The organism is Helicobacter bilis (genome assembly GCF_001999985.1).
In the GTDB taxonomy this organism is placed as follows: Bacteria; Campylobacterota; Campylobacteria; order Campylobacterales; family Helicobacteraceae; genus Helicobacter_A; species Helicobacter_A rappini.
Genome location: NZ_CP019645.1, coordinates 749,729 through 805,909, shown reverse-complemented (window position 1 = coordinate 805,909; position 56,181 = coordinate 749,729). Strand labels below are relative to the sequence as shown.

Here is a 56,181-nt window from a genome sequence, read left to right as displayed (position 1 = left end):
TGAGATAAATAAGCAAACACAAAAGCTAGATACATTTATACAAGATAATGAGAACGCATTAAATGAGTTGCAAGAGAAAATAAAAGCAGTAGAGAATAAGGCGACAACAGGGCGACCGCAAGATGATGGGATAGATAATAAGACTCTAGCATGGAGCTAGTTTAGAATGCGTGTTGCTTTTTGCGACTTTTTGTTGATTCTGCGTGAAAGTCTGCGGTCATGTATGTATAATACACTCCCTTGACTTTCACTTGAAAACCGCAAAAATTCACTAAAAATCAATCACGCACGAGACTTGGCACTTGCACACTAGGCAAAATCGCCTCAAAATACTTCACGCTTAAGAGTCTCTAATTTGCAAGTTTGCAAAGTTGCAAACCCTAGAATCTAACCTTTATGCAAGTAAAGATGTTTCGGCTTGCCTCAACATGACAAGGAAAAAAGTAACATAACAAAGCAAACAAACCAGCTTTTTAAGGTTTGTTATGCGAACAAAAAAAGCAACTAAGTATGCGGCAGTATTTTGAGGCGATGTCCAAAAGACAACGCAAGAATATTTAAAAAGGATTAAGAATGAAAACAATAACCCAACTCACAGAAATCTTTAACGCCGACAAAGATGCTAACACAAAATCCCTACTTGAATACAAAGAAGCAGTAAAATACTATCACGGACAACAACTCCCACAAGAAGCCCTAGCAACTCTAGCAGAGAGAAGACAAGCCCCAATCATTGAAAACATTTATAAAATGATTGTCAATAAGATTTTAGGCTATAAAATACAAAGCACACAGGAGGTAAGAGTTTTTGGCAGGACAGAGACCACAAGGCAAAAAGCAGATTTATTACAAGAAATTATACGAAGTTTTAATCAAAGTAAGGTTTATGATAGAGAAATACATTTAAGGGATAGGGATCTATTATTTGGTATGGGTGTTTTAGAATTATGGGTTACAAAAGACAGAGATAAGAATAATAAAATTACATTGAAACACATACCAACTGAAAGCTTTATCGTAGATAAGTTTAGCACTGATTTAAATGCACTTGATTCTACACGCTTTCATAAGATTTTAAATATAAATGAAGCACAGAGTCTAGCCCTAGACATAAAAGTAGATTTTGAAATAGATAAAAACGATAAAAGGGCGATGATTATTGAAAGCTGGATAAAAGAGGGCGGGGTATGGAATAGGTATTTATGGCATACAACAGGGCATATTTATAAATACGAAGAAAAGCCTTTTAAAAATGGGGCACACCCTTTTGTAGTCTCAAAGTTTCAACAAGACCATAATTTTATATGGTATGGAATCTTTAGAGATTTAAAACCGATACAAGATTATATAAACATAGCAGAAAACAGAATGGCAAATATGCTAGGCGGAAGTGTAAAAGCCTTTGTAGAAGAGAGTGCAATAATTGATCTAGAAGACTTTAGCGACAAAATTGCTGATGATAATGTCGTTATAAGAGTGAGAGATCAAGCCCTAAGAGAGAATAAAATACACTTCATCGAGCATAACGCACAGATAACACAACTCACACAAAAGACAAATGAAAAAAGAAATCTAGCCAAAATCTTAAGCGGTTTAAATGAAGAAGCACTAGGCATGGCGACAAATAGACAAAGTGGGGTAGCAATAGCACAAAGAAGAGATGCAGGGCTTATGGGCTTACAAAACTATGTAATGCAGAGTGATATAAGCGATAGAATCTTATATGAGAAATTTATCGATTTAGTGCAGTATTATTACACAAAACCACAACTTTTTAGAATCACAGATGAAAAGAATATTACACGATATTTTGAGATAAATACAAATGAAAGTAATACGATAGAAGTGGGCGAATATGATTTAATCTATACCACACAATTAAAACAGAGTGGCAGGGAAGAGAGATTTGCACACTGGGCAGAGATTATAAAGACTATTTCACAGATGAGACCAGATATTGTAACAAGTTTATTGCCTATCATGCTAAAAGATACTGATTCAAGTGTAGTTACTGATGTGCAAGAAGTATTAGCACAAAGCGAACAAACACAGCAACAAAACGCACAGCAAGAAGCACAAAAAGCACAACAACAAGAGCAAATCCAACTAGCACAATTACAAGCACAAATAAGAGAGCTAGAAGCAAAAGCCTTAAAGCTTGAAGCACAGGCACAACTTACAATGCAATTAGCACAAGCACAGAATAAAGAAATGCAACAAATGCAGGATTCAGATCATGTTGCCCCGCAAGGTGAAACATCTCATTTGAATGGAAATAAAGATGTTTTTACTTCGTCTCAACATGACAAGGGAGTCTCAACAAGCGATAAAGCAAACAAAGAATTAAATAAAGCAAAAAAGCAATTACAACTCAGCACAAGTGATATGAGATAAAATATATAAAACACATTTAAAGTATTAAAAAGTATTGATTTATTATATAAAATGTGTTATAATTCTAGCATAACAAGCAATTGTTAAATCTATTTGAAAGGCTAGAATATGTGAAAAAGAAACGCAAAAATAAGCTTAAGAAAAAGCTTAAGCTATGGATTTTAGTTTTTGAGGTTATATCACTAATAACTACAATCATTTCAGGCTTAAAAGTGTTATTAGGATAAACAACAAGCCCCTTAAGGAGAGGGGCAGAGACATTTTATAAGAAAGGTGTAAAGAATGGATAATATTATGTTGATTTTAGTTGCTTTGTTTATGATAGCACAGAATGTCTTATATTTTTTACTCAAAAAAGACTTACAAAACCAAATAAAAGAACTAGAAAAAAAGATAAAGGATTAAAACATGCTAGAAAATATTACAGAAATAGCGGAATTAGTGGTTATTGTATCGCTAGTTATACAAAGTTTTTTATTAAACAAACGCATAAAAGAGTTAGAAAAACGCTTAAAGGATTAAAATATGAATCTAGTCAAACAGACTGCCAAAGAGTTGGGATTAACCTATAAAGAATTAAGCAAAGAGTTAGGTTATAGTGAAAGTGCGTTAAATGCAGCCGCAAGGAAAGATGAGTTAAGCGAACCGCTAAAAAAAGCCATTGAACTTTACTTAGAAAACCTTAAACTAAAAGAAAAAATAAAGCTTACAGAAGCGTTTAAACAGAATTTAAAAGACTTTTTAGAATCTTAGTTTATATGTAGATTAAAGCAAGGTTTGTTATTTGATGAAAATGAGTTTAGCGAATATGAAACTTGCTTTTGTGGAAAATAGATTTTGAAAGGATAAACAATGATTAAAACTCAAACATTTTATATCAATAGAAAAAACAAGCAGACTTATTATGTCCATGATGTTGCAACTTATAAATCAGGCGACACTGATTTTACATGCGTTATATATTTTGCTTGTAATCTTGGCAACAATAAAAGCAGGGAATATTATGTAAGAAGTATTGATGACTTTAAGGCTAAGTTTTATAAAAAGCGTGAAAGTAAAAAAATATATTCCAAGTTTCTCATAAGAAAGGATAAAGAATGAAAGCTAAATTATTAGCTTTAAGTTTATCTGCAATATATGCTTTATTTTTGATAGGTTGTGAAAGACAAACAGATGAGCAAAAAGGCTAGGTTTAATATGTATAAATGGGTTTGTGTTTAGAGAAACATATAAAAGCAGGATATTAGGCACAGGAACTACAACATTAGAGCCATTAAATATAACATGTGAAAATGGCAAGGTGGAAGTAAATTAATTTAAGAAAAAGGCTTAGATGTTTTTACTTTGCCTCAACATGACAAAGTCTCTAACGAGAGACAAAGCTGCTTTTTTATTATGAATCATTAAAAAGATTTGAATCTTTTAGCATGTTTTCAATGATTCTATACTTTTTTGCCAACTCGTAATTTTCTAACCATGAAGTAACCCATAAGGGAATGGGCCTTGTCGTGTCATTCCAATTATTTATGGTGCTATATGAAAGATCACACAGCCTTGCAAACTCTTTTTTACTTAAATTAAGCGTATGTAACTTGCTTGTAAAATCATCTTTTGTCATTTTTTGCCTTTTCTTTGTTGTATTGAATGAAACGAAAGGGGCAACATGCAACACCTCCTTTCTGTTACTATCTAGCATTGTAACAAAAAGTAAATTTTTATAATTTTTTTTTAATACGCTACATTAATAAAAATGCAAAATATCAAAATTAAGATTATAATAACTTTGTTCATGCGACCTCCTTTCTGGCTCTTGCTAGAAAAGAGAAATTTACCGCTTAAGTTGGTAGCTTAAGCGGTAATACAATTATACTACAAAAATACAATTAAATTAAGCTTTTTTATATCTTTTTTGTTGTTTTATATTTGGTTTTGCTTTTGTCATAGACGAAATAAAAACATCTTTTTTATTTGCAAAGCTAGAGATGTTTCGCATTCGCTCAACATGACAAGAAACAAACAAAACAGGCAAAGCAAACCAGCTTTTTAAGATTGCGTTATGGCTTTTGTAATTTTTTCTACATTTTGGCTAGGAGTTATCTAAGCGATAATGACTAGTCAAAATGTAGAAAATTTGCGAAATGAAAACCCGCGATAAAAGCTAAGAAGAAAAACAAAACAACCCCCTTTATTTTATTTACTTTATATTTTACTATTGCATAAAGTGTAAATAAGTGGGCGGCAATGCGTTCTTTAACCCCAAAAAACCTTAATAAAAATGAATTGATTGCATTGTAACCTTGTAAAACTTAACATGATTTCTTTTTTTTTGTCTCGTTTGAGGCGTTAGCTGAAGTGTCTTTACTTGCAAAAGGGTTAGATGTTTCCAGCTTACGCCTCAACATGACAAGGAAAGGCGGCCCCCGCTTTTTATAGGCATTCCTTAACTTTTTTGCTTCATTCATTGCCGCCCACTTATTTACACTTTTTGAATTTCTACATTTTGGCTAGGAGTTATCTAGATAACTCCTAGCCAAAATGTAGAAAACTTTATTTTATTAAAAAGGATAACAAATGGCAGAATTAAACATCGCAGAAAGCAAAACTCTCAAATGGGAAGGCGGCTATTGTAATGTAGCAGGCGATAGGGGTGGCGAAACTATCTTTGGTATTGCTAGAAATATGCATCCAAAATTGAGTTTATGGGGTATCATGGATACTTATAAAAGAAATTATGAGAGTTTCGGAAAAGCTAATTATAAAGAGTTGGAGAATCTATGTTTGGGCAATGCGGAATTTAAAAAAGAAATGGATAACTTTTATCGTAAAGAATTTTGGGATAAGATAAAGGGCGATCTTATAGAGAGACAAGAAGTAGCAAATGCTTTGTATGATTTTGCAGTCAATAGTGGTGTAAGTCGAGCTGTAAAAAGTTTGCAAGAAGTTTTAGGTGTAGTAGTTGATGGAAACTTAGGAAATAAAACACTACAAGCAATAAATGAAAAAGAAGGTAAAGAATTATGTAATAAGCTATGCGATAAAAGAAAGGCATTTTTTGAAGCGATTGCAAAAAAGGGACAGAATGCAAAGTTTTTAAATGGATGGCTTAATCGTGTTAAAGATTTTTATGCTTAGTTTATCTTTGTTTTTATTGCTTTGTAATATAGCTATTATGATATATGCAAGTAGCAATGTAAAGTGTAGCCATACACTACCTTATGAAAGCTTTAATTTTAAAGGTTGCAAGGCTAATTAGTTTTTATTTATACCATTACATAACTATCTTATTTTATTTTAATATCGTTTTATTTACCCCACTTTAATTGTAAAAAGGATAATAGCTTAATGCAAAAAGAAAAATTACTTAAAGAACTTGCATTACGGACACTTGCAAAAAGAGATTTAAAAACCTTTTTGCTTTTAAAATGGGAACGATTTAACCAGAAGCCTTTTATTGATAGTTGGCATTATGATTATTTATGTAAGGCTTTAATGCAAACCCTGCCACAATCAAATAATCAAATACAAAGGCTTATGCTAAACATGCCGCCTAGCTATGGTAAAACAGAGATTATTGCAAGGACTTTTCCTGCATGGGCTTTAGGGAATGATAGAAGCAGAAAATACATTTATATCAGTTATAGTGATACTTTGTGTAAAAAGATTATTAATGAAATAAGGGCTTTATTAAAATCTAAATTTTGGTTAAGTATATTTAAAGAGCCGCCGAGATTCTTAAGAGAATCAAGCCAAGAAGTGATATTAGAAGAAGGCGGGGGATTATTTGTAACGACAATTAGGGGTGCAATAACAGGTTTTCATGCACACCAAATCTTAATCGATGATCCTATAAAAGTCAGTGATATGAGTTATAAGGTAGAAAGAGATAAGGTAAATGATACTTTACGAAATATCGTTACAAGATTGCAGGATAATAAAAGCAATATTACAATACTTATGCAGAGGTTAGGGGACGAGGATTTATGCGGCTTTTTACTCAATCCTAAAGAGTTTGACAATGAGAGTATAAAAGCATGGAAGCATATAAAGCTAGTAGCATTGAATAAAGAAAAAGAGATTTATGCACTTGATGATTTTACTTATGAGAGAGAAGCAAACGAACCGCTATTTACAAAAAAGCATGATATAGAAGCTTTGCATTCCTTGCGTTTGCAGTTGGGTGAAGATGAGTTTGAGACACAATATCAGCAAGAGCCCCAAGCAAGTGAAGCAGGGTATTTTGAAAGCATATATTTTAAAGAGATTCCAAGCTATGAAATAAGTGAAACTAAGGATTATATATTTGTAGATTCTGCCCTATCGTTAAATGAGAGTGCGGATAATAGGGCGATTGTTGTTGTTGGATTGGAAAACTATCAAAATAGCACGAGATATATTATTAAAAATTGTTTGTTTGGAATATGGAATGAGGAAGAGACTATAAAATTTTTAATTGAAACAATGTTGCAGTTTAATAAAGCAGGTGTTTATATCGAATCAGATGGCGGCGGCATAACGCTAAATCGCTTACTACAAAGAGAAATAGTCTTAATCAATGAAAGGTTAAAAAGGCAGGATAAAGCAATAATCAGTAATGACATAAATGTATATGTAGCCAGTAGAAAGGTGGCAAAAGTAGAGAAAATAAAGGCATTAAGAAGCTATTATAATACAGGCTTTTTAGTCTTTTTACATGGTGCAAGTGGGATAAATCAAATAAAAAAGGAATTGCTAAGTTTTAACCCAGAAAAGCCTTTTAGAAAAGATGATTGCATAGACTGCATTGCAAGTTGCATAGCACATAAAGATTGTTTGCCCCCTGCTTTGAAAACGGATAGGGCGTTAAGTTTAAATAGGCATGCGGTGAAGAAAGGGTGGCGGATATAGCTTTTATCCTTTCTTTTTAAAAGCTTTCATCTTGTGGTAACATTTCAATGATTTACCCTTTTTTATAGCAGTCATTACGCATTTAGGTAACTCCTGCTATAAAAAAGGGTAAAAGCATTAAAAGCCCACCATCAATCTTGGAAAGCTTGGTTTGCCTTGCGGCTCAACATGACAATCAGTCTAACTTTTTGTTTGTTTTTATAAGCTTTTTAAAAGCCTTTTTTAAAATATCAGTGATAAAACATAATATTTGAAAGATTATAAAAGAAATAGACAAAAATAAGAAAGAAGTACCAAACGCAAACATTACGCCCCAGATGAAGTCATACATTATGTATCCTTTATGTAAAAAAAATTGTATAATTGTAATTATTTTAGTGATTAAATTTTAGGGGGAAGAAATGGAAACTTTAATAAGTGTTTTTAGCGTGTCAAGTGTTGATTTTGTAAAGGGTTTTTTGATGGGATTATGTCTTAGTGCGATAGCTTGTTTTTATTTTTGCAAGTGGTTTGTAAAATATATAAATAGACAAAGTGAGCTATTATTAAATAGTCATAAAGATATGTATAAAGAACAAATACAAGAACTAAAAGACTTGCTAGAGAGACAAAAATCAATCTATGAAACACAAAGGCATATACAAGCTACAAATGATGTAGTAGCGAGTGCGGGGTTATTGAAGTTATAATACTTTTAGATAAAGGCTAAAATACAGCTTATTCTTTATCTAGTTTTTCAATGCTTGTTATTAATGTGTCTAAAATCTTAGATTTTTCATAATAATAAAGCCATGATTTTACCCAATCGGGGATTTTTTCTGCCCTTTTCCAATTCACTACGCTTTCATACTGCATATTTACAAGTTTTGCAAACTCTTTTTTACTTAAATTCACTTCTTTTAATCTTTTGTCAAATTCTGCATAAATCATATATAACCTTTTTATAACATGTTAAAAACAAACCTCCTTTCTGTTATACCTAGCATGTAACAATTTGTAATAAAAATTAAAATTTGTTAATACATTGGACTAACAAAAAGCACAAATAGCAAGAAAGCTATTATAATGAGTTTGTTTTTAAACATTTCGTTTTTCCTCCTTTCTTTAGCCTCGCTAGGAAAGGTAAAAAACTCCCGCTTAAGCTACCAACTCAAGCGGTAATAAAATTATACTACAAAAATACAATTAAATCAAGTTAAAATAAATTAATTATTTATTATTTATAGTGAAAAAGACATAAAATGCACGATGAAAAGATAAAAAGAGAAGTAGAAATTTTTTATAAATCAAATCATACGAACGCTGCAGAGACTTCAAGGAAGTTTAATTTGCCTTATACTACGATTAAAAAGTGGATTGAAAAAGAGGGCTGGGAGAGTGGCTCTGCGATAAAAGATATTGAAACAACAAGTAAAGAAGTTGTTACAGAGAGTTTTAATCTAGTTACAAAAACCGCACAAAATCGCTTAAAAAATGAGATTATACAAAACTTAGGGGAAAGTGCGTATAATGTAGATAGTGTTATTTTAAATTCGCTGATGAATGAGGCAAGTGAAAGTTTATTAATACAAGCAATGAGTTTAAATCATATTAATAAAAGTTTAGCACTGAATGCAAGTATCGCAAAGAATGCGTTAATGGAACTAAGTATAAATGATGATGGAAGTATGCAAAGCAAAATGGCGATTATTGCATGTAGTGAAAAGGTGAGTAAGATTTTTAATGAGTTAAAGACTTCATTGTATGGAAAAGAGATAACGATTACACAGAATGCAAAGAGTGATTTAAGTGAGATGAGTGATGGGGAATTGCTGGAGTTGATAAATAAAGCGGATTTGAGTGAGTAGGCGACAATCTAAAAAAGAATTTACTACATTTACCCTAAATCTTTTAAAATCTTTATTGCTTCTTTTATCTGTTTTAATTCCTGTTTTAATTCGTAATTTTCTATGATTAAGTTAAGAAAAATTTCCGCATTTTTGGGCGTTTTGGCTTTCCATTTTGAAAAAGCTGTATAATGCAATCCCATTAATTCTGCTAATTGATTTTGCGTTATACCTAAAATCTTGCAAACTTCTTTAACTTTATCCATTTATTAGCCTTTAGAAATTTTCTATAATTATAACATAAAAATATATAAAAAAGCTTGATTTAATTGTAGATTTGTAGTATAATTTTATTACCGCTTGAGTTGGTAGCTTAAGCGGGAGTTTTTTACCTTTCCAAACCTGCATTAATAGGGCAAGGCTAAAGAAAGGAGGAAACTTATATGATAAACAAGCTTATTATAATAGCATTCTTGCTATTTGCGCTTTTTGTTAGTCCAATGTATTAACAAATTTTAATTTTTATTACAAATTGTTACATGCTAGGTATAACAGAAAGGAGGTTTGTTTTTATCATGTTGGCTGTTTTGTTTTTGGCTCTTTGTTTGGTATGGTTTTCTTTTTTTATTGCTTTTTCTTGTGTAACTCTTTTAATCTTTTTGTCATGTTGAGGCGTTAGCAAAACTCTTTATTGTTTATGTGTTAGATGTTTCGTGCCTTGCACTCAACGAGACAAATCTGCCTGTTTGCTTGGGCTTCTCTTGTTGGCACATTTGCGATTTTCATGTAAATTAGCACAAAGAAAGCACACAAAATTAGAGGCGTTGGATTTTAAGGACACACACGCACGAACGCAAAGGCACGCACATTAAAAATAATCACGCACGAACACACCAAAAGCCGCACGCACAAAATAAGGGGAAATTGCGTTTTTATTATGTTTTTGTTTTATAAAAGTAGCTTATAATATAAAATTGTTTGATGGATTTTAAGACAAAAAAGCCAAAGCGTGTTTATATGCGGGAAAAAAGTGTAACGAGAAAATTACATTTTTAGCTTTTTTATGATAGAATGAGAGCATTTTTTAAGCTTTGAATGCTAGAGTTTTGTTGGCTCTTTTTATAGAGTTTTTAAGGCTTTGTTAGTCGTTAGGCTTGAAAAAATATTGCAAATTTTATAAAAAGGTCTTGACAAAAAGGTTTTTTATGTGTAGCATTGCATTTTAGATTTAATGCTGGAGTTGAGTGTTGGCATTAAATAGGCTAATGGCTTTTTTATTTCTTTCGTTTGCTTGGGTGTTTAGATTCCCATTTTCATAATACTCTTTTGTTATGCCATCTACTTTGCCATTTTTATATGGTGTTTCTCTCCAAAGTTTCCCATTTAAATCATATTTTTTTTCTACACAACCGCTTATTTTATCCGCTTCGGTTTTACATTCTTTTAGTATAGGTGTATCTACACTATGAAATGATAGAAAACCCATTAACACACTTTTTAGTAACATATTTGTCCTTTTAAATTGAGATAAAGATTCTGTATTTTACAAAAACTATTTTAGATTAAAACCATAAAGATTCTAAGATTAGAATCTAGGAAGTGTTAAGATAGCTTTAAATCATAAATTATTTAGAATCACTCTCTTTAAGGCATATTTCTTTTAAATAGACAATTGCTTTTTCAATGTCGTTCATATTAATCTCGTCTATTTCTTTGTCTGTTAAGACTTTATCATTAAAGCATTTGCCGCTTGTAATCCTGCCATTCTCGGCTTTAACTAAGGCTAGTAGTTTTCCATCTTCTGTGTAGTATTTTAAATCTCCATGTAGTTCATCGTTTTTATATGATACTTCAATTACAAGATTCCCATTGTCATAATACCGCCTTGCTATGCCCTCTATTTTGTCATTTTTAAATGGTATTTCTATATTAAGATTCCCATTCTCATAATATTGCTTTGCTATGCCTTCTATTTTGTCATTTTTATATGGTGTTTCTCTCCAAAGATTCCCATTCTTATAATACACTTTGGCTATGCCTTCTATTTTTCCATTTTTGTATGGTGTTTCTACTCCTAGATTCCCATTCTCATAATACGACTTTTCTATACCTTCTCTTTTGCCATTTTTATATGGTGTTTCACTTGCTAACTTCCCTTTCTCATAATACTCTTTTGCTATGCCATCTACTTTGCCATTTTTATATGGTATTTCTTCTTTTAGATTCCCATTTTGATAATACCACTTTTCTATACCTTCTGTTTCACCATTTTTATATGGTATTTCTTTCCAAAGATTCCCACTCTCATTATACCATTTTACTATACCATCGTATTTGCCATTTTTATATGGTATTTCACTCCAAAGATTCCCACTCTCATAATACCCTTTTGCTATGCCTTCTCTTTTGTCATTCTTATATGGTGTTTCAAACTCTAGATTCCCATTCTTATAATATTCTCTTTCTGCACAGCCACTCATTTTGTCTGTTTCATTTTTGCATTCTTTTAGTGTATCTGCATGTAAGATAGCAAGTGAAAGAAAACCTATAAACACACTTTTTAGTAACATAATTGTCCTTTTAAATAAGATAAAGATTCTGTATTTTACAAAAAATTCTTTTAGACTAAAGCCATAAAGATTCTAAGGTTAGAATCTAGCAAGTGTTAAGACTTTAAAATCATAAATTATTTAGAATCACTTTCTTCAAGGCATATTTTTTGTAAATAGTTAATTGCTTCTGTAGCGTCGTCTCTAGGCATTTCTTTTAATTCTTTGTCTGTTAAGACCTTATTACTAAGGCATTTGCCGCTTGTAATCCTGCCATTCTCGGCTTTAACTAAGGCTAGTAGTTTTCCATCTTCTGTGTAGTATTTTAAATTGCCATGTGCTTCATCATTTTTATGTGGTCTTTCACTTGCTAGATTCCCACTCTCATAATACCATTTTTCTATGCCCTCTATTTTGCCATTTTTATATGGTGTTTCACTCGCTAGATTCCCATTCTCAAAATACGACTTTGCCATGCCTTCTCTTTCGCCATTTTGATATGGTGTTTCTACTCCTAGATTCCCATTTGAATAATATTCTTTTTCTATACCTTCTTTTTCACCATTTTTATATGGTATTTCAATCTTTAGATTCCCATTTTCATCATACCGCTTTTCTATACCTTCTCTTTCACCATTTTTATATGGCACTTTTCTCGAAAGATTCCCATTCTTATAATACACTTTTGCTATGCCTTCTGCTTTGTCATTTTTATATGGTGTTTCACCCATAAGTTTGCCACTTTCATAATATGTTTTTGCTATACCATTTGCTTCATTATTTTTGTATGGTGTCTCACGCCTAAAATTCCCATTTGAATAATATTCTCTCTCTACACAACCGCTTATTTTGTCTTCATCGCTTTTGCATTCTTTTAGTGTATCTGCATATAAAGTAGAATTAGAATCACTTTTAAGGCATATTTTTTGCAAATAGTTAATTGCTTTTTCAATGTCGTTAATATCAATCTCGTCTATTTCTTTGTCTGTCAAGACTTTATCATTAAAGCATTTACCGCTTGTAATCTTGCCATTCTCAGCTTTAACTAAGGCTAGTAGCTTTTTATCTTCTGTGTAATATGTCATATCTCCATGAAAATAGTAGTTTAAATATGATATTTCTGCCATAAGATTCCCATTCCAATAATACCATTTTTCTATGCCTTCTCTTTTGTCATTTTTAAATGGTGTTTCAGCCCGAAGCTCCCCGCTCTCATAATACTCTTTTGCTATGCCTTCTGCTTTGTCATTTTTAAATGGTGTTTCTCTCTCTAGCTTCCCATTTTCATAATACTCTTTTTCTACACAACCGCTTATTTTATCCGCTTCGGTTTTGCACTCTTTTAGTGTATCTGCATGTAAAATAGAAAATGAGAGAAAACCTATAAACACACTTTTTAGTAACATAATTGTCCTTTTAAATTAAGATAAAGATTCTGTATTTTACAAAAACTCTTTTAGATTAAAGTCATAAAGATTCTAAGATTAGAATCTAGCAAGTGTTAAGACTTTAAAATTATAAATTATTTAGAATCACTTTTAAGGCATATTTCTTGTAGATAAATAATTTTTTCGTCAATGTTGCCGATTCTGCGAAACTCTTTTAATTCTTTGTCTGTTAAGACTTTATTGTTAAAACATTTACCGCTTATAAATTTGTCATTTTGTGCGTTTATTGTAGCAAGTAGCTTTTTATCTTCTGTGTAGTATTTTAAATCTCCATGTAGTTCATCGTTTTTATATGATACTTCAATTACAAGATTCCCATTTTCATAATACCACTTCGCTATGCCATTTATTTTGTTGTCTTTATATGGTGTTTCTGCCATAAGATTCCCATTGATATAATACGCTTTTTCTATACCTTCTTGTTTGTCATTTTTAAATGGTGTTTCACTCTGTAGCTGCCCATTTTCATCATACTCTTTTACTACACAACCGCTTATTTTATCCGCTTCGGTTTTGCATTCTTTTAGTGTATCTGCATGTAAGATAGAAAATGAAAGAAAACCCATAAAAACACTTTTTAGTAACATATTTGCCCTTTTAAATAAGATAAAGATTCTGTATTTTACAAAAACTCTTTTAGATTAAAGCCATAAAGATTCTAAGGTTAGAATCTAGCCTTTTCTAAATGAATATAAGTCTTTACAAAAACACATTAAGTTTTCATACAAAAATCAATCAATAGGCTTTATCTTTTCTAACATAGTATCTGCTATTGCTTGGATATTAAAGGGATAGTGAATCTGTGTTATATTGCTAAATTGTGTGCGATTAAAGGTAGTTTGCCTTTTTGCAAGCTGCCTTGTATGCAGGGCTATTAGATTTTTTAACTCGCATTCTTTCATCTCATTTCGTAATAGCATAAGGCATTCTCTCAAACCTATGGATTTAAAGGGCTGGATTGTCTCGCCATAAGATTCTAAGAGACTTTTTGCTTCGTTTAGAATGCCGCTTTCAATCATATTTTGCGTTCGTATCTCTATGTTTTTATGCAATATATCTTTTGGCACGATAAGGCTATAAATGTCTATTGGCATAGGAAATGGCACTGGTGGATTTTGTATGAAAAATTGAGTTGGCGGCATATTTGTTTGAAAAAAAATCTCTAATGCCTTTGTGATTCTATAAGTATCATTGCTGTTAATCTTTGCAGCATAGGTAGAATCAATGCTTTTTAGGAAGCTATATTGTGTGCTTAGGGGCTGATTAGTTAGGGCTAGAAACTCTGCCTTTTTCATATTGCTTTTAAATGTATCAAGTGGGCTTAAGCCTTGTATGATTGCCTTGAGATAAAAGCTACTGCCGCCGACTATTAAGAGATTTTTTCTCTCTTTTTTGCATTGCTCTATGCTCTCGCATAAAAGCGATTGAAAGAGGCTTGCTGATACATGCTCTTTGGGGGATAGGACATTGATGGCAAAGTGCTTGACCAATGAGAGTTCATCGCTTGTAGGTTTAGCTGATGCGATGTCAATCTCTTTATAAATGCAGAGTGAATCTAGTGAAAATATATAGGCATTTAATAGTGGGGCAAGCTTTAAAGACAAGGCACTTTTACCACTGCAAGTAGCCCCCAAAATAGCAAATATTCTTGGATAATCCATAATAAACCTTTAGTAATATAGAAAACTATAAGATAAAATCGCTGATATTTCTATGCTTTAGAATCTTTAGCACATAAAATCGGGGCAAGAGTTGTGATAATCTCTTGCAACAATTCCTTAGAATCAATATCAATCATATACCATTCCTTTGCACCCGGATAGGGTTTTGCTTTTTGGCAATGCTCTAAAAGAGATTCTAAACATATATATTGCTTTACAAATACACACTCATCACAAAGCAGGAAAAGTGCTTTGGGCTTTTGCATAGATTTAGAATCTTGTATATACACGCAGTATTCCCCAAACATTTTTCTCGCACTAAAAGTGTAAGATTCTACTCCGCCTTTAGAATCTTCGCTTAAACTAGCCATATACTCGCATAAACGCTCTAGCACATAGTCTTTATACTCTTTTGAAGTTGCCATATTTGCCCTTTAATTTTGCTAGGTAGATTCTAGCATTTTTTAGCAAAGGGCGTTTGACTACACTACTGCCACTGCGTTTGTAAAATAATCTTTACTTCATCGCTATTAAGAAATGAGCCTTTTTATCCCATAGTCCTTAATATTGATTTTGCCTGTGAGTATCAAGCGTGGGCTTTGGCTTGAAGGGCTTTCAAGGCTAGATTCTAGCACAAGCGGCAAGCTTACATTATGCAGCGTGAGTGTGCCTTTGACTTTGCCTTTGATTGTATCACCACTATCGCTTCAAGGCTCATAAGATTGCAGGATAAACTTACTTTCTGGGAACTTCGCAGAATCTAGAAAGTCCTCTTCTTGCAAATGCTCATCGCGTTTGGTGCTATCTGTAAAGATAGATTCTATTCTCACTTCTCCGCTAAGTGCGGTGATAGCTTTGTCTGTAAGCGTGAGTTTGCCGCTAAAATCCCTGAAATGCCCTTTGATTGTTTTGACACCAAACTTTTTGACTTCAAAGCCGATGTGGCTTTGGGGACTAAGTGTAAAATCCTTGCTGTATGCAAAACATAGACTTAAAAAACTAAGGCTTAATGCCATTAAAACGAACTTTTTCATTATTTTTGCTCCTTTTGTATTTGTGATTCTAATCCTGTGAAAGCCTTGCGTAGTAGGGCTTGAAGCGTGCTAATCTCATCTGTGCTAAGGCAAGGGGATAGCAAATCTGTATGCACATCTAGCATCATTTGGTAGGTTTGCTTGGCACATTCCCTGCCTTTTTGTGTAAGTGTGATGAGATTCTCACGGCGATTGTTTGGGTTTTGTTTGCGTTTTACAAGCTTGGCAGATTCTAGCTCATCAATATGCAAACGCACATAGTTTTTATCGCTTTGGATAAAGCTACATAGGCTTATTTGCGTGTGTGGCTCATCATAGCACACCCATAGAATCCCAGCCTTTTTGTGGCTTAGCCCAAGTGGTAAAACTCGCTTATCAAACTCCCTAGAGAGATACTCTCTAAGTCCTGTGGCAAGGAAGCCAATGCAGTTGTAAATATCACATTGTGGCATTTTTCTCCTTTCAATATAATTTTTAATGATAGTAATTTTTAGTTACTATCATTAAAAATGAATTATAATTATCATTTGGTAAATGTGTGGAAAAAGATTGTGAAAAATGCAGAAAAATAAGTGGGCGATAGAATGAGAATTTCTTAAAGGGTGGCAATTTGGTGGGATTTATAATGATATGTGAATAAAGTTACTTTATGAGATTTGTGAATTTAAAATGAGTTTGGGCTTAGATTCCACAGCGGGATAGGAATCTAAGCATTTTTTGGAATCTTAAGCCCTAAAGCCCCATACTCTCAATGATAGATTTTACCGCATCTTCGCCCATAAAAAATTCTGCGATTTTTGCCAAAAGAATGATGATAGTAATAAGTGGCGTGATATAACGCATAAGGTAATACCACGCATTAAAGCCAAGCTTCCCAAAGAAGTGGGCAGTGTAAGATTCTAGCTTTTCTTTTGGCACAACCCAGCCGATAAAAATCACCGCCAAAAGCCCACCGATAGACATAATAAAGTTTGCTGAAAGAAACTCAATAATATCCATAAGCGACTTTCCGCCAATAGCCAGATAATCCGCAGCAGGTGTGCAAATAGAGCAGACAATCACCATTCCAAGAGCGATGATAGCAAGTGTAATGCTCCAAGTCGCTTTTGCCCTGCTCCAGCCATAAGTCTCACTCATATACATTACAGCAGGTTCAAGCAGTGAGATAGTAGAAGTGATCCCAGCAAAGCTAAAGGCGACAAGAAACAAAAAGGCGATAATATTGCCTAAGATTCCAAGATGAGAGAACATCACAGGCAGAGTTACAAAGATAAGCCCAGCTCCTTTATTGACAACGCCTTCATACTCAAACTAAACCAAGCTTTGCTACAAACTTAATGAAGCTACAAGACACAAAGCTACTAGCATACAATAAGCCTACTGAAAATAACGCAGTAGAAGTGGATAGGTTTAGTAATGTGCTGGGGGAAATGCAGTCCAAAAACAACATTGTAAGCATTAATGCAGATGAAGCTTTGCAGAGACTCTATTCAATTCAAGGTGCAAAAATACCACAAGAATTAGACATAAAATCATTTATGAATACACTTGATAGTATCGTAAATAAAGACAACTTTATAGCACATTTACAAAAGAAGCATGATTCACAAAATAGACTTGCATATTTAAATCTTGTTGAGCCTACGCTGAATAAATGGGATTTAAAGCTTACAAGTGGTGATAGAACCGACTTAATTAAGGTATTTAATGATGGAAAAAACTTTTTTATATTATTAATAACAGCAGAGAACAATAAAAGACTGATAACATTTTTACCAAAAGCACGAGAGGATTATATAGCAAATAAGATAAAAAATGCCGACCATATCCAAACTTTCATCAGCCGAGCGAGTAAAGAAAACGAATGGACTCGCAATGCAAATCCTACCACAAAACAGGAAATAAGTAAAGAGATAGAATCTAAGGATATACAAAAGACAGAAAAAAGTTAAGTGCAGAAGAATCAAGGAAACAGGCAAAAGAATACACAAATCTAATAGATGATTTCTTATATCAATATGACCTTAAAGACGACCTATGGTTTTTGAAATATGCAAAACTTCAAAACGCACATAATAGAGACGAAGTAGCGGCGGCACTTAAAAATTAGCATGAAGTTAGAGACAATGTATCAACAACATACGATGATTATGTAGCTGCAACAGAAAAAGTCAAAAACTCTCTCAATCGTGCCGCTTTAGACATTATTGATGATTTTAAAGCTTGTGATGAAGCACTTGAGGCAATAGAAAAAATACAAACTAAATTGCTTGATGACTATCCATTCAATCAAAAAAGAGATACAATACAAAAAGATAATGGCATAACACCACATACAAAGGATACACATGCAAACACAAAACAAAACTCAAACACAACAAACCACACAGAAAAAGAAACAAGCACAAAAGAAAGCCACACAGACAATAAACACGAAGCTACTCAAAGAGAGAATGGAGCTGACACTGAGTGGATTACTACACGCACGAGCAATAATCCACAAGAAAATAAGGACACAGAGACAACTCTCAAAAGAGACAATGGAATTAGCGATGAGTATTCACCAAGCTCAAAAGAGATGGCACAAAGCGGGAATGAAAAAGCTAATGAAAAAGGAAATTTACGAGATGACTCTAGCCATAGCAGCAGCGACATTGAAGCCAATGTTAATATTAGCAGAGATACACAAGGACATAATGCTGGAATCAGACTTGATGAGACTGACAACAAGCGATATAAGCATGATGGAAACGATGATAGGGATAACTCAAGGACTAGAATACACAGAAATGTATCTCTAAAGAAAAAAGGCAGTGTTAAGAAAGATACACAAACAGAAACTACACAAGAGATACCACAAAATAAAATCAAAGAATATAGCGATGAATACGAAAACAATCTATTTGCTTTAAGGGCAGAACAAAAAAAGATACTTGCAGAGAGAGAAAAACTAGAAAATGGGCATCCACAATTAGAAACACCTACAAACACACAGACAAATAAAGATGTTTCGCTTAACGCTCAACATGACAAGGAAATATCAAAGACTATACCGACAGAATCCAACTTCACTTATGCAACACAGGAAACAAAGGGCATAAGGGATTTAAGGAATGATTTAAAGGAAACTTTGAAGCCTATTTTAAATAAGGAAATTATCAACAAAGAAACAGGGCTAAAAGGCGTAATAACAGAAACAGAACGCAACAAAATATCAAGCAAAAAGGCAGTGGATAAAAGCGTTGCAAATGGCTTTACCATAGATGAGCATTACAGGGTGGGACAAGACCTAAAAAACCTTTATGAAAATGCTACAAAAAGAGAATCGCATAATGATTACAAAAATAGAGATAATATTATTCAAGTGCATAGATTTACAAAAGATATAAATGTCAATGGTAAGGAAGCGATAGCAAAAATTACATTATTTGAAAAAAAAGGAAGGCAATAATAAAATTTATACTTTAGAGTTAGAAAACTTAGAGAATCCTACTTCCTTAAGTTCGCCGCACATGCAAACAGAAGTAGCGGTAAAAGCTCAAGTAACCCGTGATGGTGTGCGTCCAAACGCTAATATTGCTAAAACCGATAGCGACATTATACCACAAAAACCAAAACCAAAACCAAAAGAAAAACAAAGTCCAAAAGAATTAGAAAATATAGAAAGTGATAGCAATCCAGCAGGTATTCTAAACCCTGAAGAGTTAGCAACACTGAATAAAGAATTTAAACTAGGGGAAATACAAGACTTAAAAGGACAAAAAGCCCTATATGATGCAAATATAGAATCTCTTAGTTTGCTTGATGATATACTAAAGAGTGGCAGAGTAGCAACTGATGATGAAAAAAGGATTTTAAGTAATTTTAGAGGCTTTGGTAAGGCAAGTAATGAATTATATCAAGTGATAAAAGAAAAAGGTGAGAGACTAGATAGCCTTAATAAGCTTTTAGAGAGTTTGAGTGAATCTGTTGGGGCAAAAAAAGGATATAACGGCATGATTGACTTTTATCTCGGTAAAGATTTAAATGAAGCTTTAAGCATTTCTACAAGACTAGATGTAAGAGATGCTGCATATACAGATAAAAACTATATGCAAAGATTTCATAATGGCTACAATAAGCTTATAAGTGATGAATATATAAAAGAATTACAAGGGCAGATACAAAAAGCAAAAGATACAAGAGAGAAAGCAAAAAAGGCTTATGAAAAAGAGATTGCCAACAAAGAGAGTGTAGCGGAGCTTAGAAATAGCTTGAATGAAATGCTAGTAAGACAAGCAGAATTGCATAGCTTTTTAGGCAGGGCAAGTGATTCTAAAATAGAGAGACTAAAAGCTATATATGGTGATGACTTTGAAGATATTGTAAGGGGGAAGTTTGATAAAAAGGAAGTAAAAATGAAAAATAAACAGCATAAAATTCCAACAAAAAGTAAAGTAGAAAAGGATTTAAGCACAGATGAGATAAAACAGATTATAAACACATGGGATTTAAATAACCCAAAGAAAAGCGATAAACTCATAATATCAAAGGTAGATGAAGCTGAACTAGAATTACTTGCTAAAGATTTTGATTTTAAGGGTAATTATGCGGTTGCAAGAGAAATAGATTCAGAATATTTAGCTCATGCTTTAAATAGGCATGAATGAAAATGTTTTGCAGGAAATAGAAATCAATCAACTACAAAAATTATTGCAAAATAAACAAGACACACAAATACAAACAATACAACAATCACTCAAAGAAAAAATGAGTGCAAGTGAATTAGAAGCGTTAAGAAGCTTTAGTATTTCACTTGCAAGAACAGGTATGTTTCTAATTCCACAGAATCAAAAGACTTTTGTTTGCCATGTAGAAAAGCTAGTGGCACAAAAGAAAGATTTACAAAGCATGATAGCGTATAGCAAAGAGAATAATTGCTTGTGGATTTGCGATGATAATGATGATAGTGTAGGTATGCAATGCTTGGAAAGATTATGGAATTGTGTAGAAACAACTTTGCAAGAAAAAGAACAAGAAGTTATAGAGCATGTATCAACAAAACACAGAAATTTATTATTGCAATTTATGAATTACAGAAAAGAAAAAGGCAGGGCAATGAATGAGTTTAGTTTAAAGCGTTTATGCTTTGTATTTAATGAGTTAGAGCAAAAAGGAATAAGTGTTATAAATTGCGTAAATCAAAGCATTGAGCGTGGTTATAATTGGGTATTTAAGCCTACACATAGAAACAGATTTTTTAACAGAAAAGCTAAGAAAGTGGCTTAGAGAAAGGATAGAAAATGTTTGGTTTTAATCGTAATCGTGTGGAATATGAATATTGTGAGTTAATAGACTCTGATTTAGACAAACTTTATCAAAAGGAACACAACGGGCTTAAAATCCGCCTTATGTGTGTTTTTATGCCAAAGCAGTTTTAAAGGCGAGTTAGTAGAGTTTGGAACAATGGAAGCAAATAAAATTAGCTTTATATCAAACCACAAAAGCTTTAAAAAGCATAATGACATACAAGCCTTGCTAAAACATGTAAAAGAACAAGAGCCTATGACATGCTATTTTGAAAAGTGCATAAATGCTAAAAATTGCGTATTGTTAGACAACAAGAAAGGGGCGTAACATGCTACAACAACACATCAAAACACTAGAGAGAGCAAAGGGCGGAGTCTTGCGAGTTATTGACAGCTTACAAGAGCCTATAACAGAATTTTACGAAGTTACACTACTTCAACAAGAACAAGGGGTATTATATACGCTTGTTAGTGTAGGAAGCGTGGAAACAGCAACCAAGAATCTAACCGAAGCCGAGCAAACCGCTTTAATCTTAATGCGTGAAACAGGGCTAAAACATGCGATTATTAAGAACGCCAACGAGAAGCACCGAGTCGGACTCGACCATAAACAAGGGCTTGTTAAGTGGTAAGCCCACGCTAAAAAATCGGCGGAAAAGAATTATTTGTTATAGTTGCCTTGCTACGCAAGGCAGAGATTAAAAAGTGTTTTTTAATTATTATTAAAGAGTTAAATTAATAGTAATTAAAAATAAATAAATGTTTAAAAAGGAAAGGATAAACATATGCAAAAATTGACAAAAAGGCAACAAGAAAACGAAATTATAAAAGCATTTAAAGAAAGAATGCAAGAGAGTGTAAAGAGTTTTAAAAATCCCGTTATGCGAGAAATATACCTAGATAATATTTTATTGCAAACCGACTCAATAAGGCTACATAAAAAGGGAATGATGAGTAAATATGTTTATACAAACTTTATAAGCATATTAAACGAGCTTAAAGAAGCAAATTAAAAGGAAAGGATTAACAGATGAGTATATGCCACAAAGAAAGATTAGACAAAAAAGCAAGAGACAGGTTAATTAAAGACATAGAGTATTTTATAAAAGAAAGAAAAAAGTTAAGTAGCTTTTATAAAGGTATAAAGGAGGTTATCTTTGAAAAAAGCAAGTTAAGAACCTACTATGATTATAAGGCAGGACTATTTTACTTTACATATAAAGGAGAAACAATAAAAGACAAAGATAACTTTAAATGGCATTCAATAAATGATTTTGGATATTTTTACCATGATACAGCTATCCAAATAATAGATTTTTTGCAAAATATGAAAACAACAAGAAAGGATTAAAACATGCAAATTTTTATACCAACAGCAATTCTTAAATGTAAAGTAAGCAAAAACGAATTTAGCAAGATGAAAGCCTTACATATCACAAAAGAATATGTAATTTTTACAGATAGCAAAGTGCTAATTAAAGTGTATTGTAATAATAGCCAATTAGAATGCAACGAATTAAACCTCGATTTTTACAGCCTTAAAAACTTAATCAAAGTAGGCAGTAAAAAAAGTGGAGAAATATCCTTTAATGCCAACATAAAAGAACATGAAGTAGAAATCATGTATAAAAGCGATAAAGGAATTATAAGCGGTAAAGTAGAAAGATTTAAAGAATATGTAGATTATAAAAACATATATGATAAATTCCAATACGCATATAAAGCCAAATTATCAAGTGAATTTAGCAAACTTGCATTATTTGATAACTTTGCAAAAAAGGTTATTGAGTTTAAAGACAATCTCATAACAGCAAAAATAGGTAATGCAAGAATTGCAAAGCAAAAAGAGAATATAGACAGCACCGAGCTTAAAGGGGTAACAATCGCATTGCAAAAAAACAGCAATTCTATGATAACACTAGACACAAAGAAAGAAGCAACATGGTATTTTAAAAATGACACAATGCCTTATAGGATTATACAGCACGACTTAGAAAATACCATTGATATAGTAGAAATGCCAATTATTAAATAATACAAGTTTAAAGAGAAAGGATACAACATGAAAGTAGAAAACATTGCAAAGACTTATAACACATTGACAAAGTATATAAGAGACACAATTTTTTGCAACAATGGAGAAAATAGGATAATGTATAAAGTAAAAAACAAATTTTATTTTATAAGCGAAAAAGACAATACTTGCAAATGTGTTTGTGAAGTAGATTCTAGCTTTTTAGAATGTATGGATACAGACTTAAAAGAAAATGTTATTTTTTCTTATTGTAGTCATAGTGATTATGATATAGAAAAACAATTAGAAAAACTACAAGAAAATAAAGAGAAACATGTATTTGCAATATTTGATTCTATCGTAGCAGAGATAGACAGACAAGACTTATTAGAAAGTAGCTTTTTTAATTTTTGCATTCATCAAATTGAAAAAGAAAATAATATTGTTTATAGTGAAAGTGAAACAGATTCTAGCATAGATACAAATATGCAAGAAACACAAGAAACAGACACAGAGTCAACAGAAACAGACTTTAATGCAGAAAACACAGAATCTAGCATTAAAGACAATGAAACACAATTAGATAATGAAATGCTAGAAAAACAAATACAAGCGGAGCAAGACAGACAAAGGCTTAAAAGTTTTAATGAGTATAAAGAGTTTATGGAATTAACAGATAAAATAGAGAATGTTAATCATATAATAAAACAACTACAAAATTATCTCACAAGGCTTGAAAATGGAGAGTATTACAAAAAGGAAATTAAAGAAAGAACAGATGAGCTAAATTTTAGAAAAAAAGTAGTCAAAAGGGCTAAAAGAGAAAACGCACAAAAGCAAACAGAAAAATCAAAAGAGATACTAGAATATTGGAAAGAACAACTAAAAATTGAAAAAAAGTCAATAAAAGGTTGGACTAGCAAGGAAGCAATGCAAGAGTATATTAAAAATGAGATACAAAGCACACAAAAACATTTAATGCAGTATAAGCATAAAAAGCAAAATTGTATAGAAAGAATGCAAGAATTATCATGCAATAAAGCAGCAATGAATTATATGCTTGAAATTCTAAGGACAAAAACACCATTAAGGCATACATTTGCACCATTACCATTATACACAGAAAGGCTAAAAGAACAAGGCTATAAAGAATATGAGCTAAGAAACACCACCATATATTTTAGCGAAAAAGAAAATAGCGAATATGTAATAATAGATAATTGCTTAAATATAGAATGTTTTGATTTTAATGGCATAGAAATAATATTAGAGGGCAATGAAAAAGTAGATATAAACTTGCTTGAAAATATTAAAGAATATATGCGTAAAAATATCATAGACATAGATAAAGCAGAGTTTGAAGCAAACACAGAAAACAAATATATAAACGAAATGCAATCTATTATCAAAGAAGCTAATATCACAGATAAAGACACAATAGAAAAGCTTATGTGCTTAAAAGATGATATAAGCAGACATGTTAAAAAGAAATCATTGCTAGTTTTTAGCATGAAAGATATATCTTTATCACATAAACAGCATAAAAGCTTTGCAGATTACAAGCATATAAATAGCTTTAATAGTGTAATTGAAAAAAGGGTTATAAAAGCAATCATTGCAAAGGAGAGAAGCCCACCATTGCATAGGAGGGCGTAGGGGAATCCCCACATGCCACCCGCCCTAGTTTTTTAGTTTAGTCCAACATACACCTTTTTAAACACAAAGTCCTTTTAGGGCTTTGGTATCTATTAATAAGCGTTTTTATGTGTTTTGAAATTGATAGTATGATTAATTAATATGCTAATAAATGCTTTTTATGCGTTTTAATAGCTAAATTTTAGTTTTTATTATTCTTTAAATTAATGTTTAATATAATTAAATATGAGATAATATACAACATATTAAATGATAATTAATATATAAATAAGAAAATAAAAAACATAAATTTAATGCTAATTAAATGTATTTTTCACTCTTAAAAAATGCTTATTAATAGATATATAAGCAATAAAATGTGATATAATATTATCTTATTTATTGCTTTATCTATTAAATTTATTTAAAAGGATTTCAAATGGTTATTGCAATAGCAAATGAAAAAGGTGGCAGTGGTAAAACTACTTTAAGTGTGAATCTTGCTATTAAATTAGCACAAGAGGGCGATGAAGTGTTGCTTATAGATTCAGACCCACAAAGAAGCACAGAAGCTTTTATAGATATAAGGACAAATGCAGAGCATGAGTTTTTATTTAATTCATTGCAGAGAACAGGATATGGATTAACAAAAGAGATTAAGAATCTAGAGAAAAAATATGATTGTATTGTTATTGATACAGGTGGTAGAGATTCTAAAGAGATGAGACAAGCTTTAGTTGTTGCAGACATTATTATTGTGCCAACAATACCAAGTCAATATGATGTTGCAGTGCTTGATAGAATGATAACAATATGTGATGAAATTAGTGTTATGAATCCACATGCAAAAACATTAATATTGATTAATAAAGCTAGTCCCAATCCATTTTTGATAAATAAAGTTAAAGACTTGCAAATATACATAAGCGAAAAAGATTTAGATAATCTCAAACTTATGAGTAGTGTTATCTATGAAAGGGAGGCATATAGAAATGCAACAGGTTTAGGTTTAGGCATTACAGAGCTTTGTAATGAGAGTGAAAGAGCATATAGTGATTTCATTAAGTTTTATGATGAGTTATTATGTGAGATTAAGGCAATGAGTATGAGCGAACAAATAAGTTAGTAATATAGACTACTTATAAAATACATTAAAGAAAGGAAATAACATGACTTTAGTCATTAAGAATGTAAAACAAGAGTTTGTAAAGAATTTCAAAGATTTAGCAAGTGAAATACATGCAGATGTTGAAATATGTGAAAGTAGGCAGGGGATACCCAATGCTGAAACAATGGAAGCCATAAAATTATGTGGTAATGGTGAAGCAACAGAGTATGCAAGTTTTGGAGAATTTTGGCAAGAAATGGAAAGGGAAGTGAATGCTGAAATTAAAAATTGAAAATAGTTTTAAAAGAGATGTAAAGATTGCATACAAGCAAGGGTTAAAACAAGATGAGATAGAACCAATCATACACAAGCTACTATCACAAGAATTGTTAGAACCAAAGTATAAAGACCATAAATTACAAGGCGATTTAAAAGACTTTAGAGAATGTCATATAAAGCCTGATTTATTGTTAATATATCAAGTAAAACAAGATAGTTTGCATTTGGTAAGAATAGGTAGTCATAGTCATTTATTTAAATAAGAAAGGAAATACAATGGGTAATAGAATTGAGATTAAAAGTGATAGCAGAAAGTATTTTGATATAGCACCAAGATACATTTCAGCAGAAAAAGATAATGTTTTAATATGCAGTCATTATAAAATCACAACAAACAAAAATAGTCAATATGAAATCTATGACACAAGCAATGGATTGACAGAATATTTTGATGATTGGAATGAAGTTATGAAGCATATAAACTTTGATTTTTATTGCAAACATAGTTATCTAAATTAAAGAAAGGAAATACAATGGGTATTAAAGACATTAATCAACAAAGACAAAACACTTTTAAAAGTGTAGAGTTAGAAAGAAAGACAAAAAAGGCACATGATATAGAAACATTTATCGAAAATGCAGAGGGTGAGACTTCAAAGAAAAGATATGGAGCACCACTAAAAGATAAAGAGAAAAAAAGCACAGAGAGATATGGTTTCTATTGCACTCCAGCAGAAAGTAAAAAGCTAAGGGCAATGGCAGAACAATATGATATGAAAATCGCAGAGTTTATCAAGTTTAAAGTATTTGATAAATATAAAAATATGTAATAAACATGTGATTTTGTTATAATACATTTTTTTATTTTATTTTAAAAGGATAGTTTATGGAAAATAAGTTTTTGAAAGTAAGTAAAAGACTTGGTGCAGTAGTTTTAGGTGCAACATTATTGTGTGTAAATATGCAAGGTGCAACATTAAAAGAAATAGAAGCACAGAAAAAAGCAGAGGAAGCAAAACAAGCACAACAAACACTTAAAGACAATCAAGTTGTTATCGTTTATGACAAAAATGTCATCGCAGAGTTAGCAAATGATATACCTGATGATAAAAAGAAAATGCTAAAACAAGCAATATATTATGCAAATATTGCAAAAGGCGAGTATAGCAAAGCAGAATGGGGGCACATGATTGATAGCTATGGCTGTGATTGGTTTCTTATACAATACATAATAGAACCCTACAAAGATATAGAATGGACTAAGCATGATAGAGAAAAACTTTTGAATGGTAAATTAAATATGGGATATTTTGGTGGGAAGTATGGTTTTGTAGATAGTTGTATCCTTGAAACTACTTATATGACTGCAGGTAGCTACATAAATACACATAGTAAAAAATACTATGGAAATTTTCCAGGTTTTAGTCAAACAAATCTTAATAATAAAAAAGCACTTGCAAAATGGCTAAATGATGTTTTTTATCCTTATATTGATAAGCTAGAAATAAGCGACCATAATGCAGAATCTAATTATATTATTGTTAAAGATAATTTGAAAAAAATCAAAGAAGCAATGGTAATTCAATAGTTCTTATCTCTCAAGTCCTTTCTTATTAAGGGCATTTTCTTGTGTATTTGCATTTTGTTTTTGTTTCTCTTTTTCTAACAATCGCAAATGCACTTTATAATCTATTAAGGCAGTATTATCATATTTTTCTAAATACTCATGCAAAGTATTATTCTTGTATTTATCATGCAATGATTTACGCATATAATCTATATTTCTCATTTTTCTATCAATGATATACCATTCAATAAAGTCAGTATAGTATTGCTGTTGTTCTAAATCTTTTTCTTGTTGTTTTGCTTCATTTTCATGTTCTGTAAAGAAACTATTAATCTTTGTTTGTAGCAGTGTAAAATCACTTAATTGTTGTTCCTTGTAATGTATCTTATCATCTGCTTTAGAATCTAAATAGCTTGTAAGGTTTTGAAATTCTTTAAAATAGTATTGCAATGTTTTTATGTGATGTTTATTTATTTTTGCATTCTAAAAAATCCAAAATTATCTGCATTAAGTGCAATGTATTTATTCCATAAAATAAAAAACATTTCAAAGAATACAAATAAAGGCTTTTTTATATGGATTGATGAATTAAGAGATTATCTAAATGATAAAAACATGAGAGAGAAAATCATTGAAATGATTGTAGAGATTAGAAAAATCAATGGCGTTATCACTATGGGACTACAAAACCTTGATTTTTTAGATGAAATCTCTAATGCAAACACTTTTATTGAAAATATGAGTAATTACATTATATTCCCCACAAAAGATGAAAAAACATTAGAGCAACTATACACAAAGTTATCTCTAAGTGGTAGCGAGATTAACTTTTTATCACAAGCAAGTAAAAATAAAAGACAAGTGCTTTTTAAACAAAAAGAAATAGGCAGTGCAATCCTTGATGTCAATTTATCAAGTCTTGGATACTATTAAAATAAGAACACGATATGCAATGACTTCAACAATCATTATGGAATCTAAGATTGTGGGCTATATACTTGGAGATAGCATAGGCTTTGAAGTCAAAGAATTACCGCACATGGAAAACGCATTATCTATACGACCAAAACTCATAGGCATAGATACAAACCTTACTATTTTTACACAAGATAAAAGGATTTATAACCTTTATGTATTCAGCACAGACTACAAGAGTAAAAATCCACTAAATCTTATTGTAAATATTCAAACACCTTATACTAAAGAGGAAAAAGAACAGTTAGAACTAGAAAAAAATAAAACTATACAGCTTTTAAAGAAAGGGGCTAAAAGGGTTGGCAATTAACAAAAGAATACGCCGTAATAGCAATAAAGGAAATAACAATAAAAAAGAAAGAACTTGATGATTATATTAATATAAGGCGAAAAGAAGTTGAAATGCAAAAAAATATATCATCACAAACAAAAGCATACAAATTAGCAATAAGCCCCAAGCAAAAAGAAAATCATGCAATACAAATGCAAAAACATATTTAAAAAATGGAGATATGGATAATTATCGCAAAGAGATTGTAAAAGCAAAAGAAGTAGAGGATAAACGAAAACAAAATATTGCAAAAACACAAAATGAAAGTATCAATAAAGTGTTAAACTCATACAATCTTTACACAAAGGGCAGTGCAAGCAATGGCAGTGAATACACCATAAACACGCAAGTTCATAGAAATAAAGAATCCAAGGCGACTTGTTGTGATTTTATAGAGAAACATTTCTTTCGTATTCCGTACTAGACACTCCACTTCACTCAACATGATAGATACTAGATCTTAGGTTTAAAATATTACTTACAATACAATCGTAATATTTAGATAGCATAGTTTATTATTTCGTGCTATCATTACGCAGATTTATTGTGAAAGTATTTTTAGATTCTAAATTAATATGAGAATCTAAAAAAGCAAAATATACACTCAACTATTTAATATAAATCAAAACACTAGATTGTAAATCATCACAAATAAAAGGAATATCTTAATGTATAGAATCTTATTGCCTTTTTTGTTGCTATGTAGTTTTCACTATGCTTTTGCTGAAAATATCTTGCGTGTAGCAGTATCGCAAAATGTCGGCGATATGAATCCACAGGGCTATAATCTCAATCAGCTTTACGCACAAAATATGATTTATGAAGGCTTAGTAAAGACTGATAGCAAGGGCAATATTACGCCCTCACTAGCACTCTCTTGGGAGATTAAAGATTCTGGAAAAAGCTATATTTTTCATTTAAGAAAAAATGTGTTATTTTCTAATGGAGAGCCTTTTAACGCACAGGCAGTTGTAAAAAACTTTCAATCGATTTTAAAGAATAAAGCAAGGCATTCATGGTCAGCCCTTGTTATGACAATAGATAATGTAGTAGCCCTTGATGACTATGCGATTAAGCTAACACTAAAACACCCCTATATTGCGACATTAAATGAACTAGCCCTTGTTCGCCCCTTTCGCTTTATTGCCCCAAGTATGATTCCACAAGATTTGGACTTAGCAAAAAATAATCCCAAAAAGCCCATTGGCACAGGTCCATATATGCTAACTGACACAAAAGTTGGCATAAGCAATACTTTTAGTAAAAATCCACACTATTGGGACAAAGAAAAATATAATGGAATCTATTATGATACTATCATTACAAAAATTATAATTGATCCAAACGCAAAGCTAGTAGCACTGAAAACTAAGCAAGTAGATATGATTTATGGCTCAGATTCTATACCTATTGAGATTTTTCATAATATCGCAGAAACAAAGCAGTTTCAAACCTTTGTTAGCCCCCCAGCATTTACCACATTTCTTATTGTAAATCCAGCAAGTAAAACCCTGCAAGACAAAAATATGCGAGAAGCCCTAGCCCTAAGCATAGATAAAGCAAAGATTATAGAATCTGTGTATTATGGCTATCAAAAAGAAGCACAATTTTTATTTAATCAAAATCTCCCCTTTACAAAGACAAAAAGCTACACGCCGCTAACCTATAATAAAGACAAAGCAGAAAAGATTCTAACACAAATGGGCTATACAAAAAAGAGTGATGGCTATCTATATAAAGACAATAAAAAACTACAAGTTCAACTTCACTTCATTGCTAATAACCCAACACAAAAAGCCATTGCCACCATTATGCAAGCACAATTAAAAGATATTGGAATCTTTTTAGAGTTAATCCCAAATGAAATAACAATGTATAGGAAAAAGCAAACACAAGGGCAGTTTGAGCTATGCTTTAGTCAAACATGGGGTGTGCCTTATGAGCCATTTACTTTTATTAACTCCATGAGACATAAGGGACATGCTGATTATATGGCACAAGTAGCCTTGCCTAAAACAGATTCTATAAATAAAGATTCTATTGATAAAGCGATTAAAACCCTTATTGAAAGTCCTTATGATATATACGCAGATTCTAAAAAAATAGATTTAAATAAAGCACAAGAAAATCTCACTAAACAAACGCAAAGCTTTCTTGATATGCTATATAGCACACAGATTTATATCCCACTCACTTATGATACAAATAAAGTTGTTGCGAGAGTGGGTATCAAAGGTATAGCCCCTGATGTAAGGGCATTTGAGATTCCATTCTGGGAGTTTTATGAATAATGCTTCGCTACATTTTGTATAGAATTTTTATGATTATTCCTATACTTTTTCTTGCATCATTTATTATTTTCTATCTTTTAAGATTGAATAGTACTGATCCAGTAGCACAATATCTTATAAACTCAAATCTGCCCTCAACACCTGAAGTAATAGCAGAGATCCGCCATGAGTTTGGCTTAGATAAGCCTATACTAGAGCAGTATCTCTTATGGCTACAAAAGGCAGTTTCACTTGATTTTGGTAAGTCATATATGAGTGATAGAGATGTATGGAGTGATTTTTTATATTATTTGCCCAATACGCTTTTACTCGCACTCTTTGCGTTTTTACTTACGATTTTAGTATCTGTGCCTTTTGGGATAATCGCTGCATATTATAGGGATAAAATCCCTGATTTTCTCATTCGCTTTATTTGCTTTATTGGCGTTTGTATGCCGAATTTTTGGTTTGCATTTTTGCTTATTATGCTTTTTTCTCTCACGCTTGGTTGGCTACCAGCCCTTGGTGTAGATGGACTTCATTCATTCATTTTACCTGCTATAAGCATTGCTTTCATGTCAATATGTGTGAATATACGCCTTATCCGTGCAAATATGCTTGAAGTCTCAAAAGAGAGACATATACTTTATGCGTATTTGCGTGGATTAAAAAAGGGACATGTAACAATCAAGCATGTTTTCTACAATGCGACTCTGCCTATTATCACCGCACTTGGCATGCACTTTGGCGAACTCATCGGTGGGGCTCTCATTATAGAAAGCATTTTTGCGATTCCGGGCATTGGCTATTATAGTTTGCAAGGCATTGCAAATCATGATTATCCTATTATTCAATGCTTTGTGCTTATTATGTGCCTTGTGTTTTCTTTGTGTAATCTCATTATTGATATATGTTATGCAGCCCTTGATCCACGCATAAGAAAGAATATGGAAGGCTCTCATGTATTATAAAGTTTTGGAAGTGTGCGATGACAATAGATTCTAAGCTATATAGAAAAAAGCTTTCTTTTTTAGGAAAGTTTTCTCTTATTATGATTATTTTCTTACTACTTATTGCACTCATTGCGCCATTTTTTTTGCCTTATACCCCCGATGCGATTGATTTAGATAATAGATTCTCACCTATTAGCACAGAGCATTTTCTGGGGACAGATCATCTTGGCAGGGATATTTTCACGCGTTTAATATTTGGGGCTAGAATCTCACTTTTTTCTGTGGGGATAATCTTAGTATGCGTTATGTTTTTGGGGATAAGTATCGGTGGTATTGCTGGATTTTTTGGCGGGAAAATCGATAAGTTTATCATGCGTCTATGCGATTTATTTTTAAGTTTGCCCACCATTGTATTATCACTCTTTTTAGTTGGCATATTAGGGGCTGGATTAGAAAATGTAATGCTAGCTATTGCCTTAACGCATTGGGCTTGGTATGCAAGGATTATCCGCAGTATTGTGCTAGGATTAAAACACCGCGAGTTTGTGCTACTCTCACAAGTCTATGGTGCGAGTAATTGGCAGATTTTTAAACGCAATATGCTGACGCCAATCCTTACACAATGCTTTGTGCTTGCGACTATGGATATAGGGCATATCATGCTGCATATTGCTGGGCTATCTTTTCTTGGGCTTGGCGTGCAGCCACCACAGGCAGAATGGGGGGTTATGCTAAGTGATTCTAAAGATTATGTATTTAGCAATCCGGAGTTATTGCTTTATCCGGGATTAGCCCTATTTATAGCAGTTGCTTTGTTTAATATGCTAGGTGATAGCTTACGAGATTATTTTGATTGTGATTCAAATATTATCCATTAAAGGCGATCTATGACATTAACGCTTAAACATCTCACTTTAATGTGTAATAACAAGATTCTATTAAATGATGTGAATCTTAGTATAAAAGCAGGACAAACGACTATACTATTTGGTAAAAGTGGCAGCAGCAAAACGCTTACAACCCTTGCTATGCAGGGCTTACTCCCAAAGAATATAAAGCAGGTAAGCGGTGAGCTATTACTCAATGATACACCTATAAATCCGCAGACTTCACGCGCAAAAGTCTTTGCAAGCATTATGCAAAATCCCCGCTCTTGCTTTAATCCACTCTATTCACTCCATACGCATATAAAAGAGAGTGCAAACGCTCTAAAAATACATTGGGATATGAAAACTATAGAATCTATGCTACATGAAGTCGGCTTACAAAAAGAAGTCTTAAAACTCTATCCATTTGAGATGAGTGGGGGAATGTTGCAAAGAGCCATGATAGCCCTTGCCCTGCTTACAAAAGCCCCTTTTTTAATCGCCGATGAACCCACAACAGACCTTGATATTATCGTGCAGTATAGAATCTTAAAACTTCTAAAACACTTGCAAAAAACCTATAAACTAGGCATTTTGCTTATCACACATGACCTAGATGTCGCAAAGAAAATGGGGGATAGCTTTTACTGCCTTACGCATGGTGAAATGCTACTTAACAAAAGAGTATAGAATCTATGATTTTTTAGATACAATCATGTTTTTATTTTTACAAGGAGAGAATATGTCTAGATTCCATAATATTACGCGACTTTCTACAAGCTTGTTACACAAAGGGGCTTTTATGCTATGCGGTGTGCTATGTGTGAATACCCTAGTGTTAGCAGATGAAATGTGTAGAGTGCCAACTCTAAATGATATGCAAATAGAAGATGGGACTTTTAAATTTTATGCAAACGATAAAGAAGATGATGATAAAAAAGATGGGGGGGGGGGGGAGTATCGCGATGATGATAAGCTCCTAGAGATTACAACAGACACACTCAATCCTTTCAAATATGAATCGTTTCACTATTTTTTAAAAGAGCTTGATTCTATAGATGTTCGCATAAGTAATGAATGTAAGAACAATATATGTAAAACAAAAGCATATAATAAAGAAACTGGAAAGCTAGTATATGAGACAAATTGCAAAGATGGGGAATTACATGGCAAACAATATATGAGTTTTGGCGACCCCGATGATTATTTTTTTAAACGCGAGGTTGTACTATATTATAAAGATGGCAAATTGCATGGTAAGCAACAGGTAAAAGTTCCGTGGTATGAAGCAAAGTTTAGTATTACAAATGACAAACTACATGGTAAATATGAAGAAATTCATGCTCATTATAATACATGGATTCATTCCATACTTAATGTGGTAAATGGAGTAGCTACTGGAGATTATGAAAAAAGTGAACACTATATTGGTCCCGGAGACTTTAAGCGTATAATGCAGGGGCAATATGACTCATCTGGCAATCTTAGTGGCACACAAATAGACATATTTGGGAACCACGATGGTATGAATAATGTAACAACACATGAGATTAAAATAATCTCATGTGAAAATAATGAATGTAAAGTATATGCTACATATACAGGCAAGCAAAGCGGTGAGGCTTTCGGTAGAGGAAACAAACTTTATGAAGCATTTCATGCAAAAAGAGATTCTAAAGGCAAATTCCCAAGAGATCTAAAAGTGCTTATACAAATCATGGGCGATAAAATATTTGAGCGTGAGATATAGCCCATTTCACACTTTATTGAAAGTTATATTGCTTATATTATGGGCTTGTATTATAGAATCTACATATATTTTATAATCCATAGCACAAGATTCTATACTGCATTAAGTTATCTTGTGAAAATCTGTTTAGTGGATCTTAATCGTGTGATATATAGAATGAATATATTCCAAGCTATTTAAACGCTTTAAATTTTCATAGTGTCTTCGTATAATTTATGTTATAATTTTCGCTTATTTTTTGCTATCAATAATCATTAATAATGTGAAAATTCATTTGCTTTTTTGTATTTTTAGCATGAAAATACAACATGAAAATATTGTAAGAAACTAAAGGATTTATATGAAGATTCTATATAAATTTATCTTGCTTTTATGCCTTATGCCTTGTAGTTTGTTTGCCTATCTTGATCCGGGTACTGGCTCTTTATTACTCTCATCAGCTATTGCCCTTTTTGCTTCAGCAATATTTTTCTTCAAAAGTATTTTTTATAAAGTTATTTCTTTAACGACTGGGGGGGGGGGGGTAAAGCTTAAAAAAGGTAAGCAAGAAAATCATAAACTTGTCTTTTATAGTGAGGGCAAGCAATATCATAATGTTTTTAAGCCTATATTAACTTATCTCGATTCCATCTCTTATCCTTATACCTATCTTACTTCATCAAAAGAGGATTTTGAACTATACGCAAAAGATTTAGATTCTAAAAGAGATTCTATACAGAAGTTAGAATCTACAACCGCTTGTCATACTGAGCCTTTGGGCGAAGTATCTCATATAGAAACTAAAAAAGATATTTCGCACTTACGCACCCAATATGATAAAAACCTAGATTCTAGCGACACAAACAAACACACAACGCAAAACCACAACCCCAACGCGCAATTTGAATACATCGGTAGTAGCGATAGTCCTAAAGCTATCTCTCGTCTTAATAGCCTTAGGGCTGATATTGTAATGATGAGCACACCACAGCTTGATATACTCCAAATCAAGCGAAGCAAAGGCGTGAAGCATTATAGCCATATTATCCACTCACTCCCGCACGTAGATATTTATGAGGTATTTGCCCTTGATTACTTTGATAGCGTTTTTACAAACTCAATCATACATACAGATTTTATCCACGAAGTAGAAAGGATAAGAAATCTCAAAACAAAAGAAGTCATCATCACCGGCTGCACTTATCTTGATATTTTACAAGAAAAGTTGCAAGATTATAAAGGGCTAGATGATGAGAAAAAGATACACTTTTTTCCAAAGACAGATACAAAGACTACTATGCTTTTAGCACCATCTTGGGGGAGAGAGGCTTTGCTTAGCAAATATGGTATGAAGCTTATTCAACCTTTTATAGATTCTAATTTTAATCTTATTATCCGTCCCCACCCACAAAGCTATAATTCCGAAAAGGAATTGCTAGATTCATTGCAAGCCCAAACCAAAGATTGCAGCAATATCGTATGGGATAATAATAGGGATAATATCTATGCCCTGCATCGTGCAGATATGATGATAGGGGATTTCTCTGGTGTGATATTTGACTTTGTATGTTTGTTTGAAAAGCCTGTGCTAACGCCTACATTTGATTTTAATATTGTGGGTTATGATTTAGAAGATATTTATGAAACACCTTGGGTGAAAGATGCTCTAACTAAGATAGGCAAAAGCATTGAACCAAGTGAGTTTGATAGATTACCAAGCGTTATAGAATCTTTACTGCAGGATAAAGAGGGCTATGACAAGTTAAAAGAAAATATTAGAGAGATGAAAGCACTTCTTTGGGAGTATCAAGGTGTGGGTGGCATCAAAACCGCACAAGAGATTTTAAGAATAGAAAAAGAGATTCTAGAATCTAGACTGCAAGATAAACTAGAGCTGCATAATGAGATAAATGTGATTAATAGAGTATTAGAGAATGTAGCAAGTGGTATGTGTGGAGATTCTCATATTATTTTGCAGGATAAAGAAGATTCTATACAGAATCTAGATTCTAAGAATCACACTCTAAACCCCGCAGCCCACACAAATACTGCGGAAGGATTTTTAGATAATTTCAAGGGTTGTGCAGATTTGAGTGCGAGAAGCTACCTTAAGGGTAGTGCCCAAGCACGAAAATCAAACTCCCTTGAAAGTGCAAAAAAGACAACGCAGAATCTAGATTCTAAAAAAGACATTGCAAAGGATAATGTATGATTACTGAACTTCTCTATTATATATTCATATTTCCTTTGGAACAAGTGCTTGAAGTTGTATTGCATAATATACTTAAGATAATACCAAGCTATGGTGTAAGCATTATTTTACTAAGCCTTGTAGTCAATCTCTTTTTACTTAAAATCTTTCTCTATACTGATAAAAAGGCACAGCAAGAAGCAGATTTAAAAGAGAAATTAGATAAAAGGATTAAATCGTGGAAAAGCGTATATAAAAGGGCAAAACTCTATGCTTTTACACAAACGCTATACAGACAGCATAATTATCACCCTATTTATGCCCTGCGTAGTCTTGGTGGATTAGCCCTGCAGATTCCATTCTTTTTTGCAATGTATGAGATTATTAACAAAGCTTCATATCTCCAGTTTGTAAGTTTCTTATGGATAGATGATTTAAGCAAACCAGATTCTATTATGCTGTTTGGCTTAAGTATCCATATACTGCCTTTACTGATGACAGCTTTTACTTTAATCAATGTCTTTTATAGCTCAAAAGAGTTAGGTGCGAGAGTGCAAGGGAGTTTGATTGCTTTATTGTTCTTGGTGCTACTTTATAGTATGCCGAGTGCGTTAGTATTATATTGGACTTGTAATATGGCGTTTGCGTTGTTTAAAGAGATATTTAAACACAAAAAACATTCATCTTTGAGTAATCATTCGCAAGATTGTGTGTCTTTGGAGGCAGTCATTACCACTAAGGTAACTCCTGCCCCCAAATCCACACAAAACTCACAAAGCAATACTGCAATTACTAGAATGTGTGAAAGTGCGGATAGGGTTGGCGTAGAATGCCGAGTTTCTAATGTTTCAAATCTTAACCAAGATACTAGAATTGCGGATTCTTTGTCTTGTCATACTGAGCAAAGCGAAGTATCCAAAAAACGAGATTCTAACAACATAGAATCTACAAAATCAGATTCTAACAACACCAATTCATCTAAAAGCACTAAAATACCAAGCAAAGCTACACAACCACAAGGAAAACTTAAAACTCTATTATTTAACATTTTCACCCCACACGCTGCCATAGATTCTAAAACCTATGCAACCTATCGCAAGATAAGCATTCTAGCTATTCTTAATATTTGCTTTATGCTATGTGTCTTTAGCCCTTATGCTTTGTATAGTAGTGATGTCTCTCAATTTGATGTAAAGCAAACATATCAAACACTAGCAGTTTTATTTGGCGCTTTTCTTTGTTCTAGTTTTATGATTATTTATATTACAAGCTTTTTTTATAAAACACGACTTTTTAAGTTTGGTGTATATGTTGCAAGCATATTATTTCTTATCGGGGTAATCAATACATTTATTTTTGTAGGTGATTATGGAGCAATGGATCACTTTGTCTTGCAAAAACCAGAGTTTAATAATCCAAATAATCTTTTATATGCCTTGTGTGCTTTTATAGCAAGTGTAGCGATTGTGTATTTTTGTTTTAAATGGCTGAAGAGTATTTTTAGTGTTAGTCTCATTAGTCTTTGTGTGCTAAGTGTTATATCTTTCTTTAATATTATGGAAGCAAATAAAACTTATATAGTCCCAAAAAGCCTTGTTGCAGAAGATAACAATCTGCAACCTTATGAAAAAGAATTATTCTCTTACTCTAAGACTGAAAAGAATATCATAGTTATGGTGCTTGATATGTTTAGTGGCTCACATATGCATCCACTCTTAGAGCAATTTCCAGAGTTTAAAACACAGCTTGATGGCTTTGTGCTATTTGATAACGCTATATCTACGACAAACTCTACTATCCATAGTATTGCTACACTTATCGGCGGGGAGCATTATGCTGTATATAATATGAATGCCAGAAAAGATAATCTTGCTGATAGTATCACTGAAGCCTTTGGTGTTATAGGTGATACTTTTGTAAAGAATGGCTATGATGTGGGGTATTTTATGGGGGATTGGGCCAAGGATAAAAAATATCTACAAAGATACAATAAGAATATGGTGGTGGTGCAACAACTTAGCTTATATGCAGATTACTTTATGCAAAATAATCATACTGCCTTTGAGGCGTTTGAAGCAGCAGGAAAAGGTGGTATTGCCAGCATAAAGAAAATCCTAAGCTTTGGGGTATTTCGCTTTAGTCCAGAGATGTTTCGTTCTAGAATTTATAATGATAGCGAATGGTTGCGTTATAAAGATATAGATAATAACGCTATCACTGCTGTACCTTATACCTCATCATTTTATGCTTTTACGCATCTGCATAATACAGAATCTAAAAAGCCAACCTTTAGATACCTACACGCCCTTATGACACATGTCCCTTATGCTATGTATTATGAGCAAGGAAAATGTATCTTTGTAAATGGGCAAGATAAACTTGGCAATAAAACTGCATGGCATGATTATCCGCATAAAGTGGAAATGCCCTACAGAAATAAGGCAGAAACAAGACTTTATTTCAAGCATTATGATTCTGAAGCATGTGCTCTGAACTATCTTAGCACATTTATACAATGGCTTAAAGACAATGAGATTTATGATAACACGCAAATTTTTGTAGTAAGCGATCATAGTGGGTTCGATAGTGTAGGCATTCCTAGCAACATAGCAGCAAAAGAGGGGCGACCTGATATTCTCTTTCTCTTTAAGAATTTTAATACAAGCGGGGAATTAAAAGTAGATTCTAGACTTATGGCAAATTACGATATTTCAAGCATTTTTTGCGAGAATCTTCCTAATGGTTGTCCTAATGTGCCAAAAAACATTCTCAACAATTATCTGCAAGATAGAAAAATCATTACAACAATACCTATCACAGCTGGTTTTGGTACGCATAAAAAAAATGAATGGAATATTACCCACTATTTCCAAGTGAATGACAACATTTACAATGAAAACAACTGGCAAGATATCACAAAAGAAGTCAAAAATGGTACATTACAGATTGACAAGATTCATTAATTGTCGTTTGCGTGTTTAAGACATTCGTTCTTGATCACATTGCGTTTTAACGGTTAGTCTAAAACACAATGTGATACATAGTTGCATTTTCCCCCATTATTAAGTATAATCGCACATAAGCACATAAAGGAAAAATATGTTAAAAGATAAAAAGATTCTCATATTTGTGAGTGGCTCTATTGCGATTTATAAGATTTTAATGCTAATTAGATCTTTGCGTAAAGATGGGGCATTAGTCCGCGTTGTCGCTACGCAGAGCGCATTGAAATTCATCACGCCTCTAAGCTTTGAGACGCTAAGCAATACGCCCTTGCTTCATGATAGCAATGAATGCTGGGCTAGTATGCCTTACACGGATCCAAACACTTTAGAATCTAATATGCAAAAAGATTCCAACCCACCGCAAAATCACATTGGCTATGCGAAATGGGCTGATATTGCCCTTTTTGCACCACTCACTGCAAATAGTCTCAATAAACTCGCAAATGGCATTGCTGACAATATCTACCTATCAACCGCCCTTGCCCTGCCAAATATCCCAAAGCTTCTCGCCCCAAGTGCAAATACTCTCATGCTAGAAAATCCCATTACGCAGAACAACATAGAGATTCTAAAAAATAGCGGCTATGAGATTATTAACCCAGCCTTAGGTATGCTAGCATGTGGTGATATAGGCAATGGGGCGATGGCGGATACTGAAACTATGCTTTTTGCCTTAAAGAAAGCTATTTTTAACAATCCATACTGGCAGGATAAATACGCCATTGTTACAGGTGGTGGCAGTATTGAAGAGATTGATTCTGTGCGATGTATTAGCAATCATTCAAGCGGTATGCAGGCAAGCAATCTTGCTTTAGCGCTCTATTATTTAGGTGCGAAAGTCATTTTCATTAGCTCGAAATCGCCCATAATCTTACCGCCAAGCATTAAACACATACAAGTAAAAAGCTCAAAAGATTATGAAAACGCACTTAAACATACAATAGATTCTATAAAGAATGAGAAAATCTATCTCTTCATGGCAGCAGCAATAAGCGATTATATCCCACATAAAAGAGAGGGTAAGCTAAAAAAGAAAGATTTAGGCGATACAATGACTCTAGAGTTGCATGAAAATAAAGATATTTTAGCGACACTAAAGGCGAATAATCTTATAAAGATTGGCTTTAAAGCAGAATGCGACAAAGAAAATGCGAAGATTAACGCAAAAAATGCACTTATTAAAAAACAATGCTCTATGATGTGCCTTAATATTATCAGTGAATCTAATATGAGTTTTGGAGCTACTCACAATGAACTCTATCTCATCACAAAAGATTCTGAAAAATATATACAAGGCACAAAACTTGAAGTAAGCTTTGGGATTTGTGCGTATTTGCAAACACTTGGGGTTTGAGATAAGGCTTATAGATAAATTTTGGTGTCAAGCAGGATTGCAAATTGTCTCAATTGAGTATGTAATATACAATAAAAACTTTGATGGCTGCTATTTTGCAATCATATTTAAAAGAAAGTTCTAAGGTGTGGCTGTCTGACAGAATTTATGTTTTTTATTTATGCCTATAACTTAATACGCTAATTCTAAAATAGAAATTTTGTGCTAAAAAGAAAGTAATCTTTAGATTCTAAAGTTTGCAGTGTTTTTACAAGGCAGATATGCAAAATAGTTTAGCATTCCTATGTCGCATAAACTCCATATAGTTTCACTTTCATTCTTTATGGCATTCACAGATTTTCATAAACTCGTTATAGTATTGCCATGTTGCAATAATATCGGGGCGATGCTCTTTTAAATGTGCGTATTCTCTTTCTAAGATACTTTGAAAATACATACATGCTTCTTTATTGTTTTTAAAATATTCTAGCATATCATATTCTTTTATGTGCCTTGCTTTTTCTCTCTTCTCTAATTCTTGCAGATATATCATATAGCCTTTTATGTAGTTAGACGCGTGTTGTAAAAGGGTATTATCATTTTGTAGTAGTTGCAATTCATCTTGCTTTATAAGTATGGCGATTTTATAGTCCAGTGTTGGTTCTTTGTCTAATATCATAGCTGTAATATCTTTGTAGTGAGAATCTTTTAGTCTCATGTCAGTGTGTAAAATAATGTGTAATTCAATATGCGGTGTTCTACTACATATTACGCAAACAGGAAAAAGCCAACAACTATTGCTTCCATTGAGTTTTGTTTGAAATGGTGTTTTATCTTTTGGTGGTTTGAAGTCAAACTTTTCTGCGAGAGCACAAAATGTCTCAAATCCATGCTCAATGCCAATATCTTTGAATGGTATGTAGTGAAAAGATTCTATGTTTTTTTCTAAAAGATGTATTTTTTGTGCTAAGAAATACTCGCGCTTATCGACATAAGATAACACTTCATTAAGCTTTGCTACACTCATATCTTTACTTGATTGAAAAAACATATAATCAGGTGGCAGTATAATTTCATGATAGGGCATATCCAGCGTAATGGGTGAAATTCCAGAGTATCCATTTTTTCCCAAATGATTGATAAATGGTTTTAAAAGCGAGATAGGATCTCTTACGACACATAAAATTGGGACTTTTTTTGTAAGGAGATGGTAGAACTTATCGTTTTCAAAATCATATCCGCGTATCCATATCGCAATATAATTATGCTTGTCGTTGCTGTTTAGATAATCATAGAGTATCATATAGTCATCTTTATCGGTATTAAACCTTGTATTTATGGCTATATCACATTGTCGAAAAAATGTTTGCATGGCATGTCCACCGCAACCATGCAAAGATAGGAATATAAATCTATAATCTTCTTGTAGTGGAATATTTAGCTGCCATGCGAGTTGAGCTGGAATCTGTTTGTAATCTAGTGTTTTTGGATTCAGTAATGGTGGGTATGGGTGATGTTTATTTATATAAGATTCTCTAAATTCATCGGAATTAATCCATTCTGCAATTTGCTTTTTATATGTATGAAAACTCAAACGAAAAGCAATAATTTTACAGAATCTTCGTATAATATTTCTGCTTATTTTTAAAGCAAAATTTTTAGCATGCACCTTTGGGACACACAAATGTGGCAAAATAATGATGGTTTGCCCCCCCCCCCCACTTGAATCATTGCGCAAATCTGCGTGTAATGGAATGATTAATTTCACATTCAGTGCTTTATTTACATAATTTTTTATCGCAATTCTTATGTTTTTGCATGATGATGTATTTCTCATATCTTAGCTCCGCGTTGAGAAAGTATTTGTGCTAACATAAAGCTTAGCTCTAGGGCTTGTGTGGCGTTTAGTCGTGGATCGCATTGTGTGTGGTAGTTTGTATGTAGTTTGTCTTCGGCAATAGCTTGTATGCCACCTACACATTCTGTTACATCAGCTCCAGTCATCTCAAGATGCACACCACCTGCAATGCTGCCTTGTGCTGCATGTATGGCAAAAAACTGCTCAATCTCACTCACAATATCTTCAAATGCACGGGTTTTATAACCGCTACTTGCTACTTTTGTATTACCATGCATTGGATCGCAACTCCATAAGATATTACGCCCCTCACTGCATACTTCTTTAAGCAATTTTGGGAATTTATCCCCGATTTTATCCGCTCCCATACGCACGATAAGATTCAGTCGTCCTGCTTCATTATGTGGATTTAAAATATCGCAGATTTTTAGAATATCATCTTTTGTAGCATTTGGTCCTATTTTTACCCCAAGTGGATTTTTAACACCACGCAAAAACTCTAAATGTGCGTGGTCAATATCGCGTGTCCTCTCCCCTATCCATAACATGTGTGCAGAGCAGTCATACCAATTGCCACTTAGTGAATCTTGCCTTGTTAGCGCCTCTTCATAATGCAATACAAGGGCTTCATGTGAAGTGTAAAAGGATACTTCTTTAAGCTGTCGAGTGTTATTTGTATCAATGCCACATGCTTTCATAAAACGCAGGGATTTTGCTATATCGCTTGCTAATTCGGCGTATTTTTTACCAAAGTTATTATTCTCAACAAAGCTAAGATTCCATAAATGCACTTGCTCTAAATTCGCAAATCCACCTTGTGAAAATGCACGCAAAAGATTGAGTGTGCTAGCACTTTGATGATAGCCTTTTAATAGCCTTGTGGGATCTGGCTCTCTTTTATCAAGCTCTTGAGAATTGATTAAATCACCACGATAGCTAGGATAGCTTATGCCATTAATTGTTTCTGTATCGCTACTTCTAGGCTTTGCAAACTGCCCTGCTAGACGACCGACTTTCACTATTGGACAGCCTGAAGCAAAGGTTAGAATCACACTCATTTGCAAAATAATCTTAAACATATCTCTAATATTATTTGCATTAAATTGTGAGAAACTCTCCGCACAATCGCCCCCTTGCAATACAAATGCTTCGCCGCGACTAGCCTTTGCAAACTTTTCTTTCAAACTATCTGCTTCTTTAGCAAATACTAATGGTGGTAAGCCTGATAGCTCTTTCTCTACAGATTCTATAGCACTCTTATCTGTGTAGATTGGGTGCTGCTTGATTGGGAAATCTCTCCAACTGCTTTTATTCCATGTAGTTGTTGTTATAGACATTGTATTCCTTTCTTCATAAAACACATAATCGCTCTTGTATCTGTTTATTCTCAAGCAAAACCATAACTGCATTTTTGCGTTGTTGTATCATGTTATTGCTCATTTATTTCTCCTTTCTCAAGTCAATTACTAACTTTATCCCTGCCATAGCCGTAATAATTGCGGTTATAATCGCTGTTATATCCCATGCACTCATTTATTTTTCCTTTGACTATAAATTGACATACTCATAAGTATCACACTTAGCACTAGCACTATAAAAGGTGCTGTTTCAAAATTTAGATTCATTATAGAATACAAGGCATTCACAAACAAACCCAAGCCTATATTCTCAAGTAGCTTCCACATTGTTAGCTCCTTTTTCTAGCTTGTTGATTCTATCTTTTAATGCCTTGATTTCTCTGTCGTTACAGCAATTAAAAAATAACTGACAACATATAAATACACCCATACACCAAAATAGAAAATCCATATTAAGCCCCTTTATGTTATAATTCCCTTGCCCCTCTCCTAAGGGGCTTTTTCTTTAGTATCCTAATAATAGTCTTAGCATGTAGGCTATACCTGTTATAAGTGATACGACTTTTAAAACTTCTTTCAATAGCTTAAGATTTTTCTTAAGCTTCTTTCGTTTTTTCCGCTTCACTTTACAAAGCAAGATTCTATAATATTTTTATTTGCATATTCTTTAAAAAGTAATATTTTTTAGTAAAAATATACAATATTTTAATTATTGTAAATCATATAGTTTCATTATATTTTGCTTAATTGCCTTTTAGAATCTTAGCTGCTTCTTTTGCATGATAGGTGATGATAATATCAGCCCCTGCTCTTTTAAAGCTAAGTAAGGTTTCAAGCATAACTTTTTCATAATCGATAATGCCAAGCTTTTCTCCAGCTTTAAGCAGAGCGTATTCACCACTCACATTATATACAGCAAGTGGCAGTAGGCTTTTTTCTCGTATTGATTTTACTATATCAAGGTAGGCTAAGGCAGGTTTTACCATGAGTATATCAGCCCCTTCACTCTCATCATTTAGACTTTCAAGGATAGCTTCTCTAGCATTTGCACTATCTTCTTGATAACTCTTTCTATCGCCAAAGCTAGGGCTACTTTGTGCGACTTCTCTAAAAGGACCATAATATGCACTAGCAAATTTTGTAGAGTAACTCATAATAGGAAGATTCACAAAATCATTAGAATCTAGGGCATTACGCATGGTTAGAATCTGCCCATCCATCATAGCACTTGGGGCAAGCATATCTACTCCACTTTGTGCTAATACCACGCTTTGCTTAGCAAGATTCAAAAGAGTAGCATCATTATCAACAGATTGTATTTTAGAATCTAAGATGCCACAATGCCCATGATCTGTATATTCACAAAAGCACACATCAGCTATAACATACATTTGTGGAAAATGCTTTTTTATCTCTTGGACGCTTTGCGGGATAATGCCATGCTTATCCCATGTGTAAGAGCCGCTAGAATCTTTTTTATGTTGCGGTGGCACACCAAATAATAAGATAGCATAAATGCCTAGATTCTGTAAAGTTTCACATTCTTTTAGGATATTATCTAAACTCATTTGAAACACACCGGGCATAGAATCTATCTCATTTTTAATACCTTTGCCTTCTACTATAAATAGGGGATAGATAAAATCATTGACACTCAAGGCATTTTCACGCACAAGATTTCGCATAACACTATTTAAACGCAATCGCCTTTTTCTTTGAAACACTTTTTATCCTTTTGTTTCTTGTATTTTCACTAAATCTTTGCATTATACATAATAATTTTATGTTTTTAATAAAGGGGTTGGGAGGGATTGTGTTTTGGAATTTGTTTTAATTTATGTTTATGTGAGATTTAGATTTTTTTAGCGCAGTTTTGTTACATTATTATTGTTTCCGCAATATTACGAGAGAAATTGACTTTATTATCCAAGATAATCCTAGATAACATTAAGATTAAAGCCGATGACTTTAGATTAATTATTTTATGTTTAAAGCATTTTTGTGTTAATCGGTTGTAAATTTCAGCTATTCTACATATTTTTTATAGCTTTTACTTGATTTTTTTTATTTTTTTTGATAGCATAACGGGATAAAAAACATTGTGCTGTGTGCTAGTCATGCTTATCATGTTTTTAATTTTACTAAAAAGGTGTAAAAATGTTGAATTACAAACAAGTCTTGAACCATTCTGTAAAAGTTGGTTTAGTGGCAGGTTCTGTTTTAATGTTGGCGGCTTGCTCTGGAGAGCCAAAGAAAAGCAAAAATGCTAAGTATGCTTCTCAAGAACTTGAGCCTAATGCTCGTCAGTTTGCTGTTTATAAGGCAGTAGGTTATGCTATTGATCCTCAGCATCCTCCATACGAGCCAAAAACTCTTAATGAGAATGCAAGAGGTATAGCTGTTGCGTATAGTGTTCCTTACAATTGTAAGGTATTGGGTGAGGTTGAAGGTAAAGATGAAGCAAGCGGTAAAGCTGGACCAACTTTTGAGCAAATCAGAGAGGGTGCAACTAATGATTTGAGAAATCAGGCTGCTGATCTTGTAAGAGGTGGTCAAAGATTAATGCTTTCTGTTACCAAAGAAGCTATGATTTGTCAAATGAGAACAAAGAAAGATAAGTATCAAGAAGAAGATTGCACTCTTTGGAATAAACTACCGGACAATGGGCAGATTCTATCTTACAGAATCCATGCTAATGTATTTGAGTGTGGCGAGAAGTAAGTATTGCTTGTGTTTGGTTGCGTAGATTCCCAGTGAATGTGGGAGTCTATGTTCGGTAGAGTAATTGAAAATTTAAATATAAAGGGTTAATATGTTGGTTAAAGATTTGCTAAAAGCTGGTTTGATTGCTACAAGTGTTGTTTCTTGTGTTGCTCTGGCAGATGAAGTTGTTAGTGTCGAGGCAGATAGTGATGCGCAGTCTTATTCTACTCAAACAACAGATTCAAAGTCGTTGAAAGAAAGAAACGAAAATATCGATGTTGCTAGAGAGCTTACGATTACAAAAAGTTCAAGTGATGCATACTATAAGTTACCTAGATTGCCACAATATACGCCAAAACCGCTTATTGATGATGCAAAAGGTATAGCTGTTGTAAATGGCGTTCCTTTGAATTGTAAGTTGTTGGGTGAGGCTGAAGGCATTGATAGCTCTGATGGTAAAGCCGCTCCCTCTTTCGAGCAAATCAGGGAAGGTGCTTTGAATGACTTGAGAAACGGCACTATGGATCTTGTAGATTCAAGAGATAGAATAGTGCTTACCCCAGTTAAAGAGGCTATGACTTGCGAACTTCGCAATGAGGGCGATCAATTTGATGAAAAAGACTGCACAACATGGACGCAGATACCAAGTAATGGTAAGATTCTATACTACAGAATCCATGCTAATGTTTTTGATTGCGGTGCAAGATAATCTTTGATTTTATTTTTATAAGGTGGAAAAATGTTGAAATTAGTTAATAGTTTTGCTAAAGTAGGTTTGGCAGTAGGTGCTGTTTCTCTTTTGGTTGCTTGTTCTTCTCAACCAAAGCAGAAAGGTGGAAATTACAGCGGTTCAAAAGGTAAGGTGAATTATAGTAAAGAAGTTGAAGTTACAGTGAATGCTGCAAGAGAGATTACTGTAACAAAAGTTGCACCTTATGTTAAGGTTCCTCAACTTCCAGCGTATGAACCTAAGAGATTAAATGAGGAAGCAAGAGGGATTGCTGTAGCGTATAGCATTCCTTATACTTGTAAGTTACTTGGTGAGGTTGAAGGTAAAGATAGCTCTGATGGTAAAGTTCCACCTTCTTTCGAAGATATTAGAGAAGGTGCAACAAATGATTTAAGAAATCACGCTTCTGAATTGGTAAATGAAGACAGCAGAATTTTACTTAAATTGACAAAAGAAGCTATGACTTGTGAAATGAGAGTAAGTGATGGTAAATACGAAGAGAAAGATTGTACAGCTTGGGAAAAAATTCCTCAAAATGGCAAAATTCTCACTTACAGAATCCATGCTAATGTATTTGAGTGTGGCACAAGATAATCCCCATACTATTGCCTCTTTAACGACTTGTTGATTCGCATTGCCATTCTAGATTTTCTCGAAAATCTAGAGCTTTGATTTGTAACATGTTGTTTTGAGGTGTTTTATTTCACTTAAAATCTTTCATATACTACTTTTTTATTTTAGTTTTTTGTATTTTATTTGTTTTGTTTTAATCTGTTGTATTTAAATTTTGTTTTGATAAACAGCAGTCTGCTTTCTATATGTTGTCATGTGTAGATTCACAGATGATTAAAAATTGTTGTGTCGTAGTAATGTTTAGAGTATTTGTAATATATAATCGAGAAAAAAGTAAAAATGACATTGCAATGCTAAGAAACTTTCATAAGAGAGTGTGCAAACAAGCCCTATGGTTTTCATGATAAATGGACAAATTCTCGATAACCAAAAGCACTCAATTTCAATTAAGGTAACAATAGATCCTGCTTTTCAGCCTCATTCCAAAATGGATCGCTCTTATATCCACAAGCATGCAAGAAAAACACTGCACTACAAAGTAAAAATACAGAAAAAAAATGTGTTATAATACGCATTATGAAAACCTTTAAAGATATATTGCTGACACAAAATGCAAATAAAGTTAAAGAAAAGTGTATTGCCCCAAACGCGCTACTATTTTTGCAAAACTCATATAATTTGCATTTGTTGAAAAACTTCATTATACCACAAATGCGTCAGTATATTATTGCTATCATGCCCTCAAGACGAGACAAAGAAGAGCTGCTTTTCACTTTTAATAATTATCCTGCATGCATGGAATTTAATAAATTTCATGCAAAAACGCTATTAAAAACTATCCAAAACAATACAATTTTAAAACAAACTTTGTCTTTAGAATCTTACACAAAAGTTAAAGCTTATGTTCCAAAAAATCTGCTTGATGCATATCAAATTCACTATATAGATTCCACAGATTTGTGCGAATATGCAGAGGGAAATTTCATTAATCACGCAACAGATCCAGTGCTACATGCTATTTTTGAAGATATTCGCAACATAATAAAACTTAAACACAAACACATAAAAAGCTTACAAACACAAAATCTACAAAGCACCCCAACAACTTATAATATTGCTGATAAACCATACAGCAATCAACAATAATACTATATTCCCTATCAATCACTATATTCCAACAATAACACAATATATTTTAAAATTACAAAAACCTTTCTACCTTTAAAGTCTCTCAATTTAGATTCTATTAAAAATAAAGTAAAAAGAGTGGTAGAAAACTATGGTGAATATTTAATCTAAGTGTGTAGAAATACGCGAATATGCGTATAGCTTCTATGAAGAGAGTGCAGGGAGTGAGACTGGATGGGGCAGTGAAAATGATGAATTTTGGCTTGATTCTCAAGCAGAAAAAGAGTGGTGTCAAATCCTTAAAAGCCTTGCTAAAGATTGTGCTAAAGGCATAGAGATAATGGGGAGAAAATCTATCTTTTTGGCAAAAACTTTATAGATAAATCAAATATAAAATATGAATATTATGATGAGAGAAAACGCGCAAGCTACCCAGACTTTATATTTAAAGACAGGGGAGATAGAATCCACATTTTTGAAGTAAAAAGTGTGAATGTGAGTAAATCTCAAAACATAGAAAAAGAAGCCTATAAACAAAAGATACAAAGGCTAAAACAAGCATATTTAAGTGCGAGTAAATCACGGTATATATTTTTTATCTGCCTGTAAAAGTGGGGCAAGATTGGCAAATATGGTGTGCGAAAGATGGGCAAATTTTGCACGAATATATGAATAGGGCGATGTTTGAAGAGATGATGAAAAAGGATTGCAGGGCTATGTAATGTGTGGGTAAACAGCTTAATGCAGGACTTAGTAAAAAAGAGTTGCAATAATTTGCAGAGGATTTTACATGGAGAATCTTACTTATTTTGTTGCATTTCATTACGAAGATTTGTAAAAGCAAAATAGCACATCGCAGAAGAAGATTTATTGACTAACAATACGAGTGACTATATAGCGATAATGATACATTAATAGAATCTATGCAAGTTTTTAACAAATTGAAGCATAAGGATATGACTTTTATAAACATGCTACACCAATTGTGTCGCATAAAAGTAAAATCAATTTGCATTATTTATGGTTATAATTATAAAATTCATAAAACACAGCAATACATTAAAGGATAAAAATGTCAAAAAAAGAATTTGTAGTAGGCATTGTAGGCGTTACAGGTGCAGTTGGTGAGGAGTTGTTACGGATTTTAGATGAGAGAGACTTCCCGGTGAAAAGGCTAGTCCCACTTGCTAGTGCGCGTAGTGCTGGTGATAGCATAGAGTTTAAAAATCAAAAAATAAAGGTTTTAGAGACAACAGATTCAGTATTTAAAGATGAAGGCGTTGAGATTGCCTTTTTTAGTGCTGGGGGGAGTGTGAGTGAGAGATTTGCTAAAAGTGCGGTAAAAGCTGGGGTAATTGTGATTGATAATACGAGCTTTTTTCGTATGCAAGATTCCATTCCGCTTGTTGTGCCTGAAGTAAATCCAGAAGACATTAAAAAAGATTCTACAATTATTGCAAATCCAAATTGCTCTACCATACAAATGGTGCATGTATTAGCCCCTTTGCATAAGGCATTTGGCATTGAGCGAGTAGATGTTAGCACCTATCAAGCGGTAAGTGGAGCGGGTAAAAAAGGCATGGAAGAGCTCATCATGCAAATGCAGAAATTCTTTGCGTTTGAGCTTGATTCTGTTATCCCAAAAGCCTTTCAACACAGAATCGCCCTAAATCTTATCCCCCATATTGATACATTCCTTGATAATGGCTTCACAAAAGAAGAGATGAAAATGATAAATGAAAGTCAAAAGATTATGCACGCAAACTTTGAGATTTCAGCGACTTGTGTGCGAGTGCCGATTTTACGCAGTCATAGCGAGACTTTAAGCATTCGCTTTAAAGATGAAGTGAATGCAGACAAGGCAAGAGAGATTCTAAAAAAGGCTGAAAGTGTCGTAGTGATAGATAGCCCAAGTGATAATGAATACCCCATGCCACTCATCGCCACAGATACCGATGAGACCTTTGTAGGCAGGATAAGAGTGGATAACTATGATAAACGCATTTTACATTTATTTTGCGTAGCAGACCAAGTGCGTGTTGGTGCGGCGACAAATGCCGTGCGTATCGCTGAAAAGTGGATTGCCCTGTAACATATATCATTGTAACACATATCATTACATAGCTATATATCATAGCTTTACTCACCACAAAGCTTAATGCGACTTATACGCAATAGATAAATCTCTCTTTAATCTTTAGTAACTACTCTAAAGATTGGCTAAGATTCTACACTTTTAACATATAAGATAGCTTTTATGGGCGCCTGAACCCAAGCATACAAAACTAAACAAATAGATAAAATACCTTGATTTGTTTTTTTTTTTTTGTAAAATGGCACGCATTCTAGCGAGATAGGCTACTTTAAAGGAAAACTATGAGATATTTTATACAATTTGGTTTAAGTGTTATCATCACATGCAGCATAGGCTATGCAGAGAATCTTAAGATATGTCAAAGTGAAGAGGATAAGATACAAGGATGTGTTGAAAAATATTATTCTGAAAATGGCAATCTAAAACAAAACACCATTTAAAAACAATAGCAGAAATGGGGATATAAAACTCTACACAGAAGATAAAAAGCTACTAGCCCTGATTAAAGCAGATAGTGATAAGTTTATAAGCGGTAAGCTTTAATAATAAAACCTTAACAAATAAAGATTTAGAAGAGATTGATAGATTTAATAGTGTTAGCAAATCAATTGCGTATTTACAAGAAATATGCCTTAGTAATGATTCTAAATAACGCTTGATTTTAAAATCCAAATTTTATCATGATTTGAGCGTATGCAAAATATTGCTTTTGATTCTAAAATCTTAGTTGTTTTATTGCACGCAACATGACAATCACTAGAATCCAGACTCCATATCGCTTGAATCGATTTTTTAGAGTTTAGATTTTGATGCAACAACAAACAAGATAGTCTGTATGTAAAAAATAATGATAGTATTGCTAAGTTTATGCAAGAAAAGCTGGATTTTGCAAAGAATACTATAAGCATTTGTATAATACTGCAATATAGAACGAAATAAGGCTGGGTTTAAGCGTCAGCAGGCAATGGTTTATTAACAAAAGAACAATTAGATAAGGCTAATAATCCAGCTAAAAGCAATTATAAAGATGTAAAAGAAAGAATATAGAGATAGCTATTTCCTGAAACATGGAAAGATATAAATGTAGTCGATAAAGTAACACAACCCATATTAAAATCAACAAAATTGCTTTGACTGAAAACAAGAAAAAGTTACGATAAGCTGTATAAATCAAAGTGGTGTCCCGAAAGGGATTTGAACCCATGACCTTAAGATTAGGAATCTTACGCTCTATCCAGCTGAGCTATCAGGACAAAATCGATGAAATTTGAATTGAATGGTGCCGAAGGTCGGACTCGAACCGACACAAGGTTGCCCTTACTAGATTTTGAGTCTAGCGCGTCTACCAGTTTCACCACTCCGGCTATATGGTGGATTTAATCATTCTATTTGAAGATGGTGCGCTGAGTGAGACTTGAACTCACACGGGTCGCCCCGCCACCCCCTCAAGATGGTGTGTCTACCATTCCACCACCAGCGCACAAATCCCCCCTTTAGAACAAAGGGAGACTAAAAAGTTTTAAGAATCTTTATACAAACAATTAAGATGCAAGATAAGGATTCACATAAATTGCAATAACAGCAAATACAAGCGTATAGATAACTTGTGCTTCAATCAAAGCGATTGCAATAAACATTGTCGTTTGCAATTTAGAGCCTAATGCGGGGTTTCTAGCAGTGCCAGAGATTGCCGCAGCAGCAGCATGACCCATACCGATACCACCACCAAGGGCTGCAATACCCAAGCCAACAACACCAGCAAGAACAGAAAGTGCCATTACTAAATCAGCACCATTAATACCATCTACACCAGCTTTTGCATCAGCAGCTAGTGCAAAACCAACACATGCGAAAAAGAATAAAAGAAGCTTTTTCATACTCATTCCTTATTAATAAAATAAACTCATACTTTTGTTTTCGGATATGCCCCCTACTTGCAAAGCATGGGGGTTATTCTATCTTTTTTTACCTTAAAATTTGCTAAATATTAACAGAAAAACCACAATAAAATAACATGAAATTTCATTGGGTATGTCAAAATCTTAATATTAACTCGCAATGGCGCTTAAAAGCAAACGCAAGGCTTGCAAACTAGCCATTTTCTGCACGAAGATTCTGGATTCTATAAAGTTTGCACCCTTACACCCTGCACCCGCCCATTTGGATAAGATTCTAGAATCTATATGTGTGTGCGGAGTGTAAAGGGTGGGGTTTTTAGAATCTTTGCCCTCTATATTTGTATCTAATAAATAGTTATAGGCAATATTTATTGGCAATCTATCGCGTATGAGAATGCAGGTAAAAACCATGCCAGCGGGTAAATGCAAGAAATTATTAGGGCTATCATCGTGTGTGGCTAATCCGCTTGTAGCAATGGCGATATCGGCTTGAAATAAGTCGATCGCTCCCCTTGCCATCGCATTTACACAAGCTTGTGAATACACGCTATGCTCTCTAAATACAGAATCTTTTATGCCTAGAATCTGCTGTTTAGATTCAATGCTATAAGTCGTTATCCCGCCTTTAAAAACAGAACTCGCACCATTAATAGCTGTAATCATCGCACTCAAAACTCCACCTGTGCAAGATTCAGCAACACAGAGTTTGTAGTTATGCTGTTGTAGTTTTTTCACCACAAAAGTTGCGATATCACCCTTTACAAGTCGCTCTGCAAATAGAGAATCTAGAATCTTAAAAAATGCGTCTAGATTCTGTGTAGAACCTTGTGCTATTATGCCGTATTCTTGCGATAATATGGCGGGTAGCGCGTTATTGCTATTTTTGGCTAGATTTTCTTTATTTGCTAACTTATCGCAATTTTCACTCATAAGACTAGAATGCAGTGGCACAGAATCTGCAAGTCTCAAGGATACAGAACAATCCATAGCATAATGTGAGATTATCTGCATAGCACTACTTTGCTCAAAGCCTATAATCTCAAAGTATATTTCATTATTATCAATTGTGCGGGTTTGCATATTAGAATCTTTTATGGTGTAATGTGATAAAGAAGTGTCTCTCTGTTTGTTCTTATGATGGCTAGAGATACTACCACCCAGCCTACTTTCACTTGATGAAGATTCTGTATTGAGTGCTTTAATTGCGTTAGAAAATGCTTTCATAACGCGTTTTTTAGGTAAATGAGATTTACTTTTTCTCATCGTTTTTAGAATCTTTAGAGTCTTTTTTATCTTTTTTATCTTTCTCTTTATCAAAGATTTTAAAGTCTTTATTCTTCTTAATAAAGCTTGATTGTTGCGAATATAAATGCACGATATTTGGGTCAGCAAGCAAACATACAGAGTTTTGGTCCTTATCTTCATAATCCACTTTGCTTAATAGATCCCTTGCGACATTTAGTCTTGCACGCTTTTTATCGTTAGAATCTACAATCATCCAAGGGCTATATGGTGTATGTGTGCGTGAAAACATTTTTTCAAATGCTTCTGTATAGTCGTCCCATAAGTTCAAAGACTTGGCATCAATAGGGCTTAATTTCCACATACGCAATGGATCGTTTTTCCTTCTTTCAATGCGTCTTTTTTGCTCTTCTTGCGAAACATTAAGGAAGTATTTAAAAATCATTGTGCCACTTGCAACAAGCATTTGTTCTAGGTTGCTCACTTGATAGATAAACTCTTTATACTCATCTTGTGTGCAGAAACCCATAACTTTTTCAACACCAGCACGATTATACCAGCTTCTATCAAAGAATACGATTTCACCACCAGAGGGTAAGTTAGTGATATAACGCTTAAAATACCATTCAGTTTTTTCCTGCTCTGTGGGCTTATTCAGTGCAACAATGCGACAACCACGAGGATTAAGGTGAGAAGTAAGCGCTTTTATCGTGCCACCTTTACCAGCACCATCTCTACCTTCCATTATAATGACAATTTTTTGATTTGTCTTTTTAACCCAATTTTGCAATTTCACAAGCTCGATTTCTAGCTTACGCAACTCTTTCTCATAAAAGTCATTTTTAAACAAATGGCGTTTATTAATCACCTTTTTTTTGCTATATACCTCTTGTGGATCCATTGACTCTTCAGGTCGAACGACAATTTGCTTTTTGCTCATTATAAGCCCCTTTATCTTAAAGTAAAAAAGTATAGCATACTCAATATTTTATTAAAATTTACTTAAAATAGCTGTGAGATGGTGTGTAGGTGTATATTTTTAGGGCAAATAGTATAGAATCTGTCTTTATTTATAATTATTTGTGCTTTATGTTTGGGTAAATCCCTATATTTTATGAATTTAAATATTAAATTTCATAATTTAGCTTTAACTCTGCTCATTTTAGACTTTGTCTGACATGATTAGCCTTTGAAATTATACAAATTCACTCTCATGATATTACAGAATCTTAACAAGGCTAAACTATAACAATCGG

The 56,181-nt window shown here is 33.2% G+C and carries 66 protein-coding genes and 3 tRNA genes (1 of these 69 running past the window's edge); 45 read left to right on the top strand and 24 right to left on the bottom strand.

Going from position 1 to position 56,181, the window contains the following annotated elements; genetic code table 11:
• From XJ32_RS03840 to XJ32_RS03825, 5 genes are all read left to right on the top strand, one after another.
• A protein-coding gene (locus XJ32_RS03840; protein ID WP_077388411.1) for a coiled-coil domain-containing protein crosses the window boundary here: on the top strand, positions 1 to 160 show its 3' end. The gene continues 1,637 nt to the left of window position 1, outside the view; only the last 160 of its 1,797 coding nucleotides appear in the window; the start codon falls outside the window, past its left edge; the stop codon is at positions 158 to 160.
• A gap of 413 nt (positions 161 to 573) precedes the next feature.
• Positions 574 to 2,394: a portal protein gene (locus tag XJ32_RS03835; protein WP_077388410.1), complete on the top strand. Its 1,821-nt coding sequence runs from the start codon at positions 574 to 576 to the stop codon at positions 2,392 to 2,394.
• Positions 2,395 to 2,676: 282 nt separating this feature from the next.
• A complete protein-coding gene (locus tag XJ32_RS13170; RefSeq protein ID WP_302475948.1) occupies positions 2,677 to 2,799 on the top strand; it encodes a hypothetical protein in 123 nt (40 codons plus the stop codon).
• Positions 2,800 to 2,919: 120 nt separating this feature from the next.
• The gene (locus tag XJ32_RS03830; RefSeq protein ID WP_077388409.1) at positions 2,920 to 3,147 is read left to right on the top strand and encodes a transcriptional regulator; all 228 of its coding nucleotides are present in this window, start codon (positions 2,920 to 2,922) and stop codon (positions 3,145 to 3,147) included.
• 99 nt (positions 3,148 to 3,246) lie between these two features.
• A complete protein-coding gene (locus XJ32_RS03825; RefSeq protein WP_077388408.1) occupies positions 3,247 to 3,495 on the top strand; it encodes a hypothetical protein in 249 nt (82 codons plus the stop codon).
• A 292-nt stretch (positions 3,496 to 3,787) separates the two neighbouring features.
• On the opposite strand, the gene XJ32_RS03820 is transcribed toward XJ32_RS03825, so the two are convergent.
• Positions 3,788 to 4,012: a helix-turn-helix transcriptional regulator gene (locus XJ32_RS03820; protein WP_077388407.1), complete on the bottom strand. Its 225-nt coding sequence runs from the start codon at positions 4,010 to 4,012 to the stop codon at positions 3,788 to 3,790.
• Between the two features lie 953 nt (positions 4,013 to 4,965).
• Between XJ32_RS03820 and XJ32_RS03815 the strand changes: the two genes are divergently transcribed.
• The 3 genes from XJ32_RS03815 to XJ32_RS03805 all read left to right on the top strand — a co-directional run bounded on the left by XJ32_RS03815 (position 4,966) and on the right by XJ32_RS03805 (position 7,967).
• Complete coding sequence (locus tag XJ32_RS03815; RefSeq protein ID WP_077388066.1) at positions 4,966 to 5,526, top strand: glycoside hydrolase family 108 protein; 561 nt, start codon at positions 4,966 to 4,968, stop codon at positions 5,524 to 5,526.
• A gap of 210 nt (positions 5,527 to 5,736) precedes the next feature.
• Complete coding sequence (locus XJ32_RS03810) at positions 5,737 to 7,278, top strand: terminase large subunit domain-containing protein (RefSeq protein ID WP_077388067.1); 1,542 nt, start codon at positions 5,737 to 5,739, stop codon at positions 7,276 to 7,278.
• A 401-nt stretch (positions 7,279 to 7,679) separates the two neighbouring features.
• On the top strand, positions 7,680 to 7,967 hold the full coding sequence (locus tag XJ32_RS03805; protein WP_077388068.1) for a hypothetical protein: 288 nt from the start codon (positions 7,680 to 7,682) through the stop codon (positions 7,965 to 7,967).
• A gap of 28 nt (positions 7,968 to 7,995) precedes the next feature.
• Here XJ32_RS03805 and XJ32_RS03800 read toward each other — a convergent pair whose 3' ends face one another.
• Positions 7,996 to 8,208 carry a hypothetical protein gene (locus tag XJ32_RS03800; RefSeq protein WP_077388069.1) on the bottom strand — a complete coding sequence of 71 codons (213 nt, stop codon included), beginning with the start codon at positions 8,206 to 8,208 and terminating at the stop codon, positions 7,996 to 7,998.
• A 311-nt stretch (positions 8,209 to 8,519) separates the two neighbouring features.
• Between XJ32_RS03800 and XJ32_RS03795 the strand changes: the two genes are divergently transcribed.
• Entirely contained in the window at positions 8,520 to 9,125 is a 606-nt protein-coding gene (locus tag XJ32_RS03795) for a hypothetical protein (protein WP_077388070.1), read from the top strand.
• Between the two features lie 29 nt (positions 9,126 to 9,154).
• On the opposite strand, the gene XJ32_RS03790 is transcribed toward XJ32_RS03795, so the two are convergent.
• The 7 genes from XJ32_RS03790 to XJ32_RS03760 form a co-directional block, all read right to left on the bottom strand.
• A complete protein-coding gene (locus XJ32_RS03790) occupies positions 9,155 to 9,370 on the bottom strand; it encodes a helix-turn-helix transcriptional regulator (RefSeq protein ID WP_077388071.1) in 216 nt (71 codons plus the stop codon).
• Positions 9,371 to 10,332: 962 nt separating this feature from the next.
• On the bottom strand, positions 10,333 to 10,611 hold the full coding sequence (locus XJ32_RS03785) for a toxin-antitoxin system YwqK family antitoxin (protein ID WP_254422470.1): 279 nt from the start codon (positions 10,609 to 10,611) through the stop codon (positions 10,333 to 10,335).
• Between the two features lie 118 nt (positions 10,612 to 10,729).
• Positions 10,730 to 11,674, bottom strand: a complete 945-nt coding sequence (locus XJ32_RS03780; protein ID WP_077388406.1) for a toxin-antitoxin system YwqK family antitoxin — start codon at positions 11,672 to 11,674, stop codon at positions 10,730 to 10,732.
• A 116-nt stretch (positions 11,675 to 11,790) separates the two neighbouring features.
• Positions 11,791 to 13,059, bottom strand: a complete 1,269-nt coding sequence (locus XJ32_RS13300) for a toxin-antitoxin system YwqK family antitoxin (RefSeq protein WP_077388405.1) — start codon at positions 13,057 to 13,059, stop codon at positions 11,791 to 11,793.
• Positions 13,060 to 13,175: 116 nt separating this feature from the next.
• Positions 13,176 to 13,688 (bottom strand): toxin-antitoxin system YwqK family antitoxin, encoded by a 513-nt coding sequence (locus tag XJ32_RS03770; RefSeq protein WP_077388404.1) that lies wholly within the window; start codon positions 13,686 to 13,688, stop codon positions 13,176 to 13,178.
• A gap of 144 nt (positions 13,689 to 13,832) precedes the next feature.
• Positions 13,833 to 14,762, bottom strand: coding sequence for a tRNA (adenosine(37)-N6)-dimethylallyltransferase MiaA (gene miaA, locus XJ32_RS03765; protein ID WP_077388403.1), 930 nt, complete (start codon positions 14,760 to 14,762; stop codon positions 13,833 to 13,835).
• A gap of 50 nt (positions 14,763 to 14,812) precedes the next feature.
• A complete protein-coding gene (locus XJ32_RS03760; RefSeq protein WP_077388402.1) occupies positions 14,813 to 15,187 on the bottom strand; it encodes a transcriptional regulator in 375 nt (124 codons plus the stop codon).
• Between the two features lie 154 nt (positions 15,188 to 15,341).
• Here XJ32_RS03760 and XJ32_RS11800 point away from each other — a divergent pair, with 154 nt between their 5' ends.
• The gene (locus XJ32_RS11800; protein ID WP_155761458.1) at positions 15,342 to 15,482 is read left to right on the top strand and encodes a hypothetical protein; all 141 of its coding nucleotides are present in this window, start codon (positions 15,342 to 15,344) and stop codon (positions 15,480 to 15,482) included.
• Here XJ32_RS11800 and XJ32_RS03755 read toward each other — a convergent pair.
• The 3 genes from XJ32_RS03755 to XJ32_RS03745 all read right to left on the bottom strand — a co-directional run bounded on the left by XJ32_RS03755 (position 15,470) and on the right by XJ32_RS03745 (position 17,047).
• Positions 15,470 to 15,796, bottom strand: a complete 327-nt coding sequence (locus XJ32_RS03755) for a YceI family protein (RefSeq protein WP_077388401.1) — start codon at positions 15,794 to 15,796, stop codon at positions 15,470 to 15,472. The two genes, XJ32_RS11800 and XJ32_RS03755, sit on opposite strands and share 13 nt — an antisense overlap.
• The gene (locus tag XJ32_RS03750) at positions 15,796 to 16,248 is read right to left on the bottom strand and encodes a MarR family winged helix-turn-helix transcriptional regulator (protein WP_077388400.1); all 453 of its coding nucleotides are present in this window, start codon (positions 16,246 to 16,248) and stop codon (positions 15,796 to 15,798) included. Before XJ32_RS03750 ends, XJ32_RS03755 begins: the two co-directional genes overlap by 1 nt.
• Positions 16,249 to 16,528: 280 nt before the next feature.
• The gene (locus XJ32_RS03745) at positions 16,529 to 17,047 is read right to left on the bottom strand and encodes an SLC5/6 family protein (protein WP_254422548.1); all 519 of its coding nucleotides are present in this window, start codon (positions 17,045 to 17,047) and stop codon (positions 16,529 to 16,531) included.
• An 86-nt stretch (positions 17,048 to 17,133) separates the two neighbouring features.
• On the opposite strand from XJ32_RS03745, the gene XJ32_RS03740 reads away from it, so the two are divergent.
• The 17 genes from XJ32_RS03740 (at position 17,134) to XJ32_RS03665 (ending at position 27,708) form a co-directional block, all read left to right on the top strand.
• Positions 17,134 to 17,748 (top strand): hypothetical protein, encoded by a 615-nt coding sequence (locus tag XJ32_RS03740; RefSeq protein ID WP_155761457.1) that lies wholly within the window; start codon positions 17,134 to 17,136, stop codon positions 17,746 to 17,748.
• Between the two features lie 314 nt (positions 17,749 to 18,062).
• Positions 18,063 to 19,247, top strand: a complete 1,185-nt coding sequence (locus XJ32_RS03735) for an LPD3 domain-containing protein (protein ID WP_077388398.1) — start codon at positions 18,063 to 18,065, stop codon at positions 19,245 to 19,247.
• The gene (locus XJ32_RS03730; protein ID WP_077388397.1) at positions 19,225 to 20,445 is read left to right on the top strand and encodes a hypothetical protein; all 1,221 of its coding nucleotides are present in this window, start codon (positions 19,225 to 19,227) and stop codon (positions 20,443 to 20,445) included. Before XJ32_RS03735 ends, XJ32_RS03730 begins: the two co-directional genes overlap by 23 nt.
• The gene (locus tag XJ32_RS03725) at positions 20,438 to 21,064 is read left to right on the top strand and encodes a phage replication initiator YdaU family protein (RefSeq protein WP_174566014.1); all 627 of its coding nucleotides are present in this window, start codon (positions 20,438 to 20,440) and stop codon (positions 21,062 to 21,064) included. Before XJ32_RS03730 ends, XJ32_RS03725 begins: the two co-directional genes overlap by 8 nt.
• Positions 21,065 to 21,078: 14 nt before the next feature.
• On the top strand, positions 21,079 to 21,216 hold the full coding sequence (locus XJ32_RS11795) for a hypothetical protein (protein WP_155761456.1): 138 nt from the start codon (positions 21,079 to 21,081) through the stop codon (positions 21,214 to 21,216).
• A gap of 25 nt (positions 21,217 to 21,241) precedes the next feature.
• A complete protein-coding gene (locus XJ32_RS03720) occupies positions 21,242 to 21,412 on the top strand; it encodes a hypothetical protein (protein WP_174566013.1) in 171 nt (56 codons plus the stop codon).
• A gap of 1 nt (position 21,413) precedes the next feature.
• Positions 21,414 to 21,716, top strand: a complete 303-nt coding sequence (locus XJ32_RS03715; protein WP_020995565.1) for a hypothetical protein — start codon at positions 21,414 to 21,416, stop codon at positions 21,714 to 21,716.
• 153 nt (positions 21,717 to 21,869) lie between these two features.
• Positions 21,870 to 22,097, top strand: coding sequence for a hypothetical protein (locus tag XJ32_RS03710; protein WP_077388396.1), 228 nt, complete (start codon positions 21,870 to 21,872; stop codon positions 22,095 to 22,097).
• A 17-nt stretch (positions 22,098 to 22,114) separates the two neighbouring features.
• On the top strand, positions 22,115 to 22,435 hold the full coding sequence (locus XJ32_RS03705; protein WP_077388395.1) for a hypothetical protein: 321 nt from the start codon (positions 22,115 to 22,117) through the stop codon (positions 22,433 to 22,435).
• A 3-nt stretch (positions 22,436 to 22,438) separates the two neighbouring features.
• The gene (locus XJ32_RS03700) at positions 22,439 to 23,119 is read left to right on the top strand and encodes a hypothetical protein (RefSeq protein ID WP_077388394.1); all 681 of its coding nucleotides are present in this window, start codon (positions 22,439 to 22,441) and stop codon (positions 23,117 to 23,119) included.
• A 27-nt stretch (positions 23,120 to 23,146) separates the two neighbouring features.
• Positions 23,147 to 24,754, top strand: coding sequence for a coiled-coil domain-containing protein (locus XJ32_RS12695; RefSeq protein ID WP_077388393.1), 1,608 nt, complete (start codon positions 23,147 to 23,149; stop codon positions 24,752 to 24,754).
• A gap of 418 nt (positions 24,755 to 25,172) precedes the next feature.
• Positions 25,173 to 25,859, top strand: a complete 687-nt coding sequence (locus XJ32_RS03690) for an AAA family ATPase (RefSeq protein WP_077388392.1) — start codon at positions 25,173 to 25,175, stop codon at positions 25,857 to 25,859.
• A 43-nt stretch (positions 25,860 to 25,902) separates the two neighbouring features.
• Positions 25,903 to 26,133, top strand: a complete 231-nt coding sequence (locus XJ32_RS03685; RefSeq protein ID WP_077388391.1) for a hypothetical protein — start codon at positions 25,903 to 25,905, stop codon at positions 26,131 to 26,133.
• Entirely contained in the window at positions 26,114 to 26,383 is a 270-nt protein-coding gene (locus XJ32_RS03680) for a type II toxin-antitoxin system YafQ family toxin (protein ID WP_077388390.1), read from the top strand. The genes XJ32_RS03685 and XJ32_RS03680 overlap by 20 nt, the downstream gene beginning before the upstream one ends.
• 13 nt (positions 26,384 to 26,396) lie before the next feature.
• A complete protein-coding gene (locus tag XJ32_RS03675) occupies positions 26,397 to 26,639 on the top strand; it encodes a hypothetical protein (protein ID WP_077388389.1) in 243 nt (80 codons plus the stop codon).
• Positions 26,640 to 26,653: 14 nt separating this feature from the next.
• Positions 26,654 to 26,950 (top strand): hypothetical protein, encoded by a 297-nt coding sequence (locus XJ32_RS03670; RefSeq protein WP_077388388.1) that lies wholly within the window; start codon positions 26,654 to 26,656, stop codon positions 26,948 to 26,950.
• A 56-nt stretch (positions 26,951 to 27,006) separates the two neighbouring features.
• The gene (locus XJ32_RS03665; protein WP_077388387.1) at positions 27,007 to 27,708 is read left to right on the top strand and encodes a hypothetical protein; all 702 of its coding nucleotides are present in this window, start codon (positions 27,007 to 27,009) and stop codon (positions 27,706 to 27,708) included.
• Positions 27,709 to 27,711: 3 nt separating this feature from the next.
• Here the strand turns inward: XJ32_RS03665 and XJ32_RS03660 are convergent, their stop codons facing one another.
• Entirely contained in the window at positions 27,712 to 28,137 is a 426-nt protein-coding gene (locus XJ32_RS03660) for a hypothetical protein (RefSeq protein ID WP_077388386.1), read from the bottom strand.
• Between the two features lie 9 nt (positions 28,138 to 28,146).
• Here XJ32_RS03660 and XJ32_RS03655 point away from each other — a divergent pair, with 9 nt between their 5' ends.
• From XJ32_RS03655 to coaBC, 11 genes are all read left to right on the top strand, one after another.
• Positions 28,147 to 28,620, top strand: a complete 474-nt coding sequence (locus tag XJ32_RS03655; RefSeq protein WP_155761455.1) for a hypothetical protein — start codon at positions 28,147 to 28,149, stop codon at positions 28,618 to 28,620.
• Between the two features lie 19 nt (positions 28,621 to 28,639).
• On the top strand, positions 28,640 to 28,972 hold the full coding sequence (locus tag XJ32_RS03650) for a TrbG/VirB9 family P-type conjugative transfer protein (RefSeq protein ID WP_254422469.1): 333 nt from the start codon (positions 28,640 to 28,642) through the stop codon (positions 28,970 to 28,972).
• A 202-nt stretch (positions 28,973 to 29,174) separates the two neighbouring features.
• Positions 29,175 to 29,417, top strand: a complete 243-nt coding sequence (locus tag XJ32_RS12690; protein ID WP_254422468.1) for a hypothetical protein — start codon at positions 29,175 to 29,177, stop codon at positions 29,415 to 29,417.
• A 244-nt stretch (positions 29,418 to 29,661) separates the two neighbouring features.
• Positions 29,662 to 31,284: a nickel ABC transporter substrate-binding protein gene (gene nikA, locus XJ32_RS03640; protein WP_077388383.1), complete on the top strand. Its 1,623-nt coding sequence runs from the start codon at positions 29,662 to 29,664 to the stop codon at positions 31,282 to 31,284.
• Between the two features lie 29 nt (positions 31,285 to 31,313).
• Positions 31,314 to 32,234: an ABC transporter permease subunit gene (locus XJ32_RS03635; RefSeq protein WP_254422467.1), complete on the top strand. Its 921-nt coding sequence runs from the start codon at positions 31,314 to 31,316 to the stop codon at positions 32,232 to 32,234.
• Between the two features lie 80 nt (positions 32,235 to 32,314).
• A complete protein-coding gene (gene nikC / locus XJ32_RS03630; RefSeq protein ID WP_254422466.1) occupies positions 32,315 to 33,094 on the top strand; it encodes a nickel ABC transporter permease subunit NikC in 780 nt (259 codons plus the stop codon).
• Positions 33,095 to 33,103: 9 nt separating this feature from the next.
• On the top strand, positions 33,104 to 33,772 hold the full coding sequence (locus XJ32_RS03625; RefSeq protein WP_077388380.1) for an ATP-binding cassette domain-containing protein: 669 nt from the start codon (positions 33,104 to 33,106) through the stop codon (positions 33,770 to 33,772).
• Between the two features lie 52 nt (positions 33,773 to 33,824).
• Positions 33,825 to 34,832, top strand: coding sequence for a hypothetical protein (locus tag XJ32_RS03620; protein WP_155761454.1), 1,008 nt, complete (start codon positions 33,825 to 33,827; stop codon positions 34,830 to 34,832).
• A gap of 340 nt (positions 34,833 to 35,172) precedes the next feature.
• Positions 35,173 to 37,023 carry a CDP-glycerol glycerophosphotransferase family protein gene (locus XJ32_RS12685; protein WP_155761453.1) on the top strand — a complete coding sequence of 617 codons (1,851 nt, stop codon included), beginning with the start codon at positions 35,173 to 35,175 and terminating at the stop codon, positions 37,021 to 37,023.
• Positions 37,020 to 39,965, top strand: coding sequence for a YidC/Oxa1 family membrane protein insertase (locus XJ32_RS03610; RefSeq protein WP_077388378.1), 2,946 nt, complete (start codon positions 37,020 to 37,022; stop codon positions 39,963 to 39,965). The genes XJ32_RS12685 and XJ32_RS03610 overlap by 4 nt, the downstream gene beginning before the upstream one ends.
• A 136-nt stretch (positions 39,966 to 40,101) precedes the next feature.
• On the top strand, positions 40,102 to 41,361 hold the full coding sequence (gene coaBC, locus XJ32_RS03605; RefSeq protein ID WP_005217010.1) for a bifunctional phosphopantothenoylcysteine decarboxylase/phosphopantothenate--cysteine ligase CoaBC: 1,260 nt from the start codon (positions 40,102 to 40,104) through the stop codon (positions 41,359 to 41,361).
• 313 nt (positions 41,362 to 41,674) lie between these two features.
• On the opposite strand, the gene XJ32_RS03600 is transcribed toward coaBC, so the two are convergent.
• The 5 genes from XJ32_RS03600 to hemB form a co-directional block, all read right to left on the bottom strand.
• Positions 41,675 to 43,177 carry a DUF2972 domain-containing protein gene (locus XJ32_RS03600; RefSeq protein WP_077388377.1) on the bottom strand — a complete coding sequence of 501 codons (1,503 nt, stop codon included), beginning with the start codon at positions 43,175 to 43,177 and terminating at the stop codon, positions 41,675 to 41,677.
• The gene (locus tag XJ32_RS03595; protein ID WP_005217030.1) at positions 43,174 to 44,535 is read right to left on the bottom strand and encodes a class II 3-deoxy-7-phosphoheptulonate synthase; all 1,362 of its coding nucleotides are present in this window, start codon (positions 44,533 to 44,535) and stop codon (positions 43,174 to 43,176) included. The genes XJ32_RS03600 and XJ32_RS03595 overlap by 4 nt, the downstream gene beginning before the upstream one ends.
• Positions 44,536 to 44,727: 192 nt before the next feature.
• Complete coding sequence (locus tag XJ32_RS12195; protein ID WP_020995487.1) at positions 44,728 to 44,883, bottom strand: hypothetical protein; 156 nt, start codon at positions 44,881 to 44,883, stop codon at positions 44,728 to 44,730.
• Complete coding sequence (locus tag XJ32_RS11780) at positions 44,867 to 45,007, bottom strand: hypothetical protein (RefSeq protein ID WP_155243498.1); 141 nt, start codon at positions 45,005 to 45,007, stop codon at positions 44,867 to 44,869. Before XJ32_RS11780 ends, XJ32_RS12195 begins: the two co-directional genes overlap by 17 nt.
• A 292-nt stretch (positions 45,008 to 45,299) precedes the next feature.
• Positions 45,300 to 46,280 carry a porphobilinogen synthase gene (hemB, locus tag XJ32_RS03590; RefSeq protein WP_077388376.1) on the bottom strand — a complete coding sequence of 327 codons (981 nt, stop codon included), beginning with the start codon at positions 46,278 to 46,280 and terminating at the stop codon, positions 45,300 to 45,302.
• A 433-nt stretch (positions 46,281 to 46,713) separates the two neighbouring features.
• On the opposite strand from hemB, the gene XJ32_RS03585 reads away from it, so the two are divergent.
• From XJ32_RS03585 to XJ32_RS13295, 7 genes are all read left to right on the top strand, one after another.
• Complete coding sequence (locus XJ32_RS03585; RefSeq protein WP_004088419.1) at positions 46,714 to 47,277, top strand: DUF4156 domain-containing protein; 564 nt, start codon at positions 46,714 to 46,716, stop codon at positions 47,275 to 47,277.
• A 91-nt stretch (positions 47,278 to 47,368) separates the two neighbouring features.
• On the top strand, positions 47,369 to 47,968 hold the full coding sequence (locus XJ32_RS03580; protein ID WP_004088417.1) for a hypothetical protein: 600 nt from the start codon (positions 47,369 to 47,371) through the stop codon (positions 47,966 to 47,968).
• A gap of 30 nt (positions 47,969 to 47,998) precedes the next feature.
• Entirely contained in the window at positions 47,999 to 48,583 is a 585-nt protein-coding gene (locus tag XJ32_RS03575; protein ID WP_004088416.1) for a hypothetical protein, read from the top strand.
• A gap of 555 nt (positions 48,584 to 49,138) precedes the next feature.
• Positions 49,139 to 49,708 (top strand): hypothetical protein, encoded by a 570-nt coding sequence (locus XJ32_RS03570; RefSeq protein ID WP_077388375.1) that lies wholly within the window; start codon positions 49,139 to 49,141, stop codon positions 49,706 to 49,708.
• Positions 49,709 to 49,881: 173 nt separating this feature from the next.
• Entirely contained in the window at positions 49,882 to 50,025 is a 144-nt protein-coding gene (locus XJ32_RS11775; protein WP_155761452.1) for a hypothetical protein, read from the top strand.
• 737 nt (positions 50,026 to 50,762) lie between these two features.
• On the top strand, positions 50,763 to 51,782 hold the full coding sequence (locus XJ32_RS03565) for an aspartate-semialdehyde dehydrogenase (RefSeq protein WP_077388374.1): 1,020 nt from the start codon (positions 50,763 to 50,765) through the stop codon (positions 51,780 to 51,782).
• 284 nt (positions 51,783 to 52,066) lie between these two features.
• The gene (locus XJ32_RS13295) at positions 52,067 to 52,225 is read left to right on the top strand and encodes a hypothetical protein (RefSeq protein WP_367635286.1); all 159 of its coding nucleotides are present in this window, start codon (positions 52,067 to 52,069) and stop codon (positions 52,223 to 52,225) included.
• A gap of 736 nt (positions 52,226 to 52,961) precedes the next feature.
• Here XJ32_RS13295 and XJ32_RS03555 read toward each other — a convergent pair.
• From XJ32_RS03555 to ppk2, 6 genes are all read right to left on the bottom strand, one after another.
• A tRNA-Arg gene (locus tag XJ32_RS03555) sits at positions 52,962 to 53,038 on the bottom strand.
• A gap of 24 nt (positions 53,039 to 53,062) precedes the next feature.
• Positions 53,063 to 53,149 (bottom strand) — tRNA-Leu (locus tag XJ32_RS03550).
• A gap of 32 nt (positions 53,150 to 53,181) precedes the next feature.
• Positions 53,182 to 53,265: transfer RNA gene (locus tag XJ32_RS03545), tRNA-Leu, on the bottom strand.
• Between the two features lie 61 nt (positions 53,266 to 53,326).
• Complete coding sequence (locus XJ32_RS03540; RefSeq protein WP_005217561.1) at positions 53,327 to 53,662, bottom strand: F0F1 ATP synthase subunit C; 336 nt, start codon at positions 53,660 to 53,662, stop codon at positions 53,327 to 53,329.
• A 171-nt stretch (positions 53,663 to 53,833) separates the two neighbouring features.
• The gene (locus tag XJ32_RS03535) at positions 53,834 to 54,946 is read right to left on the bottom strand and encodes a CinA family protein (RefSeq protein WP_077388373.1); all 1,113 of its coding nucleotides are present in this window, start codon (positions 54,944 to 54,946) and stop codon (positions 53,834 to 53,836) included.
• A complete protein-coding gene (ppk2, locus tag XJ32_RS03530) occupies positions 54,933 to 55,865 on the bottom strand; it encodes a polyphosphate kinase 2 (RefSeq protein WP_005217563.1) in 933 nt (310 codons plus the stop codon). Before ppk2 ends, XJ32_RS03535 begins: the two co-directional genes overlap by 14 nt.
• Positions 55,866 to 56,181: the final 316 nt, after the last annotated feature.

What these genes read in the sequence shown, in the direction of transcription:
- XJ32_RS03835 (WP_077388410.1), top strand. Translation starts at nt 574, where the DNA reads ATGAAAACAATAACCCAACTCACAGAAATCTTTAACGCCGACAAAGAT.
- XJ32_RS13170 (WP_302475948.1), top strand. Translation starts at nt 2,677, where the DNA reads ATGGATAATATTATGTTGATTTTAGTTGCTTTGTTTATGATAGCACAG.
- XJ32_RS03830 (WP_077388409.1), top strand. Translation starts at nt 2,920, where the DNA reads ATGAATCTAGTCAAACAGACTGCCAAAGAGTTGGGATTAACCTATAAA.
- XJ32_RS03825 (WP_077388408.1), top strand. Translation starts at nt 3,247, where the DNA reads ATGATTAAAACTCAAACATTTTATATCAATAGAAAAAACAAGCAGACT.
- XJ32_RS03820 (WP_077388407.1), bottom strand. Translation starts at nt 4,012, where the DNA reads ATGACAAAAGATGATTTTACAAGCAAGTTACATACGCTTAATTTAAGT.
- XJ32_RS03815 (WP_077388066.1), top strand. Translation starts at nt 4,966, where the DNA reads ATGGCAGAATTAAACATCGCAGAAAGCAAAACTCTCAAATGGGAAGGC.
- XJ32_RS03810 (WP_077388067.1), top strand. Translation starts at nt 5,737, where the DNA reads ATGCAAAAAGAAAAATTACTTAAAGAACTTGCATTACGGACACTTGCA.
- XJ32_RS03805 (WP_077388068.1), top strand. Translation starts at nt 7,680, where the DNA reads ATGGAAACTTTAATAAGTGTTTTTAGCGTGTCAAGTGTTGATTTTGTA.
- XJ32_RS03800 (WP_077388069.1), bottom strand. Translation starts at nt 8,208, where the DNA reads ATGATTTATGCAGAATTTGACAAAAGATTAAAAGAAGTGAATTTAAGT.
- XJ32_RS03795 (WP_077388070.1), top strand. Translation starts at nt 8,520, where the DNA reads ATGCACGATGAAAAGATAAAAAGAGAAGTAGAAATTTTTTATAAATCA.
- XJ32_RS03790 (WP_077388071.1), bottom strand. Translation starts at nt 9,370, where the DNA reads ATGGATAAAGTTAAAGAAGTTTGCAAGATTTTAGGTATAACGCAAAAT.
- XJ32_RS03785 (WP_254422470.1), bottom strand. Translation starts at nt 10,611, where the DNA reads ATGTTACTAAAAAGTGTGTTAATGGGTTTTCTATCATTTCATAGTGTA.
- XJ32_RS03780 (WP_077388406.1), bottom strand. Translation starts at nt 11,674, where the DNA reads ATGTTACTAAAAAGTGTGTTTATAGGTTTTCTTTCACTTGCTATCTTA.
- XJ32_RS13300 (WP_077388405.1), bottom strand. Translation starts at nt 13,059, where the DNA reads ATGTTACTAAAAAGTGTGTTTATAGGTTTTCTCTCATTTTCTATTTTA.
- XJ32_RS03770 (WP_077388404.1), bottom strand. Translation starts at nt 13,688, where the DNA reads ATGTTACTAAAAAGTGTTTTTATGGGTTTTCTTTCATTTTCTATCTTA.
- miaA (WP_077388403.1), bottom strand. Translation starts at nt 14,762, where the DNA reads ATGGATTATCCAAGAATATTTGCTATTTTGGGGGCTACTTGCAGTGGT.
- XJ32_RS03760 (WP_077388402.1), bottom strand. Translation starts at nt 15,187, where the DNA reads ATGGCAACTTCAAAAGAGTATAAAGACTATGTGCTAGAGCGTTTATGC.
- XJ32_RS03755 (WP_077388401.1), bottom strand. Translation starts at nt 15,796, where the DNA reads ATGAAAAAGTTCGTTTTAATGGCATTAAGCCTTAGTTTTTTAAGTCTA.
- XJ32_RS03750 (WP_077388400.1), bottom strand. Translation starts at nt 16,248, where the DNA reads ATGCCACAATGTGATATTTACAACTGCATTGGCTTCCTTGCCACAGGA.
- XJ32_RS03745 (WP_254422548.1), bottom strand. Translation starts at nt 17,047, where the DNA reads ATGTTCTCTCATCTTGGAATCTTAGGCAATATTATCGCCTTTTTGTTT.
- XJ32_RS03740 (WP_155761457.1), top strand. Translation starts at nt 17,134, where the DNA reads ATGAAGCTACAAGACACAAAGCTACTAGCATACAATAAGCCTACTGAA.
- XJ32_RS03725 (WP_174566014.1), top strand. Translation starts at nt 20,438, where the DNA reads ATGAATGAAAATGTTTTGCAGGAAATAGAAATCAATCAACTACAAAAA.
- XJ32_RS11795 (WP_155761456.1), top strand. Translation starts at nt 21,079, where the DNA reads ATGTTTGGTTTTAATCGTAATCGTGTGGAATATGAATATTGTGAGTTA.
- XJ32_RS03720 (WP_174566013.1), top strand. Translation starts at nt 21,242, where the DNA reads ATGGAAGCAAATAAAATTAGCTTTATATCAAACCACAAAAGCTTTAAA.
- XJ32_RS03715 (WP_020995565.1), top strand. Translation starts at nt 21,414, where the DNA reads ATGCTACAACAACACATCAAAACACTAGAGAGAGCAAAGGGCGGAGTC.
- XJ32_RS03710 (WP_077388396.1), top strand. Translation starts at nt 21,870, where the DNA reads ATGCAAAAATTGACAAAAAGGCAACAAGAAAACGAAATTATAAAAGCA.
- XJ32_RS03705 (WP_077388395.1), top strand. Translation starts at nt 22,115, where the DNA reads ATGAGTATATGCCACAAAGAAAGATTAGACAAAAAAGCAAGAGACAGG.
- XJ32_RS03700 (WP_077388394.1), top strand. Translation starts at nt 22,439, where the DNA reads ATGCAAATTTTTATACCAACAGCAATTCTTAAATGTAAAGTAAGCAAA.
- XJ32_RS12695 (WP_077388393.1), top strand. Translation starts at nt 23,147, where the DNA reads ATGAAAGTAGAAAACATTGCAAAGACTTATAACACATTGACAAAGTAT.
- XJ32_RS03690 (WP_077388392.1), top strand. Translation starts at nt 25,173, where the DNA reads ATGGTTATTGCAATAGCAAATGAAAAAGGTGGCAGTGGTAAAACTACT.
- XJ32_RS03685 (WP_077388391.1), top strand. Translation starts at nt 25,903, where the DNA reads ATGACTTTAGTCATTAAGAATGTAAAACAAGAGTTTGTAAAGAATTTC.
- XJ32_RS03680 (WP_077388390.1), top strand. Translation starts at nt 26,114, where the DNA reads ATGCTGAAATTAAAAATTGAAAATAGTTTTAAAAGAGATGTAAAGATT.
- XJ32_RS03675 (WP_077388389.1), top strand. Translation starts at nt 26,397, where the DNA reads ATGGGTAATAGAATTGAGATTAAAAGTGATAGCAGAAAGTATTTTGAT.
- XJ32_RS03670 (WP_077388388.1), top strand. Translation starts at nt 26,654, where the DNA reads ATGGGTATTAAAGACATTAATCAACAAAGACAAAACACTTTTAAAAGT.
- XJ32_RS03665 (WP_077388387.1), top strand. Translation starts at nt 27,007, where the DNA reads ATGGAAAATAAGTTTTTGAAAGTAAGTAAAAGACTTGGTGCAGTAGTT.
- XJ32_RS03650 (WP_254422469.1), top strand. Translation starts at nt 28,640, where the DNA reads ATGACTTCAACAATCATTATGGAATCTAAGATTGTGGGCTATATACTT.
- XJ32_RS12690 (WP_254422468.1), top strand. Translation starts at nt 29,175, where the DNA reads ATGGATAATTATCGCAAAGAGATTGTAAAAGCAAAAGAAGTAGAGGAT.
- nikA (WP_077388383.1), top strand. Translation starts at nt 29,662, where the DNA reads ATGTATAGAATCTTATTGCCTTTTTTGTTGCTATGTAGTTTTCACTAT.
- XJ32_RS03635 (WP_254422467.1), top strand. Translation starts at nt 31,314, where the DNA reads ATGATTATTCCTATACTTTTTCTTGCATCATTTATTATTTTCTATCTT.
- nikC (WP_254422466.1), top strand. Translation starts at nt 32,315, where the DNA reads ATGATTATTTTCTTACTACTTATTGCACTCATTGCGCCATTTTTTTTG.
- XJ32_RS03625 (WP_077388380.1), top strand. Translation starts at nt 33,104, where the DNA reads ATGACATTAACGCTTAAACATCTCACTTTAATGTGTAATAACAAGATT.
- XJ32_RS03620 (WP_155761454.1), top strand. Translation starts at nt 33,825, where the DNA reads ATGTCTAGATTCCATAATATTACGCGACTTTCTACAAGCTTGTTACAC.
- XJ32_RS12685 (WP_155761453.1), top strand. Translation starts at nt 35,173, where the DNA reads ATGAAGATTCTATATAAATTTATCTTGCTTTTATGCCTTATGCCTTGT.
- XJ32_RS03610 (WP_077388378.1), top strand. Translation starts at nt 37,020, where the DNA reads ATGATTACTGAACTTCTCTATTATATATTCATATTTCCTTTGGAACAA.
- coaBC (WP_005217010.1), top strand. Translation starts at nt 40,102, where the DNA reads ATGTTAAAAGATAAAAAGATTCTCATATTTGTGAGTGGCTCTATTGCG.
- XJ32_RS03600 (WP_077388377.1), bottom strand. Translation starts at nt 43,177, where the DNA reads ATGAGAAATACATCATCATGCAAAAACATAAGAATTGCGATAAAAAAT.
- XJ32_RS03595 (WP_005217030.1), bottom strand. Translation starts at nt 44,535, where the DNA reads ATGTCTATAACAACAACTACATGGAATAAAAGCAGTTGGAGAGATTTC.
- XJ32_RS12195 (WP_020995487.1), bottom strand. Translation starts at nt 44,883, where the DNA reads ATGTGGAAGCTACTTGAGAATATAGGCTTGGGTTTGTTTGTGAATGCC.
- XJ32_RS11780 (WP_155243498.1), bottom strand. Translation starts at nt 45,007, where the DNA reads ATGGATTTTCTATTTTGGTGTATGGGTGTATTTATATGTTGTCAGTTA.
- XJ32_RS03585 (WP_004088419.1), top strand. Translation starts at nt 46,714, where the DNA reads ATGTTGAATTACAAACAAGTCTTGAACCATTCTGTAAAAGTTGGTTTA.
- XJ32_RS03580 (WP_004088417.1), top strand. Translation starts at nt 47,369, where the DNA reads ATGTTGGTTAAAGATTTGCTAAAAGCTGGTTTGATTGCTACAAGTGTT.
- XJ32_RS03575 (WP_004088416.1), top strand. Translation starts at nt 47,999, where the DNA reads ATGTTGAAATTAGTTAATAGTTTTGCTAAAGTAGGTTTGGCAGTAGGT.
- XJ32_RS03570 (WP_077388375.1), top strand. Translation starts at nt 49,139, where the DNA reads ATGAAAACCTTTAAAGATATATTGCTGACACAAAATGCAAATAAAGTT.
- XJ32_RS11775 (WP_155761452.1), top strand. Translation starts at nt 49,882, where the DNA reads ATGCGTATAGCTTCTATGAAGAGAGTGCAGGGAGTGAGACTGGATGGG.
- XJ32_RS03565 (WP_077388374.1), top strand. Translation starts at nt 50,763, where the DNA reads ATGTCAAAAAAAGAATTTGTAGTAGGCATTGTAGGCGTTACAGGTGCA.
- XJ32_RS13295 (WP_367635286.1), top strand. Translation starts at nt 52,067, where the DNA reads ATGAGATATTTTATACAATTTGGTTTAAGTGTTATCATCACATGCAGC.
- XJ32_RS03540 (WP_005217561.1), bottom strand. Translation starts at nt 53,662, where the DNA reads ATGAAAAAGCTTCTTTTATTCTTTTTCGCATGTGTTGGTTTTGCACTA.
- XJ32_RS03535 (WP_077388373.1), bottom strand. Translation starts at nt 54,946, where the DNA reads ATGAGAAAAAGTAAATCTCATTTACCTAAAAAACGCGTTATGAAAGCA.
- ppk2 (WP_005217563.1), bottom strand. Translation starts at nt 55,865, where the DNA reads ATGAGCAAAAAGCAAATTGTCGTTCGACCTGAAGAGTCAATGGATCCA.